General features: G+C 67.5%; 53 protein-coding genes, 1 tRNA gene and 4 pseudogenes (1 of these 58 only partly in view). 36 read left to right on the forward strand and 22 right to left on the reverse strand.

All coding sequences use genetic code 11. The features are described from left to right. The 5 genes and pseudogenes from DIE13_RS06090 to DIE13_RS06110 all read left to right on the forward strand — a co-directional run. A pseudogene (locus DIE13_RS06090) lies at positions 1-93 on the forward strand (Asp/Glu racemase); the annotation flags it as partial. A 27-nt stretch (positions 94-120) separates the two neighbouring features. After that, positions 121-951 carry an alpha/beta fold hydrolase gene (locus tag DIE13_RS06095; RefSeq protein ID WP_124826309.1) on the forward strand — a complete coding sequence of 277 codons (831 nt, stop codon included), beginning with the start codon at positions 121-123 and terminating at the stop codon, positions 949-951. Positions 952-995: 44 nt separating this feature from the next. After that, positions 996-2,036, forward strand: a complete 1,041-nt coding sequence (locus DIE13_RS06100; RefSeq protein ID WP_124826310.1) for a 2,5-dihydroxypyridine 5,6-dioxygenase — start codon at positions 996-998, stop codon at positions 2,034-2,036. 19 nt (positions 2,037-2,055) lie between these two features. Beyond that, positions 2,056-2,703, forward strand: coding sequence for an isochorismatase family protein (locus DIE13_RS06105; RefSeq protein WP_124826311.1), 648 nt, complete (start codon positions 2,056-2,058; stop codon positions 2,701-2,703). 177 nt (positions 2,704-2,880) lie between these two features. Next, a complete protein-coding gene (locus DIE13_RS06110) occupies positions 2,881-5,169 on the forward strand; it encodes a molybdopterin cofactor-binding domain-containing protein (RefSeq protein ID WP_124826312.1) in 2,289 nt (762 codons plus the stop codon). Positions 5,170-5,205: 36 nt separating this feature from the next. On the opposite strand, the gene DIE13_RS06115 is transcribed toward DIE13_RS06110, so the two are convergent. Next, entirely contained in the window at positions 5,206-5,652 is a 447-nt protein-coding gene (locus DIE13_RS06115) for a MarR family winged helix-turn-helix transcriptional regulator (RefSeq protein WP_124826313.1), read from the reverse strand. Between the two features lie 522 nt (positions 5,653-6,174). On the opposite strand from DIE13_RS06115, the gene DIE13_RS06120 reads away from it, so the two are divergent. Together DIE13_RS06120 and DIE13_RS06125 are read left to right on the forward strand one after the other, a co-directional pair. Further along, entirely contained in the window at positions 6,175-7,482 is a 1,308-nt protein-coding gene (locus DIE13_RS06120; protein ID WP_124826314.1) for an MFS transporter, read from the forward strand. Between the two features lie 453 nt (positions 7,483-7,935). After that, a complete protein-coding gene (locus DIE13_RS06125) occupies positions 7,936-8,700 on the forward strand; it encodes a DUF4397 domain-containing protein (protein WP_124826315.1) in 765 nt (254 codons plus the stop codon). Positions 8,701-8,756: 56 nt separating this feature from the next. Here the strand turns inward: DIE13_RS06125 and DIE13_RS06130 are convergent. Beyond that, positions 8,757-9,306, reverse strand: a pseudogene (locus DIE13_RS06130) (DUF3005 domain-containing protein). Between the two features lie 122 nt (positions 9,307-9,428). On the opposite strand from DIE13_RS06130, the gene DIE13_RS33315 reads away from it, so the two are divergent. From DIE13_RS33315 to DIE13_RS06155, 4 genes are all read left to right on the forward strand, one after another. Further along, positions 9,429-9,689 (forward strand): hypothetical protein, encoded by a 261-nt coding sequence (locus DIE13_RS33315; RefSeq protein WP_233410089.1) that lies wholly within the window; start codon positions 9,429-9,431, stop codon positions 9,687-9,689. A gap of 331 nt (positions 9,690-10,020) precedes the next feature. Then, positions 10,021-11,553 carry an NCS1 family nucleobase:cation symporter-1 gene (locus DIE13_RS06145; RefSeq protein WP_124826316.1) on the forward strand — a complete coding sequence of 511 codons (1,533 nt, stop codon included), beginning with the start codon at positions 10,021-10,023 and terminating at the stop codon, positions 11,551-11,553. Between the two features lie 22 nt (positions 11,554-11,575). Then, positions 11,576-12,304, forward strand: a complete 729-nt coding sequence (locus DIE13_RS06150; RefSeq protein WP_124826317.1) for an aspartate/glutamate racemase family protein — start codon at positions 11,576-11,578, stop codon at positions 12,302-12,304. 24 nt (positions 12,305-12,328) lie between these two features. Next, positions 12,329-13,507 (forward strand): LysR family transcriptional regulator, encoded by a 1,179-nt coding sequence (locus DIE13_RS06155; RefSeq protein WP_124826318.1) that lies wholly within the window; start codon positions 12,329-12,331, stop codon positions 13,505-13,507. Positions 13,508-13,542: 35 nt separating this feature from the next. Here the strand turns inward: DIE13_RS06155 and DIE13_RS06160 are convergent, their stop codons facing one another. Together DIE13_RS06160 and DIE13_RS06165 are read right to left on the reverse strand one after the other, a co-directional pair. Then, positions 13,543-14,484: an AEC family transporter gene (locus DIE13_RS06160; RefSeq protein WP_124826319.1), complete on the reverse strand. Its 942-nt coding sequence runs from the start codon at positions 14,482-14,484 to the stop codon at positions 13,543-13,545. An 89-nt stretch (positions 14,485-14,573) separates the two neighbouring features. Next, the gene (locus DIE13_RS06165; RefSeq protein WP_124826320.1) at positions 14,574-16,142 is read right to left on the reverse strand and encodes an MFS transporter; all 1,569 of its coding nucleotides are present in this window, start codon (positions 16,140-16,142) and stop codon (positions 14,574-14,576) included. A 100-nt stretch (positions 16,143-16,242) separates the two neighbouring features. Between DIE13_RS06165 and DIE13_RS06170 the strand changes: the two genes are divergently transcribed. Both DIE13_RS06170 and DIE13_RS06175 read left to right on the forward strand, forming a co-directional pair. Then, positions 16,243-17,121, forward strand: coding sequence for a LysR family transcriptional regulator (locus DIE13_RS06170; RefSeq protein WP_124826321.1), 879 nt, complete (start codon positions 16,243-16,245; stop codon positions 17,119-17,121). Between the two features lie 140 nt (positions 17,122-17,261). Next, complete coding sequence (locus tag DIE13_RS06175) at positions 17,262-18,257, forward strand: ABC transporter substrate-binding protein (protein ID WP_124826322.1); 996 nt, start codon at positions 17,262-17,264, stop codon at positions 18,255-18,257. 28 nt (positions 18,258-18,285) lie between these two features. Here the strand turns inward: DIE13_RS06175 and DIE13_RS06180 are convergent, their stop codons facing one another. After that, positions 18,286-18,660: a phage protein NinX family protein gene (locus DIE13_RS06180; RefSeq protein ID WP_124826323.1), complete on the reverse strand. Its 375-nt coding sequence runs from the start codon at positions 18,658-18,660 to the stop codon at positions 18,286-18,288. A gap of 218 nt (positions 18,661-18,878) precedes the next feature. Here DIE13_RS06180 and DIE13_RS06185 point away from each other — a divergent pair, with 218 nt between their 5' ends. From DIE13_RS06185 to DIE13_RS06210, 6 genes are all read left to right on the forward strand, one after another. Beyond that, complete coding sequence (locus tag DIE13_RS06185; RefSeq protein ID WP_124826324.1) at positions 18,879-19,946, forward strand: ABC transporter substrate-binding protein; 1,068 nt, start codon at positions 18,879-18,881, stop codon at positions 19,944-19,946. 14 nt (positions 19,947-19,960) lie between these two features. Then, complete coding sequence (locus tag DIE13_RS06190; RefSeq protein WP_124826325.1) at positions 19,961-20,803, forward strand: ABC transporter permease; 843 nt, start codon at positions 19,961-19,963, stop codon at positions 20,801-20,803. A gap of 23 nt (positions 20,804-20,826) precedes the next feature. Next, on the forward strand, positions 20,827-21,654 hold the full coding sequence (locus tag DIE13_RS06195; protein WP_124826326.1) for an ABC transporter permease: 828 nt from the start codon (positions 20,827-20,829) through the stop codon (positions 21,652-21,654). Between the two features lie 35 nt (positions 21,655-21,689). Further along, entirely contained in the window at positions 21,690-22,526 is an 837-nt protein-coding gene (locus tag DIE13_RS06200; protein ID WP_124826327.1) for an ABC transporter ATP-binding protein, read from the forward strand. Positions 22,527-22,703: 177 nt separating this feature from the next. Further along, positions 22,704-23,660: a TauD/TfdA family dioxygenase gene (locus tag DIE13_RS06205; RefSeq protein ID WP_124826328.1), complete on the forward strand. Its 957-nt coding sequence runs from the start codon at positions 22,704-22,706 to the stop codon at positions 23,658-23,660. 186 nt (positions 23,661-23,846) lie between these two features. Next, on the forward strand, positions 23,847-24,794 hold the full coding sequence (locus tag DIE13_RS06210) for a TauD/TfdA family dioxygenase (protein ID WP_124826329.1): 948 nt from the start codon (positions 23,847-23,849) through the stop codon (positions 24,792-24,794). Between the two features lie 55 nt (positions 24,795-24,849). On the opposite strand, the gene DIE13_RS06215 is transcribed toward DIE13_RS06210, so the two are convergent. Then, positions 24,850-26,511 (reverse strand): ABC transporter substrate-binding protein, encoded by a 1,662-nt coding sequence (locus DIE13_RS06215; RefSeq protein ID WP_124826330.1) that lies wholly within the window; start codon positions 26,509-26,511, stop codon positions 24,850-24,852. 335 nt (positions 26,512-26,846) lie between these two features. Here DIE13_RS06215 and DIE13_RS06220 point away from each other — a divergent pair, with 335 nt between their 5' ends. Further along, complete coding sequence (locus tag DIE13_RS06220; RefSeq protein ID WP_124826331.1) at positions 26,847-27,254, forward strand: DUF427 domain-containing protein; 408 nt, start codon at positions 26,847-26,849, stop codon at positions 27,252-27,254. A 205-nt stretch (positions 27,255-27,459) separates the two neighbouring features. Continuing rightward, positions 27,460-28,449, forward strand: a complete 990-nt coding sequence (locus DIE13_RS06225) for a sulfonate ABC transporter substrate-binding protein (RefSeq protein WP_124826332.1) — start codon at positions 27,460-27,462, stop codon at positions 28,447-28,449. Between the two features lie 27 nt (positions 28,450-28,476). Here the strand turns inward: DIE13_RS06225 and DIE13_RS06230 are convergent, their stop codons facing one another. Next, the gene (locus DIE13_RS06230; protein ID WP_124826333.1) at positions 28,477-29,061 is read right to left on the reverse strand and encodes a putative glycolipid-binding domain-containing protein; all 585 of its coding nucleotides are present in this window, start codon (positions 29,059-29,061) and stop codon (positions 28,477-28,479) included. A 179-nt stretch (positions 29,062-29,240) separates the two neighbouring features. After that, positions 29,241-29,498: a hypothetical protein gene (locus DIE13_RS33320; RefSeq protein ID WP_124826334.1), complete on the reverse strand. Its 258-nt coding sequence runs from the start codon at positions 29,496-29,498 to the stop codon at positions 29,241-29,243. A 378-nt stretch (positions 29,499-29,876) separates the two neighbouring features. Between DIE13_RS33320 and DIE13_RS06240 the strand changes: the two genes are divergently transcribed. The 3 genes from DIE13_RS06240 (at position 29,877) to DIE13_RS06250 (ending at position 31,855) form a co-directional block, all read left to right on the forward strand. Then, positions 29,877-30,782 carry a LysR family transcriptional regulator gene (locus DIE13_RS06240; protein WP_124826335.1) on the forward strand — a complete coding sequence of 302 codons (906 nt, stop codon included), beginning with the start codon at positions 29,877-29,879 and terminating at the stop codon, positions 30,780-30,782. Between the two features lie 159 nt (positions 30,783-30,941). After that, positions 30,942-31,355 carry a hypothetical protein gene (locus DIE13_RS33325; RefSeq protein WP_233410088.1) on the forward strand — a complete coding sequence of 138 codons (414 nt, stop codon included), beginning with the start codon at positions 30,942-30,944 and terminating at the stop codon, positions 31,353-31,355. Then, complete coding sequence (locus DIE13_RS06250; protein WP_124826336.1) at positions 31,325-31,855, forward strand: hypothetical protein; 531 nt, start codon at positions 31,325-31,327, stop codon at positions 31,853-31,855. The genes DIE13_RS33325 and DIE13_RS06250 overlap by 31 nt, the downstream gene beginning before the upstream one ends. Before the next feature lie 55 nt (positions 31,856-31,910). Here the strand turns inward: DIE13_RS06250 and DIE13_RS06255 are convergent, their stop codons facing one another. The 3 genes from DIE13_RS06255 to DIE13_RS06265 form a co-directional block, all read right to left on the reverse strand. Beyond that, on the reverse strand, positions 31,911-33,068 hold the full coding sequence (locus DIE13_RS06255) for an iron-containing alcohol dehydrogenase (RefSeq protein ID WP_124826337.1): 1,158 nt from the start codon (positions 33,066-33,068) through the stop codon (positions 31,911-31,913). Next, positions 33,065-33,400, reverse strand: a complete 336-nt coding sequence (locus tag DIE13_RS06260; protein ID WP_124826338.1) for a putative quinol monooxygenase — start codon at positions 33,398-33,400, stop codon at positions 33,065-33,067. The genes DIE13_RS06255 and DIE13_RS06260 overlap by 4 nt, the downstream gene beginning before the upstream one ends. Positions 33,401-33,608: 208 nt before the next feature. Further along, positions 33,609-34,325 carry an SDR family oxidoreductase gene (locus tag DIE13_RS06265; RefSeq protein WP_124826339.1) on the reverse strand — a complete coding sequence of 239 codons (717 nt, stop codon included), beginning with the start codon at positions 34,323-34,325 and terminating at the stop codon, positions 33,609-33,611. Between the two features lie 134 nt (positions 34,326-34,459). Here DIE13_RS06265 and DIE13_RS06270 point away from each other — a divergent pair, with 134 nt between their 5' ends. Further along, entirely contained in the window at positions 34,460-35,437 is a 978-nt protein-coding gene (locus DIE13_RS06270; RefSeq protein ID WP_124826340.1) for a LysR family transcriptional regulator, read from the forward strand. A 30-nt stretch (positions 35,438-35,467) separates the two neighbouring features. On the opposite strand, the gene DIE13_RS06275 is transcribed toward DIE13_RS06270, so the two are convergent. Continuing rightward, the gene (locus DIE13_RS06275; RefSeq protein ID WP_124826341.1) at positions 35,468-36,205 is read right to left on the reverse strand and encodes an SDR family oxidoreductase; all 738 of its coding nucleotides are present in this window, start codon (positions 36,203-36,205) and stop codon (positions 35,468-35,470) included. 103 nt (positions 36,206-36,308) lie between these two features. Here DIE13_RS06275 and DIE13_RS06280 point away from each other — a divergent pair, with 103 nt between their 5' ends. Then, positions 36,309-37,241: a LysR family transcriptional regulator gene (locus DIE13_RS06280; RefSeq protein ID WP_124826342.1), complete on the forward strand. Its 933-nt coding sequence runs from the start codon at positions 36,309-36,311 to the stop codon at positions 37,239-37,241. A 9-nt stretch (positions 37,242-37,250) separates the two neighbouring features. Here DIE13_RS06280 and DIE13_RS06285 read toward each other — a convergent pair whose 3' ends face one another. The 5 genes from DIE13_RS06285 to DIE13_RS06305 form a co-directional block, all read right to left on the reverse strand. Then, positions 37,251-38,093, reverse strand: coding sequence for an ATP-binding cassette domain-containing protein (locus DIE13_RS06285; RefSeq protein ID WP_124826343.1), 843 nt, complete (start codon positions 38,091-38,093; stop codon positions 37,251-37,253). Beyond that, complete coding sequence (locus tag DIE13_RS06290; protein ID WP_124826344.1) at positions 38,090-39,721, reverse strand: cyclic peptide export ABC transporter; 1,632 nt, start codon at positions 39,719-39,721, stop codon at positions 38,090-38,092. The genes DIE13_RS06285 and DIE13_RS06290 overlap by 4 nt, the downstream gene beginning before the upstream one ends. A 94-nt stretch (positions 39,722-39,815) precedes the next feature. Next, positions 39,816-41,804 carry a Fe(3+)-hydroxamate ABC transporter permease FhuB gene (fhuB, locus tag DIE13_RS06295; RefSeq protein ID WP_124826345.1) on the reverse strand — a complete coding sequence of 663 codons (1,989 nt, stop codon included), beginning with the start codon at positions 41,802-41,804 and terminating at the stop codon, positions 39,816-39,818. Next, entirely contained in the window at positions 41,804-42,781 is a 978-nt protein-coding gene (locus DIE13_RS06300; RefSeq protein ID WP_124826346.1) for an ABC transporter substrate-binding protein, read from the reverse strand. Before DIE13_RS06300 ends, fhuB begins: the two co-directional genes overlap by 1 nt. Further along, positions 42,775-44,907: a TonB-dependent siderophore receptor gene (locus tag DIE13_RS06305; protein WP_244107207.1), complete on the reverse strand. Its 2,133-nt coding sequence runs from the start codon at positions 44,905-44,907 to the stop codon at positions 42,775-42,777. Before DIE13_RS06305 ends, DIE13_RS06300 begins: the two co-directional genes overlap by 7 nt. A 232-nt stretch (positions 44,908-45,139) precedes the next feature. Between DIE13_RS06305 and DIE13_RS06310 the strand changes: the two genes are divergently transcribed. The 4 genes from DIE13_RS06310 (at position 45,140) to DIE13_RS06325 (ending at position 48,327) form a co-directional block, all read left to right on the forward strand. Next, a complete protein-coding gene (locus DIE13_RS06310) occupies positions 45,140-45,928 on the forward strand; it encodes a helix-turn-helix domain-containing protein (protein WP_124826348.1) in 789 nt (262 codons plus the stop codon). Between the two features lie 109 nt (positions 45,929-46,037). Beyond that, the gene (locus DIE13_RS06315) at positions 46,038-47,426 is read left to right on the forward strand and encodes a nucleobase:cation symporter-2 family protein (protein ID WP_124826349.1); all 1,389 of its coding nucleotides are present in this window, start codon (positions 46,038-46,040) and stop codon (positions 47,424-47,426) included. A gap of 92 nt (positions 47,427-47,518) precedes the next feature. After that, a complete protein-coding gene (locus tag DIE13_RS06320; protein WP_124826350.1) occupies positions 47,519-47,941 on the forward strand; it encodes an NUDIX hydrolase in 423 nt (140 codons plus the stop codon). A gap of 86 nt (positions 47,942-48,027) precedes the next feature. Next, positions 48,028-48,327, forward strand: a complete 300-nt coding sequence (locus DIE13_RS06325) for a hydrogenase maturation factor (RefSeq protein ID WP_124826351.1) — start codon at positions 48,028-48,030, stop codon at positions 48,325-48,327. A 48-nt stretch (positions 48,328-48,375) separates the two neighbouring features. Here DIE13_RS06325 and DIE13_RS06330 read toward each other — a convergent pair whose 3' ends face one another. Continuing rightward, positions 48,376-48,588, reverse strand: a complete 213-nt coding sequence (locus DIE13_RS06330; protein ID WP_124826352.1) for a hypothetical protein — start codon at positions 48,586-48,588, stop codon at positions 48,376-48,378. A 157-nt stretch (positions 48,589-48,745) separates the two neighbouring features. Beyond that, positions 48,746-48,994, reverse strand: a pseudogene (locus tag DIE13_RS06335) (glycoside hydrolase family protein); the annotation flags it as partial. 30 nt (positions 48,995-49,024) lie between these two features. Between DIE13_RS06335 and DIE13_RS33675 the strand changes: the two are divergent. The 6 genes and pseudogenes from DIE13_RS33675 to DIE13_RS33335 all read left to right on the forward strand — a co-directional run bounded on the left by DIE13_RS33675 (position 49,025) and on the right by DIE13_RS33335 (position 53,123). Then, positions 49,025-49,359: pseudogene (locus DIE13_RS33675) on the forward strand (helix-turn-helix domain-containing protein). Positions 49,360-50,004: 645 nt separating this feature from the next. Next, positions 50,005-50,457, forward strand: coding sequence for a TadE/TadG family type IV pilus assembly protein (locus DIE13_RS06345; protein ID WP_175751639.1), 453 nt, complete (start codon positions 50,005-50,007; stop codon positions 50,455-50,457). Positions 50,458-50,477: 20 nt separating this feature from the next. Beyond that, complete coding sequence (locus DIE13_RS06350) at positions 50,478-50,927, forward strand: TadE/TadG family type IV pilus assembly protein (RefSeq protein ID WP_124826354.1); 450 nt, start codon at positions 50,478-50,480, stop codon at positions 50,925-50,927. Between the two features lie 31 nt (positions 50,928-50,958). Next, entirely contained in the window at positions 50,959-52,266 is a 1,308-nt protein-coding gene (locus DIE13_RS06355) for a VWA domain-containing protein (RefSeq protein ID WP_124826355.1), read from the forward strand. Between the two features lie 47 nt (positions 52,267-52,313). Further along, positions 52,314-52,577, forward strand: coding sequence for a hypothetical protein (locus DIE13_RS06360; RefSeq protein ID WP_124826356.1), 264 nt, complete (start codon positions 52,314-52,316; stop codon positions 52,575-52,577). Positions 52,578-52,928: 351 nt separating this feature from the next. Beyond that, positions 52,929-53,123: a hypothetical protein gene (locus tag DIE13_RS33335; RefSeq protein ID WP_233410085.1), complete on the forward strand. Its 195-nt coding sequence runs from the start codon at positions 52,929-52,931 to the stop codon at positions 53,121-53,123. Positions 53,124-53,131: 8 nt separating this feature from the next. On the opposite strand, the gene DIE13_RS06370 is transcribed toward DIE13_RS33335, so the two are convergent. From DIE13_RS06370 to selA, 3 genes are all read right to left on the reverse strand, one after another. Beyond that, positions 53,132-53,227: transfer RNA gene (locus tag DIE13_RS06370), tRNA-Sec, on the reverse strand. A 38-nt stretch (positions 53,228-53,265) separates the two neighbouring features. Then, positions 53,266-55,191: a selenocysteine-specific translation elongation factor gene (selB, locus tag DIE13_RS06375; protein ID WP_124826357.1), complete on the reverse strand. Its 1,926-nt coding sequence runs from the start codon at positions 55,189-55,191 to the stop codon at positions 53,266-53,268. Further along, positions 55,188-56,163, reverse strand: partial view of an L-seryl-tRNA(Sec) selenium transferase gene (gene selA, locus DIE13_RS06380; protein WP_124826358.1) — the 3' portion only. 464 nt of this gene lie beyond the right edge of the window; the window shows 976 of its 1,440 coding nt (coding positions 465-1,440); its start codon lies beyond the right edge, outside the window; its stop codon occupies positions 55,188-55,190. The genes selB and selA overlap by 4 nt, the downstream gene beginning before the upstream one ends.

Consider the following 56,163-nt stretch of genomic DNA (forward strand, 5'->3'; position numbering starts at 1 on the left):
GCCGCGATCGCGACCACCTACGCGATGCTGCGCGAACTCGATCTCGAACCGGTCGTGCCGGGCGCCGGCGCGCTGCTATCCGGCGCGTACTGATTGCCGCCCTTTCGACGGAGTTTCCCCATGTCTTCGACTTTCCTGTACGGCGCGAACGTCCACGCCAACGGCATCCGCCAGCACTACCTGCGCTACGGCGGCGCGTCCGGCGCGCGCGCATCGCGCCCGGCGATCGTGCTGATCCCAGGCATCACGAGCCCCGCGATCACGTGGGGCTTCGTCGGCGAAGTGTTCGGCGCGGCGTTCGACACCTATGTGCTCGACGTGCGCGGCCGCGGGCTGTCCGAAGCGTCGGCGACGCTCGACTACGGTCTCGATGCGCAGGCCGACGACATCGCTGCGCTGATTGCCGCGCTCGGCCTGCCGCGCACGAGCCTCGTCGGCCATTCGATGGGCGCACGGATCGCCGCGCGCGCGGCGCGGCGCGCCATCCGCGGGCTCGAATCGGTCGTGCTCGTCGATCCGCCCGTGTCGGGCCCGAACCGCCGCGACTATCCCGGCAAGCTGCCGTGGTACATCGACTCGATGGCGCTCGCGCGCGCCGGCACCGACGCCGAAGGGATGCGCGCGTTCTGCCCGACCTGGACCGACGCCGAGCTGCAACTGCGCGCCGAATGGCTGCACACCTGCGACGAGCGCGCGGTGCGCGCGACGTACGAGAGCTTCCATACCGACGATTTCCACGCGGACGCCGCGCGGCTGACCGTGCCGTCGCTGCTGATCACGGCCGGGCGCGGCGACGTGGTGCGCGACGACGACGTCGCTGAACTGCAGCGCGCCACGCCGGCGATGCGGCACGTCCGCGTGCCCGACGCGGGCCACATGATTCCGTGGGACAACGCGGCGGGTTTCTACGCTGCGTTCGGCGACTTCCTCGGCGCGCCGCTCGCGGCCTGAGCGCGTCGCCCACTCTTTCCTTCACGCCCTTACCGGAGCCGACGATGCCAGTCAGCGACACCCAACTGATCGACGCGTGGAAGCAGGTGCTCACGCTGTCGCGCCTCGAACCCGGCCAGACCGTCACGATCCTGACGAGCGCGGCCACCCATCCGCAAACGCTGACGTGCGCGCTGATCGCAACGCAATCGATGGGCGCGATCGTCAACCGCCTCGACCTGCCGCCGGTGAACGGCGAGAAGGCGTTCAGCCGCGACCCGCTCGCGTATCTCGGCACGACGCCGCTGACCGGCAACCGCGCCGCGATCGCAGCGCTGCGCGAAAGCGACCTCGTGCTCGACCTGATGACGCTGCTGTTCTCGCCCGAGCAGCACGACATCCTGAAGTCCGGCACGAAGATCCTGCTCGCGGTCGAGCCGCCCGAAGTGCTGGTGCGGATGGTGCCGACGCTGGCCGACCGCACGCGCGTGCTCGGCGCCGCCAGAAAGATCGCCGCCGCGCGCGAGATGCGCGTGACCTCCGCGGCCGGCACCGCGCTCGCGTGCCCGCTCGGCGACTTTCCGCCGACCGCCGAATACGGCTTCGTCGACGCGCCGGGCCGCTGGGATCACTGGCCGAGCGGCTTCGCGCTGACCTACCCGAACGACCGCACCGCGCGCGGCACGATCGTGATCGATCGCGGCGACATCCTGCTGCCGCAGAAGCACTACGTGAGCGAGCCGATCGCGCTGACCGTCGAAGGCGGCTATGCGACGCGCATCGAAGGCGGCGTCGACGCCGACCTGCTGCGCGACTACATGGAAACCTTCGCCGATCCGGAAGGCTATGCGATCTCACACATCGGCTGGGGGCTGCAGCCGCGCGCGCGCTGGTCGACGCTCGGCCTGTACGACCGCGAAGCGACGATCGGCATGGATGCGCGCGCATTCGAAGGCAACTTCCTGTTCTCGCTCGGGCCGAACAACGAAGGCGGCGGCAACCGCACCACCACCTGCCATATCGACATTCCGTTGCGCCGCTGCACGGTCGAACTCGACGGCGAGACCGTCGTGCGCGACGGCCGCGTGATCGATCAACCCGCCTGACCGACGAGTACCCGACATCATGACCGATCTTTCCCACCACGCCGAAGCGGGCGTCTATCGCCAGCAGGGTTTCGGCACGCCGCTGCCGCCGCACGGCAACATCGGACTGCTGATCGTCGATTTCGTGGTCGGTTTCGCCGATCCCGCGACGTTCGGCGGCGGCAACATCGCGCCGGCGATCGCGCGCACGACGCAGGCGCTCGCACGTGCGCGAGAACGCGGCTGGCCCGTCGCGCACAGCCGCATCGTGTACGCGGACGACGGCAGCGACGACAATGTGTTTTCGCTGAAGGTGCCCGGCATGGCAACGCTGACCGAGCATCATCCGAACAGCGCGATCGTGCCCGAGCTCACGCCCGCTGCCGGCGAACTCGTCGTGCGCAAGACCGTGCCGTCCGCGTTCTTCGGCACGCAACTGGCGCCGTGGCTTGCGCAGCGCGCAGTGCAGACGCTGCTCGTCGCGGGTGCGGTGACGAGCGGCTGCGTGCGTGCAAGCGTGGTCGATGCGATGTCGCACGGATTCCGCCCGCTGGTGCTCGCCGATTGCGTCGGCGATCGCGCGATCGCGCCGCACGAAGCAAACCTGTTCGACATGCAGCAAAAATATGCGGCCGTGATGCCGCTCGACGATGCGATCGCGGCGATCGATGCCGTGCACGCGCGCTGAGCCGCCGCCTCGAGCCGTCATGCAGCGCGGGCGCCGGCCGCGCCGGTGCGCCCGCGCGCGATTGACGCTGCGGTTTTGGCGGCCTAGATTGAACGCGTGCCCGGCCGGCGGCGCACGCGCGCCGCACCCGCCACGACCGGCCGCCGACCGCGCCTTCCCCGACAGGACTCTTCATCCGTGAATCGCTCCGAACTGCTAGCGCGCGACGGCTGCCTGACCGTGATCCGCCCGCCCGCGCCGCCCGTGAAGCCGGCGCCCGGCCAGCCGGGCAGCCTGTCGTCGTATGTACCGGCGCTGCCCGAAGTGTTCGTCGCGATCCTCGACGACGGACGCATCCTCGCATTCAACGGGCACGTCGACCTCGGCACCGGCATCCGTACGTCGCTCGCCCAGATCGTCGCCGAGGAACTCGACGTGCCGGCCGCGCGCGTCACGATGGTGCTCGGCGACACGGCCGCGACGCCAAACCAGGGCCCGACCATCGCGAGCGCGACGATCCAGATTTCCGCCACACCGCTGCGTTGTGCGGCCGCACAGGCGCGGCACGCGCTGCTGGCGCTGGCCGCCGAGCGCTTCGGCGTCGACGCCGCGCAACTCGCCGCCGAAGGCGGGACGATCTCGGTTCCCACCGACAGCCGCACCGCGACATTCGCCGCGCTCGTTAGCGCGCGCCGCATCGCGTTGACGCTCGACCTGAATGCGCGGACGAAGGATCCCGCGCACTACTGGATCGTCGGCACGTCGTCGCCGCGCGTCGACGTGCCCGCGAAGGCCACCGGCCAGCTCACGTTCGTGCACGACATGCGCGTGCCGGGCATGCTGCACGGCCGCGTCGTACGGCCGCCGTATGCGGGCCACGACAGCGGCGCGTTCGTCGGCACGTCGCTCGTCGACGTCGATCGCGCGTCGGTCGCCGACATTCCGGGGCTCGCGGCCGTCGTCGCGATCGGGGACTTTGTCGGCGTCGTTGCCGAACGCGAGGAACATGCGATTCGCGCGGCGCGTCAGTTGCGCGTCACGTGGCGACCGCACCCCGCGCTGCCGTCGCTCGATGCGCCGGCCGCCGCGATCGCCGCCGCGCCCGTGCAACGACGCGTCTTGCTCGACGAAGGCAGCGTCGATGCGGCACGCACGCAACCCAACACGATCACGCTGTCGCGCACCTACGCGTGGCCGTTCCAGATGCACGGCTCGATCGGCCCATCGTGCGCGCTCGCCGACTACCGCGAGCCGGGCGACGGCCGGATCACCGTGTGGTCCGGCACGCAGAACCCGGTGTCGCTGCGCTACGACCTCGCAACGCTCGTGGCCCGCGACGAAGCGGATTTCGACATCGTGCGGATGGAAGCGGCCGGCTGCTACGGCCGCAACGGCGCGGACGACGTATGCGGCGACGCGCTGCTGCTGTCGCGTGCGGTCGGCCGGCCGGTGCGCGTGCAACTGTCGCGTGCGGACGAACATCTGTGGGAACCGAAGGGCGCCGGCCAGTTGATGCAGGTGACGGGCACCGTGACGCGCGACGGCCGCCTGCTCGGCTACGACTTCACGACGCGCTATCCGTCGAACGACGCACCGCTGCTCGCGACGCTGCTGACCGGCGCGATCGCACCCGAGCCGCGCGTGTTCGAGATGGGCGACCGGACGGCCGTGTCGCCTTATGCAAGCCCGAATCGCCGTTTCGTCTGCGAGGATCTCGCGCCGCTGGTGCGCGCGTCGTGGCTGCGCGGCGTATCGGCACTGCCGAACTCGTTCGCGCACGACGCATTCGTCGACGAATGCGCGGCGCTGGCCGGCATCGATCCGCTCGCGTTCCGCATTCGCCATCTGCAGGACACGCGTGCGATCGAACTGCTGCGGGCCGTGGCCGATCGCGCGGGCTGGACGCCGCGCGCAGGTCGCGACAAAGAACGGGATGGCCGCGATGGCGCGCGGGTCGTGCGCGGCCGCGGTATCGCATATGCACGCTACGTGCACAGCCGCTTCCCCGGCTTTGGCGCGGCGTGGTCCGCGTGGATCGTCGACCTGAGCGTCGATCGCGTGTCGGGCGAGATCCGGATCGAGCGCGTGACGGTCGGCCAGGACACGGGCACGATGATCAATCCGGACGGCGTACGCCACCAGATCCACGGCAACGTGATCCAGGTATTGAGCCGCACGCTGAAGGAGCGCGTACGGTTCGCCGACGGCAAGGTCGCGTCGCGCGAATGGGCGAGTTATCCGATCCTGACGTTCGACGAAGTGCCGGACGTCGATGTCCTGCTGATGCCCAGACAAGGCGAGCCGCCGCTCGGCGCGGGCGAATCGGCATCGGTGCCGGGGCCAGCCGCGGTCGCGAATGCGCTGTTCGATGCGACCGGCGTGCGCGTCTACGCGCCGCCGTTCACGCCCGAAACGGTGCGAGCCGCGCTACGCGAGGCCGGCCGGCTTGCGAGTGACGAAGCGCCGGCTGCCGCAGGCGTCATATAACGCCGGGTTGCGTCGATGGCCGGACGGCGCCGCGCATCACGCATCGCCGTCGGCCTCCATCATCTTGCGCAGCAGATACTGCAGCGCGACGCGCTCGCCCGGATTGAGCGGACCGTACGTACGCTCCGTCACCTGCCGCGCGAACGGCACCGTGCGATCGATCAGCGCGAGCCCCGCCGCGGTCGCGCGCACGATCAGCTTGCGGCCGTCGCTCGGGTCGGGCAGCACTTCGATCAGCGCGCGCGCCTTCAATCGGTCGACCACGCCGCGGATCGTCGCCTGATCGATCGCGGTCGCCTTGACGATGTCGTTCAGCGAACACGCCTGCTTTTCCTTGACCGCGCACAGCGCGACGAACTGGGCGGCCGTCAGATCCGAATCGGGGATCGCTTCCTGAAAGATCGCTACGTGGCGCTGATATGCGCGGCGCAGCAAGTGGCCGACCTGGTCGTGAAAGTCGTAGGAATCCCTGGAAGACGCCATGAAAGTAAAGGCCCGCGCGGCACGAATAGGAAAGGTAAGGAGTGTACACCCTCAAATCGCCGCAATCGACGGTGCGCGCGCCGCTTCGTTGCGGTGCATCAGGGTTCGTCGCACCGCTCCCGCACCCTGCGCGAAGATCCCTCGGCGTTGTCGTTCATGCCCGGACAACGCACATCCGGCACCGCCCGGCGCATGCCGGATGGCAGGTTTCCGGGCTGTCGAATCGCTTGCGCGCACACGCTGCAATTTTGAGCGCATACGCACTAATTCGGCGCATGCATCGATGCTTTGTCCAGCTGCCAGGATGCACATGAAGATTCGCTTTAATCCTGCAAAAATACGCAATATTCCTCATCGATAGGTCGATCACGATGCATTCATTTTCATGCCTGTGCGATTCCGTATTTTCTAGTGTGTACGCTACGTAATTGGCGTGCTATACAGACTCCAGCGCGCGGCGAGATGCTCGCTCGCGTCGATCGGCCACTCACTCATCCGTCACACTTGAACAGGGGCAATCCCATGTCTACCGCACACCCGAGCGCCGCCGTCTCCGCCGACGACGCGCAGCACGGCACGCTCTACCGCAAAGTCACGCTACGCCTGATCACCCTCTTCTGCCTGTGCTATTTCGCGGCCTATCTCGACCGCATCAACATCGGCCTCGCGAAGCTGCAGATGCTCGATGCGCTGAAGTTCAGCGATACCGTGTACGGGCTCGGCGCCGGCCTGTTCTTCGGCGGCTACATCCTGTTCGAAGTCCCGAGCAACCTGGTGCTTCAGCGCGTCGGCGCGAAGCTGTGGATCGCGCGGATCATGATCACGTGGGGCCTGCTGTCCGGCGCGACGATGTTCGTGCAGACGCCGATGCAGTTCTACATCGTGCGCTTCCTGCTCGGCGCGGCCGAAGCCGGCTTCCTGCCCGGCGTGCTGCTGTACCTGACGCAGTGGTATCCCGACGCGCGCCGCGCGCGGATCGTCGCGCTGTTCATGGTCGGCCTGCCGTTGTCGAGCATGATCGGCAGCCCGATCTCCGGCTGGATAATGCGGGCGTTCGACGGCACGCACGGGCTCGGCGGCTGGCAGTGGCTGTTCCTGCTCGAGGCGTTGCCGTCGATCCTGCTCGGCTTCGCGGTGCTGCGCTGGCTGCCCAACAGCATCGAGACCGCGCGCTGGCTGGACGACGACGAAAAGCGCGCACTGCGCGAAAACCTCGACGCCGATCCGGCCGGCAACAAGAGTCACGCACTCGGCCGCGCGTTCTCCGATCCGAAGGTCTGGGCGCTCGGCCTCATCGATCTGTGCGTGCTGCTGGGGCTGTATGCGGTGAGCTTCTGGCTGCCGACGATCCTGCGCGATACCGGCGTGAAGGACGCATATCACATCGGCTGGCTGATGGCGATCCCGAACGCCGCGGCCGTGCTCGCGACGCTGTATTGCGGCGCGAGCTCCGACCGCGCGCGCGAGCGCCGCTGGCATATCGTCGTGCCGTTCGTGGTGTCGGCCATCGCGCTCGCGCTTGCGGCCGCGTCGTCGCACGGCACGCTCACGACCGTGCTGCTGTTCTCGCTGATCAATGCGGGCGCCGCGGCAGCGATGCCGGTCGTCTGGGCCCTGCCGTCCACGTTCCTGAAGGGCTCGGCCGCAGCCGGCGGGATCGCGTTCGCATGCTCGATCGCGAACCTCGGCGGATTCGGCAGCACCTATTTCATCGGCTGGCTGCGCGACACCTTCCATTCGCAAAGCGCCGGGCTGTACGGCTTCGCTGCCTGCATGCTGGTCGGTTGCGCACTCGCGCTCGCGTATCCGGCGAAGCTCGTGAATCGCTGATGCCCCGACGCGCGCGGCGACGCCACGTCGTCGCGCGCGGTTCTGCGGTTCTGCGCAGGTGCGTGCCGTATCGATGCGCACGCAACGACTTACGAACGCGCACCGCCGCCTCCATCCTCTCTCGGCCGCCGCGCAGGTTTGCGCAATGCACACCGAACGGCGTTTGAAACGCCGTTGCCGCGAAGATCGCGCGCGAACGCGCCACCACGCCGCTTTTTTACAAGCGCGTTACCCGATACGCACGATCACGCGCGGCATTTGACAGCCCGCCGCGCCGCACACGCCACCACACGGCTACCCGCGCGCTTCGCGCCATGCAGGCACATCGCTTGCGACACCCTCGCGCCCGTCATCCGGCGGACAGCATTGATCCTTCAACCGGCGCTGCGCACCGCGCGATCCTTCGCGCGGCGACCCGCATCGCAAGCAGGTTCCCCTGAACGAGAGGACGACATGAAATCCATACGAACGATCGCGGCGCTGTGCTCGGTCATTTCCGTGCTCACGGCATGCGGCGGCGACGGCAACGACGTCGGCACCGAGCTCGGGATCTCGAAGCCGCAGGCACGCTTCATCAACGCGGTGCCGGCCGGCCCGAACCTCGACTACTACCTGAATGCGAAGGTCGACGCATCCGGCGTCGCGTACAAGGGCGTCACGCGCTATCACGACGTCGATTCAGGCACGCAGAACGCCAGCTACGACGTATCGGGAACGACGACGACGATCGCATCTCAATCGTTCAGCGCGGCGAACGGCCACCACTACACCACGATCGCGCTGCCGAGCACCTCGTCGCCGATCTCGGTGATCGACGATCCGTACGACAAGGGCCTGCTGTCCGACAAGGCGCGCGTGCGCACCTTCAACGCATCGCCGAACGCACAGAACGTCGACGTGTACGTCGTGCCGCCGGGCACCGACATCACGACGCAAAGCCCGACGCTGTCCGGCGCCGCCTATCAGGACGCCTCGCCCGCATCGGGCCAGGACTCCGTCTACCTGAACGGCGGCAACTACCAGGTGATCGTCACGACCGCCGGCAGCAAATCGCCGATCCTGACGACCGCACCGGTGGCGATCAACAACAATGCCGACTGGTTGCTGGTGACGATTCCGGCCGGCGGCATCGGCGACGTCACGCCGAACGACGTCCACGTGCTGGTTGCGCAAGGCAACGATGCCGACACCTCCGCGCAGGAGCTCGGCCCGCAATAAGCGGCACCGCGCGCCCGGCGCCACGCCGCCCGGCGGGGCGTCGGGCCATCCGTCCGTCAGTCGCCGCGCTCGAGGCGGATCACATGCTCGGCACGCGTCCCGCCGCCGTGCGCGATATCGACGTCGCCGACATGACTCACGCGCCAGCCGGGCCGCGTCGCGATCCGCGGCAGATTGCCGGACGGACGGCTCTCGATACCGCCGAGCCCTTCGTCCGGCGTGCGGACCGCATCGTCAATGCGACGCGTTCGAATAGATCACGTTGTCGTGCCATTCGGTCGCGCCGGTGCCCGCTTCCATGCCCTTGCCGTCGACGTCGACCGTGTTGTCCGTCATCGCCATGTTCGCGTTGTCGAGCGTCACGATCCGGCCAGCGGCACGGCGCACCGGATCGCCGCTGTCGACCGCATGCGCACCGACGTCGATCGGCGGCAGTCCGGTCGGCGCTTTCGCCGCGATCGTCTCGGGCGTCTGTGGCCGCTTCGCGACTTCGGCGGCCTGGGTCGCGGCATCCGGCATGTCGCCGGCCGCCGGCGTCTTCACGGGGCTCCGCTCGATCGGTTCCTGCTGCTGTTTCGGGGTTGGGTTCAATTCCGCGTTCCGCATCGCACCTCCAGTTCCGGACGGCGTGCGCCGGCGGGATGCACGGCGCCGGTCCGGGAATCGCTACAACGATCCTTGCAAATCTTTCACGCGCGGCGCGTCACCCGACGCGCCCGCACAACATCATGACGCCCGGCAGGCGGCGGCCGCGCACATGGCGCACGCCGCCTGCGCTCGCCGGTCAGCCGCCGCTCGCGCCGGCCGGTGCGGAAGCCGCACCCGGCGAGCTCGCGCCGCTGTCGCCGCCGGTCGTCCCGGTGTCGGCGCCGGCCGCACCGCTGGCCGGCGTGCCAGACGGCGCGGTGGACGGCGCAGCCGACATGCCGCCTGTGGCGCTCGTATCGGAGCTCGCACCGGTGCCGGTGTCGTTGTCGCCCTTCTTCTGACAGCCCGCCCCCGCCGCCAGGCCGGCGATCACGATGCCGGCGAAGACGGCTCGCGATACGTGACGAAAGGAATATCGCTGCATGACACCTCCGCTGATGTCGATGTGGATGGAGCCCGTTGAGCCGCAATTCGCATGCCGCCGGATCTGCTCGACGATGATCGAACCCCATTCATTTTCCAACTGACGCTTAGCAAAATATTTAATTTCCCATCGTTGCAGCCGCCGCCCATACTCGCCGACAAATCCGAGACATAACGTCCACGGTGGCCGGGCCCGCGCTGCGTGCACACGCTGCCGGTTCGCGCCCCGCACATGGAAGGAGACAAGGCGTGCAACTGGAAGCCATTCACCGCGCGGGCATCGTGCTCGGCGCGGACGACGCATCGCATCGAACCGATACGGCCATGCGCGACCCCGCGCTGAGCCCGCGGCTGCACAACCCCGACCTCGCGCCGACCCAGGCCGAAGGCCGCACCTGGGGCCGCTACAGCATCTTTGCGCTGTGGACCAACGACGTGCACAACATCGCGAACTATTCGTTCGCCATCGGCCTGTTCGCGCTCGGCCTGTCGGGCTGGCAGATGCTCGCCGCGCTCGGGATCGGCGCGGTGCTCGTCTACAGCTTCATGAATCTCACCGGTTACATGGGCCAGAAGACCGGCGTGCCGTTCCCGGTGATCAGCCGGATGAGCTTCGGCATCTACGGCGCGATGCTGCCCGCGATGATCCGCGCGGTGATCGCGATCGCATGGTTCGGAATCCAGACCTATCTCGCGTCGGTCGTGCTGCGCGTGCTGCTCACCGCGATCTGGCCGGGCCTCGCCGCCTTCGACCGGAACGCGATCTTCGGGCTGTCGTCGCTCGGCTGGATCACGTTCGTCGCGATCTGGCTCGTGCAGATCGGCATCCTCACGTACGGAATGGAAATGGTCCGCAAGTACGAAGGGCTCGCCGGCCCTGTGATCCTCGTCACGACGCTGTCGCTCGCCGCATGGATGTACGGCCGCACGGGCGGCCATCTCGCGCTGTCGATCGGCAAGCCGATGACCGGCCTGAAGATGTGGACCGAGGTGTTCGCGGGCGGCTCGCTATGGCTCGCGATCTACGGCACGCTGGTGCTCAACTTCTGCGATTTCGCGCGCTCGTCGCCGAGCGCGAAGACGGTGCGGGTCGGCAACTTCTGGGGCCTGCCGGTCAACATCCTCGTGTTCGCAACGATCAGCTTCGTGCTCGCGGGCGCGCAGTTCAAGCTGAACGGCCACATCATCCACAGCCCGACGGAAATCATCGCGACGGTGCCGAACAAGCTGTTCCTCGTGCTCGGCTGCCTCGCCTTCCTGATCGTGACGGTCGCAGTGAACATCATGGCGAACTTCGTCGCGCCGGCCTTCGTGCTGACGAGCCTCGCGCCGCACCGCCTGTCGTTCCGCCGCGCAGGCCTGATCAGCGCGACGATCGCGGTGCTGATCCTGCCGTGGAACCTGTACAACAGCCCGATCGTGATCGTCTACTTCCTGTCCGGCCTGGGCGCGCTGCTCGGCCCGCTGTACGGGATCATCACGGTCGACTACTGGCTCGTGCGCAAGCAGCGCGTGAACGTGCCGGATCTCTACACCGAAGCGCCGACCGGCGCGTATTTCTACAAGGGCGGCGTGAACCGCAAGGCGCTCGCGGCGCTCGTGCCATCCGCGCTGATCTCCATCACGCTCGCCGTCGTGCCGGCCTTCAGCGCGATGACGCCGTTCTCGTGGCTGCTCGGCGCAGCCATCGCGGGCAGCGTGTACTGGCTGACGGCCGACCGCAAACGGCAATACGAGGCGCGCTCGGGCGAACACATCGCGGTCGCCTGCGCCCGACACTGATGCACGCACACGGAGTTCACCAATGAGAATCCTGGTAGTCAACGTCAACACCACCGAGTCGATCACCGACGCCATCGCCGCACAAGCGCAGGCCGCGGCCTCCCCCGGCACGGAGATCGTCGGGCTGACGCCGCGCTTCGGCGCGGAGTCGGTCGAAGGCAACTTCGAGAGCTACCTCGCGGCGATCGCCGTGATGGAGCGCGTGTTGAGCTACGACGAACCGTATGACGCGGTGATCCAGGCCGGCTACGGCGAGCACGGCCGCGAAGGCTTGCAGGAACTGCTGACGGTGCCCGTCGTCGATATCACCGAAGCAGCCGCGAGCGTCGCGATGCTGCTTGGCCACCGCTACTCCGTCGTCACGACGCTCGACCGCACGGTGCCGCTGATCGAGGATCGCCTGAAGCTCGCCGGGCTCGATGCGCGCTGCGCGTCGGTGCGCGCGAGCGGTCTCGCGGTGCTCGAACTCGAGGAGAATCCGGCGCGTGCGATCGAGTCGATCGTCAGCGAGGCGCAGCGCGCGGTGAAGGACGATCACGCCGAAGTGATCTGCCTCGGCTGCGGCGGAATGGCCGGCCTCGACCGGCAGATCGAGGAATGCACTGGCGTGCCCGTGGTCGACGGCGTGTCGGCCGCGGTTGCGCTCGCCGAATCGCTGGTGCGCCTGAAGCTGAAGACGTCGAAGGTCCGCACGTACGCGCCGCCGCGTCCGAAGCGGATCGTCGGCTGGCCCGGCACCTTCGTCAAATGACGAGCCGCGCGGACGCGTAGCGACATGCGGGACGCATCGGCACCGACCGGCCCTCCCTCCGGCACATGCAACGCCGCGGGCGCGCTCGACGTGCTGGACGCGCGGCTGATGCGCATCCTGCTCGTGCTGCTCACCGAGCGCACCGTGTCGCGCGCCGCCGTGCGGTTGAACATGTCGCAGCCCGCGACAAGCGCGGCGCTCAAGCGCCTGCGCACGCTGCTCGGCGATCCGCTGCTGGTGCGCAGCCGCTACGGAATGGTGCCGACCGAGTTCGGCGCGCGTTTGATCGAGCCGCTGCGCAACGCGCTGCGTGTGATCGACTTCATCCGCATCCAGCAGCCGACGTTCGATGCGCGCACGTCGGTGCGCACCTACCGGATCGGCTGCCCCGACTACCTGAACGTGCTGTTCGTGCCGAAGCTCGTCGCGCTGTTCCGCGAGCGCGCGCCGAACGCGCAGCTCGTGTTCCACCCGCTCGGCGACGGCTTCGACGACGAACGCGCGCTCGCCGACGGCGAACTCGACGTCGTGATCGACAATCGCGCGGCGCGTCTGTCGCGATTCCGCCAGGACGACCTGTTCGACGATCGCGTCGTATGCCTGATGCGCGCGACGCATCCGCTCGCACGGCGCGGTGCGATGACGGCGGACGAGTTCGCGCAGGCCGCGCAGCTGTGTCCGACGCCATCGTGGCTCGAAGCATCCGGCGCGATCGACCGGCAGCTCGAACGCGTCGGCCTGCTGCGGCGGATCGTCGTCACGCTGCCGCATTTCGAACTTGCCGCGCACGCACTCGTGCGCTCCGACCTGATCCTGACCACCACGTACCGGCTCGCGCGTCACTACGCAAAGCTGCTGCCGCTCGGCGCGGTCGCGCTGCCGGCCGAGCCGCCGGACATCGTCTATCGGATGACGTGGAACGAATCGGGATCGTGCGTCGAGGGCGTGCGCTGGTTGCGCGGGCTAATCGCCGAAGCGACGCACAGCTGGCTCGAAGCCGAAGCCGCGCAACCTGCCGTTGCGGCGGTTGCCGCGCATGCGGATGATGCGGGCACGAGCGCGTCAGCCGCGCCCGCCTCCGGCTCTGCCGCGACCTCCGCGCGGCGCACGCGCCGCCAGCAGGCGACGCATTGCGGCGCGGCACAGCGGCCGCGCGTCGCGCGGGCGGCACGCATTCACCGGATCGCGACGAAGTCGCACTGAGCGCGAGAAGCACGCGTCGCACCGGCCGCACGGCCTCACGCGTGCCGCGCGATCGCGAGCAGCACCGATAGCGAGAGGATCGATCCGAGCGTCGACAGCAGGATCGTGCGCGACGTCACATGCGCTTCGCGTCCGTAGAATTCGGCCAGCATGTACGGCCCGGTGCCGGTCGGCAGCGCCGCCAGCACGACGGCGATCTGCGCGAGCACGGGCGGCATCGCGAACACGCGCACGCCGAGCCACCACGCCAGCGCCGGCTGCACGAACAGCTTGACCGCCGTCAGCGCGATGCTGCCGCGCGGAGCGGCGCCGGTCGCGTCGCGCTTTTCCGCGAGAAACAGCCCAAGACTGACGAGCGCGCACGGGCTCGCGGCCGCGCCGAGCAGCTTGAGGAAGGTCTCGACCGGCGCATCGAGCGGCACCTGCGCCGCCGACACGCAGACGCCGGCCAGCGGCGCGACGATCAGCGGATTGCGCAGCAGCGCACCCACCACCTTCCACATCAGCTTGAGCGGCGCACGGTCGCGCTGCAGCCCGATCTCGATCAGCACGATCGCGCCGGCGAACAGCACGCAGGCGACGAGGATGGTCGCGATCGTGGTTGGCGTGAGGCTCTCGGTGCCGAACGCGAGCAGGCACAGCGGAAAGCCGAGATAGCCGGTGTTCGGATACGACGCGGCGATCGCATCGATGCTCGCATCGGCCAGCCCGCGCCCCGCGAAGAGCCGCCACACGAGCACGCCGACGAAGACGAGCGCGCAGGTCAGCGCGAACGTCGCGACGAATGCCGGCTGATAGAGCTGGTGCCACGACGCGTGCGCCATGATCCGGAACAGCAGCGCCGGTAGCGCGAGCCACACGACGAAACGGTTGAGCTCGGCAGCCGCTGCCGGCCCGAGTACGCCCCGCCGGCGGCACAGGAACCCTGCCGCGATCAGCCCGAACACGGGCAACAGAATCTCAATCGTCGATGACATCTTGAACACGCTGCGTGAAACCGGAACGCGCAAGCTTAACGGCTGCGCGTCGTCGCGTGCAATGGTCAACGCAGCCATTGCCGCACTGATCACGCGTCGCGAATCGGTTGTGTAAGCAACTTGTATGAAACGACGGCGGCGGCGAGCGCGAGCACGCCGCTCACCGTCAGCGCGGCGGCGAACCCGCTCGCGAACGCCGCGGGCGCCGCCTGCGCAAGCGTGCGCGCCGCCGAGGGCGGCACGCGCGCCAGCGCCTGCGCGAGGTCACCGGCCAGCAGGCTCGACATGAACGACGCATCGGCGAACGCGCGCAACCCCGGTGCGACGGACAGCAGCCGGTCGAGCTGCACGTGGGTACTCGCGGCCAGTACCGCGCCGAGCAGGCCCACGGCCGTCACGATCGCGGAGAAGCGGGTCGTCGTGCTGATGCCCGACGCCATGCCGGTGCGATTCGGCGGCACGCAGGCCATGATCGCCTTCTGCGTGTCGCCATTCATGATGCCGGCGCCGCACCCCGTCACGAACATGCCGAGCGCGACGAGACGGTAGTCGCCACTGACCGTCAGCGCCGCGGTCGCGAGATTGCCCGCGCCGATCAGCGCAAGCCCCCCGGCCAGCACACCGCCGGACGACACGCACGCCGCCAGCATCGCGCCGAGCGACGGCCCGGCGATCATCGCGGCCGCGAACGGCAGCATCCCGAGCCCCGCGTCGATCGCCGACATCCCGAACGCGTTTTGCAGGTACAGCGGCAGGAACGTCATCATCACCTGAGCGCATGCCGCATAGCCGAACATCGCGAGCACCGCGCCGACGAAGCGTGGCTGGCGGAACAGCGCGAGATCGATCATCGGCCGCGCCTGCCAGCGCTCCGCGCCGATGAACGCGGCCAGCAGCGCGGCGGCGAGCGCGAGCCGGCCGAGCGTCGCGGCCGCCAGCCAGCCATGCGACGGCGCGCCGATCAGCGCCGCGATCGCGCATGCAAGTGCCGCGCCGAACAGCAGGCTGCCCGCCGCATCCACGCGTTTCGCGTGCGGATCGCGCGACTCGTCGATCGCCACCCGCGCGCCGACGGCCAGCAACGCACACACCGGCAGGTTCAGCAGGAACACCCAGCGCCAGCCGATCCACTGCGTGATCGCGCCGCCGACGAGCGGCGCGACGGCCGTCGCGATCCCCATGCACATCCCCCAGATCGCCCACGCGCGGGCCCGTTCGCGCCCGCCCGGAAAACGGTTCGCGATCACCGCGAGCGCGGCCGTCAGCAACAGCGCGGCGCCTGCGCCCTTCACCGCGCGCGCGGCGATCAGCCAGCCGGCCGACGGCGCGATGCCGCAGCCGAGCGACGCGAGCGCGAACAGCACGAGCCCCGCGCCGAGCATCCGCTTGCGCCCGAACCGGTCCGCGAGCCCGCCTGCCGGCAGCAGGCACGCGGCGAACGCGGTCATGTACGCGCTCACGACCCATTCGATGTCGGCGAAGCTCGCATGGAAACTGCGCGCGATGCTCGGCAGCGATACCGCGACGACGTTCGTGTCGAGCACGATCAGCGAGCACGTCGCCGACGCGACCGCGAGCGTCGCGGCCGCCGGCAGGCGGGTGCCCACGCGTGCGGCGGCGGACGCGCCCGTGTGCGGCGCAGGGGACAAATCGGACATCGGCGGCTCCGAACCAGGATGGAAGACCCGTATGCTAGGCTTGATCGGTATTACCGGTCATTGACATACTGATGCCATTTAATTGACGAAAATTACAATCATGAATCCACTCGAACTCCGCCACGTCCGCGCGTTCCTCGGCGTCGCGCGACATCTGCATTTCGCGCGCGCGGCCGAGGCGCTTGACATGGCGCCGCCCGCGCTCACGCGGCAGATCCAGGAAGCCGAACGGCTGCTCGGCGTGCGGCTGTTCCATCGGTCGCGCCGCGAGGTGACGCTGAGCGCGGCCGGCGAAGCGTTTCTCGCCGAGGCGAGCGCCGCCTTCGAGCACCTGGAGCGCGGCCGCGAACTCGCCGCGCTGGCCGAGCGCGGCGAACTCGGCCGGATCGAGATCGGTTACGTGTCGTCGGCCGTCTATTCGGGCACGCTGCAGCGCACGGTCGGCGCATTCCGCACCGCGCACCCGCGCATCGAACTGAACCTGCGTGAAGTGCCGATGGACGACGTCGCGAAGCAGCTGGACGCCGGCCGCCTCGATCTCGCATACGTACGCCCGCCGTTGCCGCTGCCCGGCGGGCTGCGAATCGTCACGCTGCAGCGCGACGTGTTCGTCGCGGCCGTGCCGGCCGATTCACGTTACGCGTCGATGACGACCGTGCGCGCCGCCGATCTCGCCGACGCGCGCTTCGCGGTGCCGGAACAGGAACGCGGCACGCTCGAAGTCGCGCGCCGCGGCCGCTTCGCGCCGTTGATCGCCGCGCGGCCGGGCGGCTTGCTCGCGGTGCTCGCGTGCGTCTCGGTAAACGGCTGGGTCGCCGTGATCCCCGATGTGCTCGCCGGCTGCGTATCGTTGCCGGGCGTCGTGTACCGGCCGATCGCGGGCAAGCCGATCATGTCCGAACTCGCGCTCGCGCACCGGCGCTTCGAGAAGGCGCCCGCGGTGCGGGCGTTCCTGCGTGCGATGCCTGCGGCCGTGTGAGTGTGCCGCGCCGCCGCGCCCCGCCATTTCCATACGCGAATAAGCATTTCGCGATTCGATGTTTGCCCGCGCAAAACCGATTCCGTAATCTGCCCGGCAGCCGCGCGGCCCGCGCGCGGATCTCCGAGGACCTGCCGCCGATGACTTCGTCCCCCGCCCTGGCCCGCCGCCGCGCACTGCTGCGCGTGGCCGCACTGGCCGCCGCGCCGCTTGCGGGCGCCACCGCACTGTCCACCTCCGCCCACGCGGCCGGCTCCGACCTGTCGAACGTCACGCTGGTGCTCGGCGACCAGGCCGGCGGCCTGCGCGCGCTGGCCGAAGCCGCGCGCGTGCTCGACGGCGCGCCATACCGGTTTCGCTGGGCGAATTTCCAGGGTGCCGCGCCACTGTTCGAAGCGCAGCGCGCGGGCGCGATCGATCTCGCACCGGCCGGCGACCTGCCCGTGCTGACGGCCGCGCTCGGCGATCCGGCGCTGCGGATCGTCGCGACGCGCGTCGGTTCGCCGGCGTCGCTCGGCATCGTCGTCCAACCGGATTCGCCGGTCCGCACGGTCGCCGACCTGAAGGGGCGCACCGTCGTCGTGTCGTCGGCGCGCGGCAGCATCTCGCAATACCAGCTCTACGGCGCACTGCGCGAACACGGCCTCGCGCCGGGTGACGTCGACGTGCGCTTCGTGCTGCCGGTCGATGCGTTCGCCGCGTTCGAGGCGAAGCAGATCGGCATCTGGGCGACCTTCGACCCGTATTACGGAAACGTGGTGCGGCGCGGCGCGCGCATCGTGCGCGACGGCAGCGGAATCAATTCGGGGCTCGCGTTCCTCACGTCGCCGGTCGACACGCTCGACGATCGGGCGAAGCGCGCGGCGCTGTCGGACGTGCTCGCGCGGCTCGCCCGCGCCGGCCAGTGGGCGCTCGCCCATCCGGCCGATTACGCAAGCGTCTATGCGTCGCTCACGCGCCTGCCGCGCGATGCGGCGTCCGACATCGCACGCCGCGCGGCGCTCGCGCAACGCGCGCTCACCGGCGCGGACATCGACGTGCTGCAGCGCGTCGCCGATCGCGCGGCGGCCGATGCGATCCTGCCGAAACGCGTCGACGTCGCGTCGATCGCAGTACGTAACCTGTCGGCCGCGTAACGGGCCGGCAGCCCGAAGACTACCGCGCTTATCGCGGCTTCGACATGTCGAGATCCGGCACGTCGTCGCCGAACGTCGATGCGACCAGCGTGCGCATCGCGGCGACCAGCAGCGTCGGCCCCGACTGATTGAACGTGCAGCGCTCGCCGGCCGCCGGCACCGCGCGATGCAGCACCGCGCGCCACGCGCCGCGGCCGCCGTCGCGTTCGAACTCAGCGAACGGCAGCCGCTCGACGAGCAGGCCGCCATCCGCCCACGCCGACGACGGCGCATACGGCATCGGCACACCGCCCGGCTCGCGAACGACCGTGCATCCCGTGGCATCGACGCGCGGCGCACCGAGCTCCTCCGCCATCGCCACCCAGAAATCGAGCGGTGGGCCGGTCAGGTCGTGGACTTGCATGGCTGTCTCCGTGGCCGTCGCGTGAGCGGCAGGCGCGCTGTTCGTTGCCCGAGCAGCCGCACCGGCTGCATTCGATCGCGGCGGGTTTCGTCACCCGCCGCCACGCGATAAGCATAGTTCAAATCGTTGCTTGTCCGCCGCCGGACGCGTCATCGAGAATGATTCGACGCACCGGGCCCCGGCCCGCGTTTCCCAACGTTCTCCTGACCGATCGATTCATGCTTCCACTGCGCCTGCTGCGATCGCTGCTGATCGCGTCCCTCGTTGCGTTGCCCGCCGCCGCCGCGCACGCCGACAAGCCCACTACCATCCGCATCGGCGTCGCCCAGCAGGGCGCCGGCGATCCGCCGACCTTCGGTGGGTCGAGCGGGGCCACCGTACAGCTCCAGCAGCTTGTCGAAAAGGAATTCGCGGCCGACGGCATCAAGGTGCAGTGGCTGTTCTTCAAGGGCGCTGGCCCGGCCGTCAACGAGGCGATCGCCGACAAGGCGCTCGACTTCGCCTACCAGGGCGACCTGCCGGCCGTGCTCGCGCGCGCGAACGGGATCAAGACGCACCTGCTGCTCGCCGCGAGCGTGCGCTCGGGCATCAAGATCGCCGTGCCGCCCGGTTCCGACATCCGTTCGATCACGGACCTGAAAGGCCGTCGCGTGTCGATCTTCCGCGGCACCAACCTGCAGCTCGTCGCCGACAACGCGCTCGCGAAGAACGGCCTGAGCGAGCGCGACCTGCGCGTGATCAATCTCGACTCCGCGAGTGCGCTCGCCGCACTCGCATCGAAGGGCATCGACGCATCGGTGGGCGACTATCAGCTGTACAAGCTGCGCGACGCGGGGCTCGCGAAGATCATCTACGAATCGCAAAACGACGGCCCGCAGTTCACGCGCCAGACCCACCTGCTCGTGCTCGACGATTTCGAGCGCGCGCATCCCGACATCGTGCAGCGCGTCGTCAACGCGTTCGTGAAGGGCGCGCAATGGTCGTCCGACGAGGCGAACCGCGATGCGCTGTTCAAGCTGTGGGCGAAGAGCGGCGTGCCGTATGTATCGTGGCAGGCCGACTATGCGAACCAGCGCCTGAAAGACCGGCTGTCGCCGCTGATCGATCCGTTCGTGATCGCACGCTACAAGGCCGTCGCGCAGGATGCGCTGAAGCTGAAGCTGATCCGCCAGCCGGTCGACATCGACGGCTGGTTCGAGCCGAAGTATCTCGACAATGCGTTGCGCGCGCAGAAGCTCGAACACTACTGGCCGCGTTACGACGCGACCGGCAAACCCCTCTCCTGACCGGACCCGCCCCGATGAGCGACACCGCGATCTCGATTTCGCCGTCCGGCCCGCATGCGCTCGCCGCACGGCCGTCCCGCACCGCGGCCGCGAAACGCGTCGCGTGGCTGCTCGCGCCGTGGGCGCTGCCCGCGCTGCTGTTCGCGCTGTGGGCCGTCGGCAGCGCGCGCGGCTGGATCGCACCGCAGATCCTGCCGCCGCCCGAACAGGTGGCCGACTCGCTCTCCGAACTCGCGGCAAGCGGCGATCTCGCACGGCACACGCTGATCAGCCTGCAGCGCGTGCTGGTCGGCTTCGCGGTCGGCACGCTGCTCGGCTTCGCCACCGGCGCGGCGCTCGGCCTGTCGCGCACGCTCGAAGCGTACGTGCTGCCGAGCTTCAACGCGCTCGTGCAGATTCCCGTGCTCGGCTGGCTGCCGTTCCTGCTGCTTCTCGTCGGCGTCGGCGAACCGTTGAAGTACCTGCTGATCGCGCATGCGGCGCTGGTCCCCGTCACGTTGAGCACGCTGCAGGGCTTCCGCCAGACGCCGCCCGCACTCGACGAAGTTGCACGCATCTTCGGCTACACGCGACGCCAGCGCATTCTCCATATCGTGCTGCCCGCCGCGATCCCGACGCTCGCGACCGGCTTGCGGCTCGCGTTCACGAAATCGTGGCTCGCGCTCGTCGTCGTCGAGCTCGTCGCATCGTCGGAAGGGCTCGGCTACCTGATCGTGTACGGACGCCAGCTGTTCCAGCTCGATCTCGTGATGGCCGCGGTGATCGTGGTCGGCGCGGTCGGCTTCGTGATCAACCGGCTGCTCGACGCGCTCGAAGCCCGGCTGCGCCGCGGCGTGCCGTCCGCGTTCCGCGGCTGAACCCGATTCAAGGAGCCTTTTCCGTGCCGCCTTCCGCCACGTCCACGCCGAACGCCGCGCCGGCCGCCGCGCCCGCGCTCACCCGCCGCCTGTCCGCGCCCGACTGGCGCGGCTTCGTCCTGCCGCTCGCCGCGCTCGCGATCTGGTGGGCGATCTCTGCCGCGCATCTCGTCAAAAGCGGACTGCTGGTCGGCCCGGCCGACGTGCTGCACACCGCGTGGACCCAGACGACCAGCGGCGCGCTCGCGCGTGCGCTGTCGGCATCGCTCGCGCGCGAAGCGTGCGGCTTCGCGATCGGCGCGACGGGCGGCCTGCTGCTCGGCGCCGCGCTCGGGCTGTCGCGCATCGCGGCGCGCATCGTCGGGCCGAGCTTCGACACGTTCAAGCAGATCTCGCTGTTCGCGTGGATTCCGCTGATTTCCGTGTGGTTCGGCCTCGGCGACGTCGCCAAGGTCGTGTTCCTGTCGCTCGCCGCGCTGCTGCCGGTTGCCGCGCATACGTGCGACGGCATTCACGCGGTGCCGCGTACCTATGTCGACGTCGCACGCGCGCTGCGCTACTCGCGGCTTCAGCTCGTGCGCTACGTGATCCTGCCCGCCGCGCTGCCGTCGATCTTCACCGGGCTGTATCTCGGTCTCATCTATTCGTGGCTAGCGACCCTCGGCGCCGAATACCTGCTCGTCGCGGGCAGCGGGATCGGCAACACGCTGATCGACGGCAGCGAGCAGTTCCGGATGGACCTCGTGCTGTTCGGGATCATCGTCGTCGGCGTGACCGGCTGGGCGCTGAACGCGGTCGCACGCGCGATCGAGCGCAAGACACTCGCCCGCCGCGGCGACCTGCAACGGTAACCGCCCTCTTCCTTCCTGCCGCTTCCCTTTCCGCCATGACGACACTCGCTTCCGATTCGCTCGATATCCTCCATGTCAGCAAGCGCTATGCGCAACGCGGCGCGACACTCGCCGTACTCGACGACGTGTCGCTGCACGTGCGCGCCGGCGAGTTCGTGACGATCGTCGGCGCGAGCGGCTGCGGCAAGTCGACGTTGCTACGGCTGATCGCGGGGCTCGATACCGACTATGCGGGCGAAATCCGCGCCGGCGACGCGCTCGTGCGCGATACGTCGCTGCAGCGCGGGATCGTGTTCCAGGATCACCGGCTGTTTCCGTGGCTGACCGTCGCGCAGAACGTCGAGGCCGCGTTGCGCAACGCATCGCTCGATGCCGCGCAAAAGCGGCGCGCGGTGGCCGAGCACATTGCGCTCGTCGGGCTGAACGGCTTCGAGCATGCGTACCCCAACCAGTTGTCGGGCGGGATGGCGCAGCGTGTCGCGATCGCGCGCGGCCTCGTGAACCGTCCGCGCGTGCTGCTGCTCGACGAGCCGTTCGGCGCGCTCGACGCGCAGACGCGTGCGCGAATGCAGAACGAACTGCTGCGCATCTGGGAGCAGGAGCGCATCACGATGGTGCTCGTCACGCACGACGTCGACGAGGCCGTGTATCTGGGTGACCGCGTCGTCACGATGGCGCCGCGCCCGGGGCGCATCGAGCGCATCGTCGACGTCGCGTTGCCGCGGCCGCGCCGGCGCGATTCCACGGAATTCGCGCGGCTGCGCGACACGGTGCTCGCCGATTTCGACGATCGCGGGCCGCCAGGCGATGGCGGAACCCGGATCGCTGCGGCCGATGCGCACCGGATCGGCGAATGGCGGCTCGCGTGGTAGCACGCGCGGCACGGCCTGCGTAGCGCGGCAGCGCGGTCTGTCGCGCGCGATTCGCTCAGCATGACGACACATATCGATCATCGCGACGCACGCTAAGGTTGTGACGATTCATCGGTTCCGGTTCCGCGCGGTCCCTGCTTGAATGGAGACTCAACCGACCCGACCAGGAGACTCCCGATGTCCGAAGTCCAGCACGCCGCTCACCCGTCATCGCATGCTTCGCACGCCGCCGCGCCACGCACGGCGGCCGATCCGCTTCAGCTTCGCCAGGTCGCCGGCCGGATCGGCGCCGAAATCGCCGGCGTCCGGCTGTCGGGCACGCTCGACGACGCGACGTTCGACGCGATCCACGCCGCACTGCTGCGCCACAAGGTACTGTTCTTCCGCAACCAGGGCCATCTCGACGACGCCGCGCAGGAGGCGTTCGCACGCCGCTTCGGCGACACCGTCGCGCACCCGACCGTGCCGTCCGTCGACGGCAGCGCGCATCTGCTCGAACTCGATTCCGCGCACGGCGCGCGCGCCAACTCGTGGCACACCGACGTGACGTTCGTCGATGCCTACCCGAAGGTGTCGATCCTGCGCGCGGTCGTGATCCCGCCGTTCGGCGGCGACACCGTGTGGGCCAACACCGCGGCCGCCTACACGCACCTGCCGGAATCGCTGCGCGCCCTCACCGACACGCTATGGGCATTGCACACGAACGCATACGACTACGCGTCGACGCATGTGCATGCCGACGACACGCAACTGAAGCGCTACCGCGAAGTGTTCACGTCGACCGTCTACGAGACCGAGCATCCCGTCGTGCGCGTGCATCCGGAGACCGGCGAGCGCACGCTCGTGCTCGGGCACTTCGTGCAGAAGATCAAGGGGCTGTCGTCACAGGATTCCGCGCATCTGCTGCAGGTGCTGCATGAACACGTGACGCGACTCGAGAACACCGTGCGCTGGAACTGGCAGCAAGGCGACGTGGCGATCTGGGACAACCGCGCAACGCAGCACTACGCGATCAACGACTACGGCGATGCGCGCCGCGTCGTGCGTCGCGCGACCGTTCACGGCGACGTGCCGGTCGGCATCGACGGTCGCCGCAGCGTCGTGCTGAAGGGAGCGGGCGCCACGCTGCAGTAAGGTTCGCGCATGGCGGCGGCACCGGCTGCCGCCATGCGCGGTACCGCTTCTGCATCGCCGTATCACCGTATCCCTGCATTCCCGACCGGAGGATCCGACCATGACCTTCCCGCCGCCGGGCCGACGCGTGCATGCGCAACGATGTCGCCGGCCGTCCACCCCGTCCACTTCCGCCAGGAGCGTTGCATGAGCGCCCTACTCGAACCCGCCGCCCAGCCCGTCGACGTGATTCCGCTGTCCGCCCACATCGGCGCGGAGATACGCGGTGTCGACCTCACCCAACCGTTGACCACGCCGCAGATCGCCGCGATTCGCGCGGCGCTGCTGACGTGGCGCGTGATCTTCTTTCGCGAGCAATTCCTCACGCACGAGCAGCACGTCGCGTTCTCCGCGCAGTTCGGCGAGCCGACGGTCGGCCACCCGGTATTCGGGCACGTCGACGGTCATCCGGCCATCTATTCGATCGCGAAGCACCGCAAGGCGACGCGCTTCGAAGGCGAACCGGTGCGCCGGCCGTGGACGGGCTGGCACACCGACGTGACGGCCGCCGTCAATCCGCCGTGGGCATCGATCCTGCGCGGCGTGACGATTCCGCCGTACGGCGGCGACACGCAGTGGACCAACCTCGTGCGCGCCTATGAAACGCTGTCCGCGCCGCTGCGCGGCTTCGTCGACAGCCTGCGCGGCATTCATCGCTTCACGCCGCCGGCCGGCGCCCGCGCGACCGGTGCGTTCGACGCAGCCGTCGAGCGCCACCCGCTCGTGACCGAGCATCCTTTGGTACGCGTGCATCCGGAGACCGGCGAACGCGCGCTGTACGCGAGCCCGAGTTTCCTGAAGTCGATCGTCGGGCTCACGCCGCGCGAAAGCCAGGCATTGCTCGAACTGCTGTGGGAACACGTGACGCGCCCGGAATTCACTATCCGCTTCAAGTGGGAGCCGCGCAGCATCGCGTTCTGGGACAATCGCTCGACCGCACATCTCGCGCCCGTCGACATCTTCGATCTCGACTTCGATCGTCAGCTCTATCGCACGACGCTCGTCGGCGACGTGCCGATTGGTCCCGACGGCCGCCCGTCCGTCGCACTCGAAGGTTCGCCCGTCGAGGCGGCCGCGGCGGTCGCACTGAACTGACCGTCGTCGCGGCGACAACCGGCGCGCACGCGCGCGCCGGGCTTGTCTCCTTCGTTCAATCCAGCCACACGCCGTCGAACCGGTGCCCGCCGAGCGGCGAGAACGTGAGCCCGTGCACGCGCTTCGAAACCGGCAGCGACACGATCGACGTGGCGATCGGCGTGAACGGCACCTGATCCTTGAACACGACCTGCGCCTGCTCGTAGAGCGACGTGCGCTTCGCGACGTCCGCGTTCGTGCGCGCCGCATCGACGAGCCGCTCGAAGTCCGCGTTGCACCATTTCGCGAGATTGCTGCCGTGCACCGCGTCGCAGCCGAGCAGCGTGCCGAGCCAGTTGTCGGGGTCGCCGTTGTCGCCCGACCAGCCGTACAGGATCGCGTCGTGCTGACCGTCGTGCTTCGCACGGCGGTTGTACTCGCCCCATTCGTAGCTGACGATCTTCGCGCGCACGCCGATCTTCGCCCAGTCCTGCTGGATCAGTTGCGCCATCAACTGCGCATTCGGGTTGTACGGGCGCTGCACCGGCATCGCCCACAGCGTCAGGTCGAAGCCGTTCGGGAAGCCCGCCTGCGCGAGCAGCGCCTTCGCGGCGGCCGGATCGCGCGGCGCGTCCTTCAGGCGCGGGTTGTACGACCATTGCGACGGCGGCATCGGGTTCGTCGCGATCTTCGCATCGCCGTTGAACACGGTCTTGATGATCGCCGCCTTGTCGATCGCGATATCGAGCGCGCGCCGCACGTCGACGCGATCGAGCGGCGGATGCTGCGTGTTGTATGCGACGAAACCGACGTTGAAGCCCATCCCCGAGAACAGCGTCAGCTTCGGGTCGCGCCGCACCGTCTCCAGATCGGCCGGACGCGGGAACGCCGACACCTGGCACTCGCCGGCGACCAGCTTCTGCAGCCGCGCGGCCGGATCCGGCGTGATCGCGAACACCAGATGAGCGAGCTTCACGTCGTCCGGTTTCCAGTAGTCGGGATTCGCGTCGTAGCGGATCAGCGCATCCTTCTGGTACGTGCGCAACTGGAACGGCCCCGTGCCGACCGGGAACTGGTTGATATCGGCTTCGCGATGACGCGCCGCGAGCTGCGACGCATATTCGGCCGACAGGACCGAGGCGAACGCCATCGCAAGATTGCGCACGAACACGACGTCGGGGGACTTCAGCACGAAGCGCACCGTGTAGTCGTCGGCTTTCTCGATGCGCTCGATGTTGCGATCGAAGCCGAGATCGCTGAAGTACGGGAAGCTGACCGGGTAGGCCTTGCGGAACGGATCGTCCGGGTCGAGCATCCGGCGGAACGTGAACACGACGTCGTCCGCCTGGAACGGGCGCGTCGGCTTGAACCATGCGGTCGTCTGGAACTTCACGTCGTGTCGCAGGTGAAACGTATAGACACGCTGATCGGGCGACACGTCCCAGCTCGTCGCGAGCGACGGCACGAGATCGAGCGTGCCGCGCTTGAACTGCACGAGCCCGTTGTAGACCGTATACGTGCTCGCGTCGAAATCGGTACTCGTCGTGTGCTGGCCCGGATCGAAGCCGGCCGGGCTGCCTTCGGTGCAGTACACGAGCGTCTTGCCGGCCGGTGCGGCGAACGCGTGCGAAGCCGTACCGGCGAGCAGCAGCGATGCAGCCACGCAGCGTAGCGCCACACCGGCATGCGATGCGCGCCGCGCACGACGCGCGGCGGATGATGCGAATGGAATCTTCATGATGGCGGAAGGAAAAAGACGGTCACGTGAATGACGACCGCCGATCTTCGCGCGCATGCCGCCGATCGCTTACCAATTAATTCGGCGTTGCTTATCGCGGCGAATGCATCCCGCTGCCGTTGCATGAGATCGTCCATGCGGGCGTCGGAAGCCGGCGGCGCGACGCGGATACGGCACGCCTGGCGCACCGCCTTCCGTCCCCCTGCAGCTTTCTCCGAATTGGCGCATCGTATCGGTTGGCCAACGCCGGCACCGGCGCGCGGGCGTCCGCCCGGCGCGCACGTTCCGGCGCGGCGCGCCTGCCGGGCGCGCCGTCACTTCCTGGAGGACCCACGATGTCGATCCGTCCCGATACGCCCCCTCGTCCCGTGAAGTCGCCGGGCCCCGATCATCCGATCACGATCGAGCCGCATCCGTCGCGTGTCGTCGTCACGGTGGCCGGCAAGGTCGTCGCCGATACGCGTCGCGCGCTGGCGCTGCGCGAGGCGAGCTATCCGGCCGTGCTGTACATCCCGCGCGAGGATGCCGACATGGCGCTGCTGGAACGCACCGATCATGCAACGTACTGCCCGTACAAGGGCGATTGCGCGTACTACTCGATTCCGGCCGGCGGCGCGCGCGCGACCAACGCGGTATGGACGTACGAGCATCCGCATCCGGCCGTCGAATCGATTCGCGCCCATCTTGCGTTCTATCCGGATCGGGTCGACTCGATCGCGGAAAGCCCGCTCGGCACCGACTGAGGCTGGCCGCCGCCCCTACCGACCCTTTGTCCCGCCGCTGATTTGCATATGCGGATTCATTGGTTGGCCGCCAACCTGCGCGGCCGTATCGTCCTGAATCCGGCGCGGGCCGGCCGGCTGCGCGCATCGCCCGCATCCGGCTCCGTCCTGAGCCGACCGCGCCGCATGCCCGCGCGGCCCGTGAACCCGCAAGCAGGACGCCTCGATGAACGACACGCCACACGCACACGTTGAAACGACCCCGGAGAACCCGCGCCGCCGCCAGTTGCTGCATGGCGCGGCCGCCGGGCTGGCCGGGCTCGCGCTCGGACCTCTCGCGGGGCTGCCCGCGTATGCGCAAGGCGGCACGCGGCTGCGCATCGGTTTCCAGAAATACGGCAACTTCGTCGTGCTCAAGGCGCGCGGTACGCTCGAGAAGCGGCTCGCGAGTCAGGGCGTCACGGTGCAATGGCTGGAGTTTCCGGCCGGCCCGCAATTGCTCGAAGGGCTGAACGCCGGTGCGATCGATGTCGGCACGGTCGGCGAAACGCCGCCGATCTTCGCGCAGGCGGCCGGCGTCGATTTCGTCTACATCGGCAACGAACCGCCCGCGCCGCAAGGCGAGGCGATCGTCGTGCTGCCCGATTCGCCGATCCGCAACGTCGCGCAGCTGCGCGGCAAGAAGGTCGCGTTCAACAAGGGTTCGAACGTGCACTACCTGCTCGTGAAGGCGCTCGAGCACGCGGGCCTCGCGTATGCCGACATCCAGCCGATCTACCTGACGCCCGCCGACGCGCGCGCCGCGTTCGTGCAGCGCAGCGTCGACGCGTGGGTGATCTGGGATCCGTATCTGGCGGCCGCCGAACGGCAGCTCGGCGCGCGCGTCGTCGCGAACGGCGACGGGCTCGTGCGCAACACGCAGTACTACCTCGCCGCGCGCAAATATGCGGCCGCGCAGCCGCAGGTGGTGCGCGCGCTGCTCGAGGAAGTCGACGCGGTCGACCGCTGGGGACGCGACCATATTCCGGAAGTCGCCGCGCAACTGTCGCCGCTCGTCGGCCTCGACGCGCCGACGCTCGAGGTCGCGCTGAAGCGGGCCGGCTACGGCGTGCAGCCGATCACCGACGCGACGCTCGCGTATCAGCAGAACATCGCCGATGCGTTCAGCACGCTGAAGCTGATTCCCGGCAAGGTGACGGTAGCCAACGCGCGCTGACGTTGACGTACTGCCGTTGCAACGCGATTACGGCGAGCGCGCCGCGCCGATGCGCCGCCATTCGTCGTAATCGGTGACGAGGCCCGCATCGTCGATCTCGATGTCGGCCGCATACGTGCCGCTCTCGTAGCGGTACACATTCTTCGCCGTACGCGCATAGCGCTGCTCGCCGCGCACGATGTCGAAGTCCGGAAAACGCAGCCATGCAGTGCGGATCACGGTCGATGCGCCGACCTCCAGCCCGAGACGCCGGATCGGCAGCGTATTGGTCGACGGACTGAAGCCAAGATCGATGTCGGTCGCGCCTTCGAGCGCCGGCGCGTCGGCACCGTCGATCGTCCATCGCCCTGCTTCGCACCGGATATCGCGCTGCACAGGCGGTGCCGTGCCGAACCGGTAGTTCAGGCGTACCGACCGCGTAAGCCAGTTCGCATCGCACACGATCGCATAGTCGGCGCGAAACGGCGTGCCGTCCAGCGCGCCCGCGACCGAGCCCGACAAGTCGATGCCCGTGCGCGACTCGGCCAGCCGGCACCATTCGACCGCCTGCCAGCTCTGCTCGATCTGCCATGCAACGCAGCGCGTGCGCGCCGCTTCGTCCGGTTGCGTCATGTCGTCTCCTGTCGGTCGAGGCGTGCTGTCGGTGCGATCGATGCGATTGCACCGGAGATCGATTTTCGCTCACCGCGCCGGCAAACACACGTGGTTGCGCGACACGACGATGGGCCGCCTCCCGCGCAGGACAATACGCGCACCGCCGCTCGCGCTGGAAGCGAACGGCGGGCGGCGCGTTACGAACCGTCGGCCTGACCGAGCGCGTCCGCGCAGCTTGCGGGCTTCCACAGGAACGTGCGTGCCAGCCGGTCCTGGTCGAACAGCACCTTGTACTTACTGTTACGGAATCGGACCGTCCTTCGAGTGCAGATGGAACAGGTGATCCCGTTCGTGCAAAGTTGCCGAGCGCCACCCGACGCATACGACGATGCGCCCGGCGTCGCTGCCGTGAAACCCGTCGCGGCCACACCGAGCGCGAGCAGTCCGCGCGCCACGCGCCGGCGCGTGTTGCGCGTCGACTTGCCGCATGCGGCGGCCTTTTCGTGAACCGCGACCCACGCGCGGATCGCTTCATTCCCGTCGAGGCAGGCAGGTCGCGGCGAAGGTGACGATGCTTCCCGGTTTGGCGGTAGTCTGCGCGACCGATATCAAATATCGGCCTTGCGGGCATCTTTCGGGGAAAGGGCCTTTAGTACTATCTTGCGATTGGGAAATCGGATCGAGATGCGAAACAATTTCCGGACAGTCGTGAATTCGTTTTATTTTCCGGAAGAGGCATCGAGTGGCGACGCATTACGCACCACTCGGAAATCAATCCCATGATTTCGATCCAGATTACAAACCAACACTAATCAGACAAGAGGCTCGACTTCATGGATTTGTTGGCGACGATGCGCATCTACGTCAGGGTCGTCGAGCGCGGCACGATGTCGGGCGCGGCGCGGGATCTGGACATGGGCCAGCCGGCCGTCAGCGAGCGTATCGAAAAACTCGAGAAATTTCTCGGCGCGCGGCTCCTGATGCGCAGCGCACGCACGCTCACGTGCACGGAAGAAGGCCGGGTCTTCTACGAACGCAGCAAGGAACTGCTCGATGCGGCGGAAAACACGGTCGCATCGGTCTCGAAGGCGGAAAACACGCTCAGCGGCACGATCCGGATCGCGGCGCCGCAATGCTTCGGCGAAGTCGTCGTCGCGAAGGCGCTGATCCATATCCGCACCGCGTATCCGCGACTGCACATCGACCTCGTGCTGAACGACAACATCGTCGACCCGGTCACCGAAGGGGTCGATATCTCGCTCCGTGTCGGTCAGCTCGGCGACGGCGGCTTTGTCGCGCACGCGCTCGGCGCGATCGGCCGCGTGCTCGTGGCCGCCCCCGCCTATCTCGACCGCCACGGCCCGATCGTAACGAAGGCGAATCTGGCGAACCACCCGTTCATCCGCGTCAAGGGCATCTTCGCGAACGAGCAGTTGCCGCTGCAAGGCGAAGACGGCACGCTCGAATACGCGCGCATCCAGACGGCGATGACGACGAGCCACTGGCGCCCGATGTTCGACACGATCGTGGCCGGCGGCGGTATCGGCGTGGTGCAGCAGCCGGCGTGCGTGAATGCGGTTGCGCGCGGCGAACTCGTCGAGATCCTGCCGCAATACACGATCCCCAACTTCGCGCTGAACGTGCTCGTCGCGCAACGGCCGCTGCCGCCGCGCGTGCGGGTCATCGTCGACCTGCTGAAGCAGGAAATCCCCGCACTGCTGACGAAGCACGAGCGGTAAGCGTCGCACGCCGATGCTTGCATCGCCGGCCGGGCGGGCGGTACCGTCCTGCCTTCCGGGATAATCGAAGCCTCGCCTCGAAACCCGTCCGTCGATTCGATCCGATGCGGCCCCGTCCTTGCCGGTGCCATCGCGTCGTACGTACAGGAGGGTTCGGGCGTGGACGTTCGCGTATACCTGCTGGCCGCCGCCGTATTTCTGGCCGGCGTCGCCGAAAATGTCTGCGTCGGCATCCCGCCGGCCCTCTCCGCCGGCCCGTTCACCACGATCCTCGCCGCCGTGTTCGGGCTCGCCGCACTCGTCGCGATCGCGTTCGTCGGGCGCATCGAACGGCGCACCGCGCCCGGTTCAGCGCTCGGCGGCGTGCTCGTCGAACGCGACGCGCTGCTCGTCACGCCGTGGGCAGCATGCGCGCTCGTCGCGATCGCGCCGGGATGTGCGTGCGTATCGCACATGGCCGATGCGGCAGGCGGTGCGTGCGTCGTCGCGATCGCGACCGGCCCTCGCCGCACATGTCGGCGACGTGTATCATCGCCGCCATCATGCCCATCCGACCGCTTCGTCCGCTCCTGATCGCCGCCGCACTCGCGACGCTCGCCGCACCTGTCGCATCGCGCGCACAGCAGGTCGGCGTGGTCGCGGATGGCGTCTACTACACGCCGAACACACATCTGCCCGTGGGCACGTCGCTGCAGATTCTGCCCGACGACGGCAAGGGTATCGCGCGCTGCTGCGCGACGATCGCCGGGCCGGCCGCGAAACCCGGCAACCAGATTCTCGACGCGCTGCACGACGACCGCACGATCGCCGCGTATGCGCTGTCGCTGCCGAAGTCGGTCCCGGCGGATACGACCGGTTTCGGCGTGGCCGGGGAGGCGCGCTTCGTGCATCAGGGCGCGCATCCGCAAGCCGTGCTCGCCGGCGGCCTGCCGCTTGCGTTCTCGACCTGCACGTCGACAGAAGGCACGCATTACCTCGGCCGCAGGGTCGGCAGCAACACGTTGCTCGTGCACCTGTACCAGTACTTCGACGGCGAGCTCGAATCGACCTGCCGGGATGCCGATCTGAAATAATTGGGCCGGCCGGCGGCATCGCGCCGTCAACCGCCGCGCCTTCACGCCCGGCGCATCACCACGCCTGCCGATAGATCGCGAGCGCGTCGGCTTCCGTCACTTCGCGCGGATTGTTCACGAGCAGGCGCGTCTGCAGCATCGCGTCCGACGCCATCCTCGGCAAGTCGCCCTCGCCGATCCCGACTTCGCGCAACGTGTTCGGAATGCCCGTCGCCACGATCAAGCGATCGATCTCGTCGATCAGCGCCTGCGTCCTCGCTTCGTCGCTGCCCGTCGCCGACGGTGCGACGATCGCTGCCAGTTCCGCATACAGCGGCGCGGCGGCCGGCGCGTTGAAGCGCAATACGTGCGGCAGCACGAGCGCGTTCGACAACCCGTGCGGCACGTGGAAAATGCCGCCGACCGGATAGGCCAACGCATGCACGGCCGCGACCGGCGCGTTCGCGAACGCCTGCCCCGCGAACATCGCACCGACCAGCATCGCTTCGCGCGCGTGGCGATCGGTGCCGTCGTCGCAGGCCTTCAGCAGATTGCGCGACAGCAGCGTCAATGCCTGCACGGCCAGCATGTCGGACACCGGATTCTTCAGCCGCGACGACGTATAGGCCTCGATCGCATGCACCATCGCGTCGATGCCCGTGGCCGCCGTCGCCGCGCGCGGCAGCCCGAGTGTCAATTCGGCATCGAGGATTGCAACGTCCGCGAACAGGTGCGGCGACACGACCCCCATCTTGCGCGCCTCGCCGACCGTGACGATCGACACGGCCGTCACTTCGGAGCCCGTACCGGCTGTGGTCGGCATCTGCACGAGCGGCAGCCGCGACGTCGCGACCTTGTCGACGCCGTACATGTCGGCCAGCGCCTGCCGGCCCGGCGCGAGCACCGCGATCAGCTTCGCGACGTCCATCGACGAGCCGCCGCCGAGACCGAGCACGATCTCGGCATCGGCCGCCACCGCCCGCTCGGTCGCTTCGAGCACCACGTGTTCGGGCGGATCCGCGATCACGTCGTCGATCACGGTCACCTGCCAGCCGTGCGCGGCGAGGCTCTCAAGTGCGGGCGCGAGCACGCCGCTGCGATGCAGGAACGCGTCGGTGACGACGCATAACCGCACAAGCGCCGGAAAGCGTTCGCGCAACAGCGCGCCGAGCCGGCGCGCGGCGCCGAATTCGACGATCTGCGTCGGAACGGTACGGAATTGAAACGGGCTCATCGGCTGTCTCCCGGTGGCGTCGCCGTGCCGGTGTCCGGCTGCACCATGTAGCGCGTCACGTCGCGGCGATCGAGCAACGGAATGATCGCTCCGACACCGATTCGCTGGAAATGCGGCGTTTCCCGATGCGCGTCGAGCCCGTCGGCGTCGCGATAACGCTCGAGGATCACGACGTGGTCGGGGTCGGCCGGCGACCGGAAGTACGCGTAGTCGAGGTTCTTCGGCTCGGCGCGCGTGGCCGGTGCGAGTTCGGCCAGCAACTCGATCACGCGGTCGCCATTGCCGGGTTTCGCGAAGTAATGGGCGATGACCTGCAGGTAAGGCTCGTTCATGCTGCGCTCCGGGTTCGACAGGGGCCCGTCAGGACGGGCCGACGTTCAGGAAGGCGGCGATCGTCTCCACGATATCGGGCAGACGGTCCGACGTCGCATTGTATTGAATCGGCGCGACGTTCGCAGCCCGCCGCGCACCTGTCGAATGCCGGCCGCGCCGATGGCGGTCGTCTCTCGCGTACGGTGGTCGTCACCGGTGCACCGGCCACTACCACGGCACGGTGCGCCCCAGGTAATCGAGGTATTCCAGCCCTGCCCGCCCCTGTTTTCCGATCAGCACGTTCACGAGGCTCGGCACGCTTTCCTCGATGGTCAGTCGCGCGTCGGGGCCTCCGAGTTCCGTGCGAACCCAGCCGGGCGCCATCAGCACCATCGCACGCGACGTGCCGGTCTGGCGTGCCGCGAAACTGCGCATGAACTGGTTCAGCGCGGCCTTGCTGCCGCGATAGACCTCGCGCATTCCGGTGACGTTGTTCGCGACACTGCCTTGCCCCGACGACATCGCACCGATCAGGCCATCGCCGGTCACGAGATCCTGAAGCGTCTCGATCACGCGCATCGGCGCCAGCGCATTCGTGATCATCACGCGCACGAATTCCCCGGTAGTCACTTCGCCGATCGTTTCGTTCGGGTCGTTGGTCGTTCCGGCGTTCACGAACAGCATGTCGAAGCGCCTGCCCGACACACGCTCGCGCAGCGCGGCCAGTTGTTCCGGATCGCAGATGTCGAGCGTCTCGATCTCGAGCCTGCCGTCGAAGCGCTCGGCGAGTTCGTGCAGTTTCGTTCGCCCCGACCCTTCACGGACCGTGCCCGTGACACGCCAGCCCTTGTTCAGGAATTGCTCCGCCATCGCGAGGCCGAGCCCTCGCGACGCGGCGACGAGCAGAATCGAGGGTGCGCCTGGGTTCGATACAGTCGATTGCATGGTTCTGCCTGTGTGGAAATCCGTCATGCAGTCACTATAGATGCGCGCGGAAATGAGCACCAGACGCACCGAACTCAAGGAATAGTTGCATCGAACGCCATGCCAAACGGCTCAATGCCGTATGCTGCCCCCTTATGGAAAACATCGATCTCAACCTCGTCGCCGCGCTCGACGTGCTGCTGACCGAAAACAGCGTGACCGCCGCCGCGCGCCGGCTCGGGCTGAGCACGTCCGCGATGAGCCGCACGCTCACGCGGCTGCGTGCCGCCACCGGCGATCAGTTGCTCGTGCGCGCCGGACGCCAGCTCGTGCCGACGCCGCACGCAACCGCTTTGCGCGATCGCGTGCATGCGATCGCGAGCGACGCCCGTTCGGTGCTGCGGCCGGCCACGGCCGACGTCGACATGTCGACGCTCGCGGCCACCTTCACTGTGCGTGCGGCGGCGTCGTTCATGGACATGCTCGCCGGCCCGGTAGTCGCCGCGATCGGCGACATCGCGCCCGGCGTTCGCGTGCGTTTCGTCTCGAAGCCCGATCGCGCCCCGGGGCCGCTGCGCAACGGCACGGTCGATCTGGAGATCGGCAAACGCGGCGACGACGCGCCCGAACTGCACACGCGCCCGCTCTTTCACGACTGGCACGTCGCGGTGGCGCGCGCCGGGCATCCGCTGTTCGCATCCGGCAAGATCACGCCCGCGCGCTACGCGGCGTGCCGTCACGTGATCGCATCGCAACTGGGCGATTTCGGCGGGCCGGCCGACGATGCGACAGGCCCGCTCGCGTCCACTCATGACGTTCATGTCGTCGTGCCCGGCTACCCCGATGCGATGCGCGTCGCGGCCGGCACCGACCTGATTGCGCTCGTGCCGCGCTCGAGCCTCGGCAATGCATTCACGCCGGGGCTCGCACAAGCGCTGCGGCTGCGCAGCTTCGACGTCCCGGTTCGACTGCCCGGGATCCTCGTTTCGGTGCTGTGGCATCCGCGCATGCACGGCGACCCGGTGCATCGCCGCCTGCGCGATACCGTCATCGACACATGCAAGCGCGCGTATCCGGAGTCCCGCCCGCCGCGCGCGTCGGCACGCGGCACGGGTTCGCGCGCAACCGGCTGAGGCATCCGGTCCGTGCGAAGCGCGCCGGCGTCACACCAGCCGGCCGCCGCCGTCGATGTGCAGGATCTCGCCGTTCATGAAGCCGTTGCCCAGCAGGAAAGCGATCGCTTCCCCGACTTCGTCGGCGCGTCCGACGCGTCCGCCCGGTAACGCCGCTGCGGCGTCGCCGAGAATCGCGTCGCGCGCTTGCGGGCCGAACGCGTCATACAGCGGCGTAGCGACGAAACCCGGCGCGACGACGTTCACGCGAATCGGCCTGAGTTCGAGTGCGAGCGACTGCGCCAGCGCCTCGACACCACGCACGGCGGCTGCGATCACGGACGTACCCTGCGCCGACGGACGATCCGCCAGTTGGCCGCCGGTCAGCACGATCGAGCCCGCGGCCGGCATCAGCGGCAACGCGGCCCGAATCGCATAAGCCGGCCCGGCGATGCGCTCGTGCATCGCGGCGAACAGTTGATCGGGGTCGGTGTCGGCCAGCTTGCCGGCGATGAACCGCCCCGCCGTGACGACCAGGTGATCGACCCGCGTCATCGTCGCGAATACGCGTTGCACCGCGGCCCGGTCGGCGATGTCCGCGATCGCGGTGCGCGCGCCGCCGATCGCCTGCGCGGCCGCCTCCAGCGTCGCGGCGGTGCGGCCGACCAGCGTTACGGCGGCACCGCGCGCCTTGACGGCCGCCGCGGCAGCGAGTCCGATTCCGGAGCTTCCGCCGAATACCACCACGTGCGCGCCTTCCAGCGCCGGAAACTGCGTTGCGTCGTTCATGTCGACTCCTCGTCGGGGATTGAATGTTCGCGAACCTTAGGTCATGCTCCAACGAGACGGAATACGTCTAAATCGAATAGGGGTCATGCCACGGAGGAATAAGATGGATTCGCTGCGTTCCATGCGTCTCTTCGTGCGCACCGTCGAGCTGGGCAATTTCTCGGCCGTCGCGCGCGAGGAAGGCACCGGCCAGCCGACGATCAGCAAGGTCATCGCCGCGTTCGAGAAAACGCTGGGCGTCCGGCTGCTCGAACGGTCGACGACGAACGTCGCGCCGACCGACGAAGGCCGGCGGTTCTACGAACGCTGCAAGCGCGTGCTCGACGAATACGCAAACGCCGTGGCCGACGTGCGCGGACAGACGCTGCGGCCAGTCGGCAAGCTGGTCGTCAACGCGCCGACGGGGCTCGGCGAACTGCGGCTGAATGCACTCGTGCTCGAATTCCTCGCGGCCTGTCCGGAGATCGAAGTCGAGCTGCATCTGACCGACCGCGTGATCGACCTGATCGAGGAAGGCGTCGACGTGGCCATCCGTCTCGGCCACGCGTTGCCGCCGGACGCGATCGCGCGCTGCGTCGCGTCGTCGCCGCGCCTGCTCGTGGCCGCGCCGCGCTATGTCGCGCAGTCGCCCGCGATCCGCCGGCCGGCCGACCTCGCGAAGCACGAGTACGTCGGCTACGCGCGCGCCGATATCGGAACCGACCTGGAATTCACCCGAGGCGCGGAGAAAATCAGCATCGCGATGCGCGGCCGGTATCGCGTCAACAGTTCGCTCGCATTGCGCGAATGTTTCCTCGCGGGAAACGCGATGGGCAGTGCGCCCGCATGGCTCGTCCAGGACCTGATCGACGGCGGACAACTCGTCCGGCTGCTGCCGAAATGGCAGATGAGCATGCCGCACGCGCTGCATCTCGTGTACGCATCGCGACGCTATCTGCCGCTCAGGACCCGCACGTTCCTGCAGTTCATGGAGCAGCGGCTTCCCGAACTCCCCGGATTCCATGTGCCGCAGGCGTCGTCGCAGCGAGTACGCTGACAACAGGCCCTAATACGCGAACCCGATCCGGCCTTGCCCGACCGGATGCGCGACCGTGCCCATCCGGATGTCGTAGACGTCGGTCAACACGTGATCGCGCATGAACGCATCCGGCGTCCCTTCGACCACGATGCGCCCCTGTCGCAACGCGACGAGCCGGTCGCAATAGCGCGCGGCGAGATTCACGTCGTGCAGCACGACGACCACGCAGAGCCCGCGTTCGAGCGTCAGCGCACGCACGAGCGCGAGCACCTCGATCTGGTGCCGCACGTCGAGCGCGGAAATCGGCTCGTCGAGCAGCAGGCATTCGCTGCGCTGTGCGACGAGCATCGCAAGCCACGCGCGCTGTCGCTCGCCGCCCGACAGGCTGTCGGCCGCCCGATCCGCGAATGCCGCGACGTCCATCGCGCGCAACGCATCGTCGACCATCGCGCGATCCTCGTCGCCGAATCGGCCCAGTGCGCCATGCCAGGGATAGCGGCCCAGCGCGACGAGCTCGCGCACGGTCAGCCCGTCGGTCGCGGGCAGATGCTGCGGCAGATACGCGACCGCACGCGCCAGCGCCCGGCTGGCCCAGGTATCGAGCGGGCGATCCTGCAGACGAATCGTGCCTGCCGACGGCCGCTGCTGCCGCGCGAGCAGTTTTACCAGCGTCGACTTGCCCGAGCCGTTGTGACCGAGCAGGCCGACCACGCTGCCGCGCGCGAATGCGAGATCGGCCGGATGCAGCAGCACGCGACCGGCCGCTTCGAACGACACGCGTTCGAGCGCGAAGAACGGGGCCGGCGACGCGACGGCCGCGGAAACATCCGGCGCGAGAGCAGGCGCCGGTACGGAAGCAATCGGATTCATGTCGGAGATACCGTCGAATGCGGCGCCACGGTGGCGGACTGCGCGACGATCTGCCCGTAGTCGAGCTTCACGCTGCGATCCGCCAGCGCGAAATAGCGGTCGTCGTGCGAGATCACCAGCACGGTCTTGCCGCGCGCCTTGAGTTCCGGCAGCAATTGCCGGTAGAACACATCCTTGAACAGCGGATCCTGGTCGGCAGCCCATTCGTCGAACACGTAGAACGGCCGGTCTTCCAGATACGCGACCAGCAGCGCGAGCCGCTTGCGCTGCCCCTGCGACAGCTCGAGCGTGGAAAACGCGCCGCCGTCGACCGCCACCTTGTGCGACAGCTGCAGCGCGTCGAGCAGTGCGCGCGCCCGCTGGCGCGACGCCATGTCGATGCCGAACAGTCGTTCGAACAGGAAGAAATCGCTGAACACGGCCGAGAACAGGTGCCGGTAACGCTCCCGCGACGCCGCATCGACCGGCTCGCCGTCGAGCAGGATCCGCCCGCCTTCGGGCGCGTACAGGCCCGTGATCAGCTTGGCGAGCGTCGTCTTGCCGCTGCCGTTGCCACCGATCAGGAACACCGTTTCGCCCGGCGCGAACGACAGGTCGATCGGCCCCAGCGTGAACGCTTCGCCGTCGCGCACATAGCGATGCGTGACGCCGTCGAGCGCGATCCGCCCGAACGCGTGCACGGGCCGCGCGCCGCCCACCGGCTCGCGCGGCAGTTCCGCATCGAGCTGCTCGATGCGCTCGAACGCGACGCGCGCGATGCTGACCGAAGGAATCGCGGCAAGCAGCCCCTCGATCGGCATGATCATGTACAGGAACACCATCGCGTAGCCCGACGCGACGCGCGCATCGATCTCGAACCAGCGCGCAAGCACGAACAACGTGAGGCCGATGAATGCGAACAGGACCAGGTTGCCCCAGCTCGCCGCGGCCGCATACAGCATGTAGCCGCGCGTGCGCTGCACGCGCACGGCTTCGACGCCCGGCGCGAGCATCTCGTCGACGAATGCGGCGCGGCGTGCGCGATGCAGCTTCAGCTCCTTCGCGCCGTCGAACAGCGCGCGGAAGTGGCGCACGAGATCGTCCTCCCGTCGACGCGAATCGCGCAGGTCGGTCAGCGCGCGCCCCTGGACCACGCGAAAGCCGAGCATCGCGACCCCGATCGTGACGGCCGCGAACAGCAGGATCTGCCACGACAGATAGCCGAGGTACGCGAGACAGCCGGCGATCACCGCACCCTGCATCGCGATCGTCGGAAGGTTGACGAAAAACACGACGATCGTGTCGAGATCCTGCGTGAGCACCGACAGCGATTTCGCGCTGCCGAGCCGTTCGAGATCGGGGTACGCCGCATCGCCGATGCGGCGGATCGTCCGCATGCGCAGCATCGCCTTCGCGCGCTGCCCGAGCGACATGAACAGCATCTGCGACACCGCGCGCGCGGCGAGCACCGCGACGACGACCGCCGCGAAGCGCCAGCCGAGCGCCACGAGGCGTTCGGCCGACGCTCCGAGCGCCTGGTTGATCAGCGCGATCAGCACGGCATTGCCAATCCCGCTCGCGAGGCTCGTCAGCAATGCGAGCGGCAGGGTCCAGCGAAAACTGCCGGTCAGGAAACGAAACAGCGACATGGGGAATCCTTGCACGTGCGACGCCGCCCTGCCGCTCGCGCGACGGGCGGCGTGCCGCCATCAGTTGTAGTGGAGATGCGGCGTTGCGTCGACCTCATCGCCGCAACAGCCAGAGCAGATAGGGTCCGCCGACCAGCGTCGCGAGAATGCCGGCCGGCAGTTGCTGCGGAAACAGCAGGTTGCGGCCGAGCCAGTCGGCCGCAACCATCAGCAACCCGCCGACGAGCGCCGCGATCGGCAATTGCGAGCGTGCGCGCGTGAAGCCCAGCAGCCGCGCGAAATGCGGCGCCATCAGTCCGACGAACGACATCGGCCCGATCACGATCGTCGCGCCCGCCGTCAGGATCGCGGCCACCGCGAACAACGCCGCGCGCGCATGGCTTGCGCGCACGCCAAGCGCATTCGCGACATCCGCGCCGAGCGGCAGGATGTCGAGCCAGCGCAACGCCAGCCACGCGAGCACGCCGGCCGCCACGGTGCAGATCCAGACCGCGATCGCCGTCTGCGGCAGAACCACGTAGGTCGAGCCGAACAGCAGCGCGCGCAGCAGTTCGGCCTGCAGGCCGCCACGCGCGGTCGCGAGCACGATCACGGCCTGCGAGAACGCACTGATCGCCATGCCGACGAGCAGCATCCGGTCGGGCGAGAAACCGCCGCGACGGCCGAACGCGACCATCGCCGCCAGGCACGCGAGCGCGCCCGCCGATGCGCCGCCCAGCAACACCGGCGCGGACGGCACGCCCGCGCCGAGCGCGGCGACCAGCAGCCCGAGCATCGCGCCGCCGCTCACGCCGAGCAGGTCCGGGCTCGCCATCGGATTGCCGGTCAGGCGCTGCAATACCGTGCCGGCCAGCGCGACCATCACGCCCGCGCCGAGCGACGCGGCCACGCGCGGCACCCGCCAGAACGCGACGGCCGGCCATTGCGCGGCATGCGTCCATTGCCAGCCGTCCGTCGTCACCGCGAAATGCAGCGACGCCCACACGCCCAGCGCGAGCGCGACGACGCCCGGCAGCACGAACCGGCCGACGGAGCGGCGCCGCACGTCGTGCGTGTCCATCGCCGGGCGTACCGCGCCCGTATGGACGCGCCGCAGCATCGCGAGCAGCAACGGACCGCCGAGCAGCGCCAGCGCGGCGCCGGTCGGCAACGCTTCGCCAAGCGTGCCGGGCAGGCATTGCACGGCCTGGTCCGCGAGCGTCAGCAGCAGCGCGCCGATGCACGGCGCCCACACGAACCGGTCGCGCAACCGGCGCGCCCCGGCGAGCCGCGCGAGCGCGGGAGCGCCGAGCCCGATGAAGCCGATCACGCCGACCGCGCTCGTCGCCAGCGCGCTCAGACACACGGCGACCGCCAGCGCGGCGAGGCGCACCGCCACGACCGACAAACCGAGCTGGCGCGCACCGCGATCGTCGAGCGCGAACAGCGCAAGCGGCCGCGCAAGCAGCCACGCGGCCACCATGCAGCCAGCCACGCGCGGCACGAGCCACGCAGCGACGTCCCAGCCGTTCTGCACGAGCGAACCTGCGCCCCAGATGAACACCGCGACCAGCGAGCGCTCGTTTACGATCGCGAGCAGCACCGCGAGCGCACCGGCGTACAGGCTCACGACCATGCCGGCGAGCGTTACCGACACGGGCGCGAAGCCCTTGCGCCACGTCAGCGCGAGCGTGGCCGCGATCGCGAGCGTCGCCCCGCCGAGAGCGACCGCGAAACGTTCGCCCGCCACCAGCGCGGGCGCCATGATCGACGCGGCCGACAACGCCAGCGATGCACCCGACGACACGCCAAGCGTCAGCGGTTCCGCCAGCGGATTGCGCAGCACCTGCTGGAACACGACGCCGGCCAGCGCGAGCGCGGCGCCCGTGGTCAGCGACACGACGACCCGCGGCAACCACGCATAGCGCACGACGAGCTGCGTCAGCGACGCGTGCGCACCGCCCGTCAGTACACCGGACCATTGCTCGGCCGGAAGCTGCGCGGACAGCGTGTGAACGACGGCCCAGATCGTCGCCACCGCAAGCAGCGCGGGCAGCACCCAAGCGCGTGCGCCGGCATCGGCCGGCATCGTATGCGCCTTCATCACGAGCCCTCCTGCAATGCCAGCGCCATGCCGTGCGCGAAGCGCATCGACGCGACGACGCCGCCCAGCGACGGCAGCGCGCCGAGCCCGTGCACGCGACGCGCCTTCACGAACGGCAGCGCATGCCACAGCGGGCCGCGCGCCAGTTGCGCGTCGACACCGGGCGGCACGTCGAGCAGCAGCGCGTGCGCATCGGGCTGCCGCGCGAGCGCCGCGAGCCCGGTTTGCGTCGCGCCCTGCGGATCGGTGTCGCCGCGCCACGCGTTCGCGATCCCGACGCGCGACAGCACGCCGCCGTACAGGCTGTTCGCGCCGAACACCGACATGTGCCGGTCGTCGACCGGATACAGCAGATAGACCGGCCGCCCCGTCGCGCGGAAAGCCGCCAGCCGCTGCGTCGCGTCGGCGAGCTGCGCGTCGGCCCGCGCCAGCAGCGCGTCGGCCGCCGCGCGACGGTCGAAGCGCTGCGCGAGGTGCCGGGTCGCATCGCGAACGGCCGCATAGACATCGACCCCGCGACCGAACAGCCCGACGGTCAGGGTCGGCGCGATCCGTTCCAGCATTGCGCGCAGCGGCGCATGCAACGGCGTGATGACGACCAGATCCGGTTTCAGCGCATCGAGCACTTCGAAGTTCGGCTGGAACAGCAGCCCCGTATCGGTCACGCCCGACGGCAGCGGCGGATCCCCGTCGACGCGCATGTACCACGGCGGACGCGCCACGCCGACCGGCACGACGCCCAGCGACAGCACGATCTCGGTCAGCGGCCAGTCGAGCACGACGATTCTCGGCGCCCCGTGCGCGGAAGCCGCCGTCACGGGCGACGCCGAAGGCGGCGACGCGGCAACGGCCGCATGCGCCACGCCGCCCACGCCACCGATTGCGGCTGCGGCACACCACGCAAGCGCGCGGCGACGCGTCACGCTGGCCGGACCCGCATCGACACCGCTCGCATCGTGAAGCGCCGCGGTCACCATTGATAGCGCGCCGTGCCGAGGATCGTCCGCGTCGCGCCCCAGTAGCACAGCGACGACGACGAGCAGTACGAAATGTATTCGCGATCGAACAGGTTGTTCACGTTCAGCGCGAACCGCCAGTTCTGCAGGTCGTAGTGCACGCCCAGATCGACCAGCACGCGCGCCGGCACGTCGAACGTGTTCGCGCTGTCGCCCGCCGAACTGCTCGTGTAGCGCACGCCGGAACCGATGCCGAAGTGGCGCAGCGGCCCGCTCAGGAACGTGTAGTCGGCCCATGCGGCCGCCGTATGGCGCGGCGCGATGGTCGGCCGCTTGCCGAGGTTCGCCATCGTGCTCTCGGTCACCGATTGATTCAGGTACGAATACGACGCGATCAGCTTCAGGTTCGGCGTGACGTTCGCGTGCGCCTCGGCCTCGATGCCGCGCGAGCGGACCTGCCCCGTCTGGATCGCGAACTGCGGATGAACGGGGTCCGTCACCTGCACGTTGTCCTGCGTGAGCGTGAACGCTGCGACCGAGAAGAATCCATCGAAGCCCTTCGGCTGATACCGGACGCCCGCCTCGAGCTGCTTGCCCTTGGTCGGCGAATACGGCACGCCCCCATACGCGGCCCCGAGCAGCGGCTGGAACGAGCGCGCGTAGCTGACATACGGCGCGATCCCGTTGTCGAAGCGGTACGCGAGGCCCGCGCGCCACGTGAACGCGTGGTCGTCCGAGTGGTAGATCGTGCCTGCCCCGGACGCGAGCGAGGTCGTCTGCTGGTTGCCGCCCGCCCAGTCCTGGCGTACGCCGAGCGTGAGCACCCAGTTCCGGTAACGCGCCTCGTCCTGCGCATAGACGCCGAACGTGCTGAGCGCATAGTCGAGCCGCGTGTCGACGGGCTGGATCCCCAGCGCCGCATAGTTCGGCTGGAACAGGTTGACCGTGCCGACCACCGAATTGCCCTCGTTGTCGCCGAGCATCGAGCGCTGGTAGTCGACGCCGAACAGCGCGGTATGTTCGACCGGGCCCGTCGAGAAACGCGCCTGCGCATGCGTGTCGACCTCGAACTGCGTGTAATGCTCGTTGTCGACGTTGCCCCACATCGAGACCGTCTTGCCGTCGGCGGAGAACGGGCTCGTCACCGACGTCTGGTAGTAGTGCTGGTCGATATGCAGATAGCGCAGCGTCTGCGACACGCTGAAGCGATCGTCGAACGCATGATCGAACCGATAACCGAACCAGTATTGCGTGCGATGCATCCCGTCCCGGTCGGGATCACCGAAATAGCGGTCGGGGCCGAGCCGCCCGTTCGGGTTCACGAACAGCGTGCCGCTCGCTGGCACCGTGTTGAACAGGCCGCCGTTCGGATCGCGCTGGAAGCCGCCCTGCAGCGCGAAGGTCGTGTCGCGATCCGGACGCAACGTGACGGACGGCGCGATCGCGATCCGCTGGTCCTTGATCTGGCCGACCTGCGTGCCGGCCGTGCGACCGAGGCCGACCACGCGATACGACACCGTGCCCGCCTTGTCGACCGGGCCGCTGAAGTCGAAACCGAGCTGGTAGTTGTCATGATTGCCGGCCTGCAGCAGCACCTCGTGATACGGCTCGGCGGTCGGCAGCTTGCTCACGTAGTTGACGAGGCCGCCCGGGCTGCCCTGCCCGTACAGTACCGACGCGGGTCCGTGCAGCACTTCCATCCGCTCGAGGAAATAGGGATCGATACGCGGCGTCGCGAAGCGCGGCGACTGGTACAGATGCAGGCCGTCGAGATACGAGTCGAGCGAGAAACCGCGCCCCGACAACTGATCGAAGCGAATGTCGGTGCCGTCCTGCGAGTAGACGCCCGGCGTATAACGCAATGCCTGGTCGACCGTCTGCGCGCCGAGATCGTCCATCTGGCCGCGCGTCACGACCGACACGCTCTGCGGCTGCGTAAGCCGGTCCGAATCCGTCTTCGTCCCGGTCGCCGAGCGCGTCGCGACGTAGCCAACGCCCGGCCCAGCCGGGTCCTGCATCGACGCCGCCCGCACCTCCAGTGTCGGCAGCGTGCCCTCCCGTGCCGGCGCCGGCGTCGTGCCGTCGTCCGCCGCGCTGGCCCGCAGCACCGTCCCGCCGAGCAACGTCGCCGCGATACCCAGCTTCAACGGCCCCCTCATTTCCCCGAACCTCATTCCTGTCGCCCTTGCGTATGGCTGTCGCCGATTTTCGCCGCAGTTAATGCGACTCATTACCATTTTCAGTCGCACTATCGTTTTCGTTCATTTGACACGCGACAAGCATAGCGGCTACCTTATTTCGCAGGTAGACAACAAATGTTCAGTTTCGGCCAGATTCTGTCCGGTGCTGAACAGTCCGCATCAACCACCCCGGCTCCGGATGAAGGAATTCCTGCTCAACCGCTACCCGCATGAACGGCGCCGCCTGCCGCGCCCCGTGATCGTGCGGGCCATCGCTTACGAGAACGGCCAGCACGAGCCGTGGCACCAGCACGAGTTCGGCCACGTGATCCTCGCACTGAGGGGCATCGTGCGCGTGCTGACGCCGAACCGCACGTGGACGTTGCCGCCGTCGCGCGGCGTGTGGCTACCGCCCAACATCGACCACGAGTTGCATGCGGTCGGACGCCTCACGCTGTGCACGGTCAGTGTCGAGCCCGACGCCACCCCGTGGCGCTGGCCGACCGGCCGCGTGATCGCGATCGACTCGCTGATCCGCGAGCTCGTCACGAACATGCTGCGCGATGGCGGCGACTACCCGCCCGACGGCAGCACCGCGCTCGCGGTGCCGCTGCTGCTGAAACTGCTGGAAGAGGCACCGCCGCTCGGCGAAGGCGGGTTGCCGCTGCCGCGCGACCCGCGCCTGCTCGCGATCTGCGAGCACATGATGACCGACCCGGCGAACGACTACACGCTCGATCGCTGGGCCGACGAGATCGGCACCAGCAGCCGCACGCTCGCACGGCATTTTCGCGACGAAACCGGCATGAGCTTCGGCCACTGGCGGCAGCACATGCGCGCGGCCGAAGCGATGACGCGGCTCGCGCACGGCGCGAGCGTCGCGTCCGTCGCGCTCGATCTCGGCTACAGCACGCCGAGCGCGTTTACCGTGATGTTCCGGCGGCTGTTCGGCCAGGCCCCGCAGCAATACCTGTCGACCGGCGGCTGACCCGGCGCGCGGCCGATCCGCCGAATCCCGGCTATTGCAGCGCCGGGGCGGCGCGGGCGAGCCCTTCGGCTAAAATGCCGCACTTTCCCTTTTGTCCGGCCCGCTCGCCATGCAACCCGCTTCCCCCGCCCGATCCGCTTCCCACGGCGCCGACGATACCGACCCGTCGCACGACCTCGTCTATGGCCCCAATGACCGGCCCGCGCCGATGGTCGCGTTCGTCGCCGCGCTGCAGCACCTGCTCGCGATCATCGTGCCGATCGTCACGCCCGGCCTGCTGATCTGCCAGGCGCTCGGCGTATCGAGCCGCGATACGACCCTCATCGTGTCGATGTCGCTCGTGATTTCCGGCATCGCCACCTTCGTGCAGTGCAAGCGTTTCGGCCCGCTGGGCGCCGGGCTGCTGATCGTGCAGGGCACGAGCTTCAACTTCGTCGGCCCGCTGATCGCCGGCGGCAGCGTGATGGTCAAGCAGGGCACGCCGGTCGAGACCGTGATGGCCGCGATCTTCGGCGTCGTGATCGCCGGCTCGTTCGTCGAGATGGGCGTGTCGCGCATCCTGCCGTTCGTGAAGCGCCTGATCACGCCGCTCGTCACCGGCATCGTCGTGCTGCTGATCGGCCTCACGCTGATCAAGGTCGGCCTCATCAGCATGGGCGGCGGCTACGGCGCGATGGCCAACGGCACGTTCGCGAGCGCCGGCAACCTGACGCTGTCATGCCTCGTGCTCGGCACGATCATCCTGCTGAACCGCGTGCCGATCGTCTGGGTGCGCAGCACCGCGCTCGTCATCGCGCTCGTGATCGGCTATATCGCCGCCGCGGTGCTCGGCCGTCTCGACTTCACCGGCGTGCACCAGGCCGCGCTGTTCCAGGTGCCGACCCCGCTGCACTTCGGCATCGGCTTCTCGTGGGCGCTGTTCATCCCGATGCTGATCATCTACCTCGTCACCTCGCTCGAGGCGATCGGCGATGTCACGGCCACCAGCAAGATCTCGAAGGAGCCGGTCGAAGGGCCGGTGTGGATGCAACGAATCAAGGGCGGCGTGCTCGTCAACGGCGCGAACTCGCTGCTGGCCGGCGTGTTCAATACGTTCCCGAGTTCGGTGTTCGCGCAGAACAACGGCGTGATCCAGATCACCGGCGTCGCGAGCCGCTACGTCGGCATCTGGATCGCGGGGATGCTCGTGGTGCTCGGCCTGTTCCCGGTCGTCGCCGGCGTGCTGCAGGCCGTGCCGGAGCCCGTGCTGGGCGGCGCGGCGATGGTGATGTTCGGTGCGGTGGCCGCGTCGGGCATCAACATTCTTTCGGGCATCCAGCTCGATCGTCGCGCACTGCTGATCATCGCGGTGTCGCTCGCGCTCGGCCTCGGCGTGTCGCAGGTGCCCGACATCCTGAACAGCCTTCCGCACGCGCTGAAGAACGTGCTCGAATCGGGTGTCGCGACGGGTGGCATCTGCGCGCTCGTGATGAACTGGTTCCTCCCCGAACAGAAGTAACGCTACGCACTCCATGACGATGCGGCCCGATCGACGGGCCGCGTCGCGCACACCGACTTGGCCGGATGCCCGACACTGGTTAGAATCGGCTCATGCGTCAAGCCCCCGTCTCCCCGAATACTCCTGAAATCGCCGTCGTTCCGGTCAAGGAACGGGCCACCGTGGTCTGCTATCGCGACGAACGGGTATTGCTCGTCGCCCGGGCATCGTCGCGATGGGCATTGCCCGGCGGCACGATCAAGCGCGGAGAAACGCCGCTCGAAGCCGCGCACCGCGAGTTGCAGGAAGAAACCGGCATCACGGGCCAGGATCTCGTCTACTCGATGCAGTTCACCGGGCTCGCGAAGATCCATCACGTGTTCTTCGCGGAAGCCAGCCCCGACCAGATTCCGCAGGCGAGCAACGAGATCGAGAAGTGCCGGTGGTTTCCCATCGACCGCGTCGACGAGTTGCGCGCGAGCATTCCGACGAAGCGGATCGTCGAACTCGTTTACCGGCACGAGCTGCACACGTAGGTAGACACCCCAGCCCCGCTGGCTCGCCCGAGCCGATATGATGCGCCCACGGTCCGTTGCCGCGTTCCCTTCCGAGCGAGCTGCAGATGAACAGTGCGTACACCTACCGCGGATATACGATCGATGTCCGCTGCGAATTCCGGCTCGACCTGCCGCGCGACCACGCACCGCCCGACCCGCTGCGGTTCGGGTTCGTCGCGATCGTGCAGGTGCGGGCGGCCGGCGTCGCGCCGCGCCTGCTGGCGCCGATCCGGCTCGGCGACGACGGCGGCCACCTGTTCCGCAACACCCGCAACGCGTTGCGCGCCGGCCGGGCGGCCGGCGAAATCATCGTCGACGATCTGCTCGTCGATTCGGGTTCGGCCGAAGGACGCGCGCACTCCTGAGCCGTCGGGCGGCCCAGCGCTTTTTCCGGCGCAACGATGCGCGTGCGCTCAGTGCGAGCGCCTTCTTCGCAATTCGTGTGTGGAATAGACGACGAGGAAGATGCCCAGCACCGCGACACCGGATGCCATGAAGTCGTTCTCGCTTCCCGAGCCGTGCAGCGATTTCGGGAAGAGGCCGAGACCCAGTCCTGCGACGGCGAGGAGCAAGCCTGCCGCCACACCCCAGACCGGCCCCGCGGTGTTTTCGATCGTGTTTTTCATACAGCCCCCGTCTACGGTCATTGCCCGGACGGTATCCGCGCATGGTGCATGCGGCGACCGCCCGTGCTTCAACGATAGCGCGGAAACAATCGCCGCGAATTCGGTGCCTTTACCGATCAGGATTACGGCTTCGCGGTCGCAGCGGGGTGTGTCGCTGACCTGCCCCGATGTTGTATGCAAAGCTCACCACGGCCGCGACCTGACTCGGATGCCCTTTCAGACCCGGCGTGCACTTCAGCACCGGCTCCGCATGTTCGATGAGGCGTTGCTCCAGTCGAGCAAGGCATTCGTCATGCGTGAAGCGTCGGTTGAGCTTCACGTTCTTCGTATCCCCGCAGCATCCCGTGACGATACCGATCGGGTCCGGCCTGGCGACCGGCACCTCCCCTTCAAACTTCGGGACCATAGAAAAAACAAGGACTGCCGCGCCTTTGCGGTGATCCCCATCGAACTGTGGGACCGCGTGAAGGACCGACTCGAAGACCTCGGAGACGAAGCACTTTATGCACACGCAAAGGCAAGCGACGACGGCCACCGCATCCCGGCCACCGTACTTGACGCGGAACAGGCTGGCGATCATCCCGTTCGTGCTGGCGCAATCATCTGCGTATGACGCACGATGCGCTCGCCGCAGCGGCGGGCATCAGCAAACCGTATCTCAGCCAGATCGAAACGCGTCAGCGCGTCGGCACTATCGACGTGCTGTCGAAGGTCGCCAGCGCGCTCTCCGTGCCGGTTGACGACCTGATCGAGCCGCCTGCGCAGCCGTAACGCGGTGTCGCTCGTCGCCCCGGTCTGCGTAATGCAACCGCATGAGCGCGATCACTGCTACGGCTGCGCGCACCCGGCGCGGACGGTGACGAAACATCAAGACGGCCATATCAATTCCGGGCGCGTAAACGGAAAAATCCCGACCGGCTATCAGTTTGCACCAGACCAAACAGACAGCGTCAGAGCGACTGACTCGGTTCCGCCTGGAACGGACCGTCGACCTGGAAACATGAATCGCCGGCAAGCCACCAACGTTTCAGCGTTGAAACATCGAGCCTAGCTGGATACGGATTTTTTGCTGGCCACGTCGCGATACTCCCGGTGCATCGGGTCATCCTGCGGTGTGCGCAAAGCCTATCAAATTGGATATCAACCCTGCGAGTCCGGTCACAGGCCGGCTCTTGGCGTATCGCCGCTCCTTTCCGTCAGCAGCCTCCAGGGCAAATCCTTTGTGGAATGCGCGTTTCAGACATGAAACAAGGCAAGCCCGTGGTCAGCTCCACACAACAAGGAAGCGTCGCCTTTCCTTAAGAGGCGCGCATTGGCACGAATCTGGCATTGGACCGATGGCCTAGCTGTAACTGATGGGTGTGAATGTGGTCAACGAAGCCACGCATCACCTTCAAACGTCATACGGGGACCGTCATGCAGAAGAAAGCACAGCGAGGAGTCGCGACGGTAGAGTTTTCATTTTTGCTTCCGGTTCTGTTGCTGATACTTCTTGGCATCGCACAGTTCTCGTGGCTGATTTTCAATTTCATTATCGTGACGCACGCGGCGTCGGTCGGGGCACATCAATTTGCCTCCGAGCGCGGATTCTCTACCCCGTACTCCGATACGGTTTCCAGTGTCACAAATGCGCTTGGGCCAATCCGGACCGGAATTAGTATTTCAACTTCCGTAAACGGGGTGTCTTGCACATCGGATTCCGCATGCCAAACCGCGCTAGGAACAATGGCTAATTCCTTGGCGGCCGGCTCAACTGTGACAGTAACAATCGGGCATGTATTCAATCCATTGTATTCTGGATCCTGGGGCTCATTGGGCAGCATCATGCCAAAAAACATTACATCGACAATGACTGAAGTAGCTCAGTAATTTTACGGGGGGCGAGCATCATGAAATCGCAAAAGGGGTCGGCTTCAATTGAAATGGCCGTGACGATGCCCGTTATCCTTTTCATTCTCCTGGGTATTGCACAGTTTGGCTGGCTCCTCGCCAACTCCATAGCAGTGGGTAATGCTGCATCATCCGCTGCGCGAACGTTCGCTTCGCAGAGAGGCACCACCACTCCGTACACTACGACGTTATCTCAAGCAAAGGCGGCTGCTTCATTTCTCAACCAGAGTAGCATCACGATTTCTACATCCGTCAACGGTGTTGCATGTGTAGACGACGCGGGTTGTGCGTCCGATCTGGCGCCGGCATCGAGTGCCGCAGTCAACGTGCCTGTCAAAGTTAGCGTAATTTACTCTGGCTTTAATCCTGTTGTGCCCGGAAATTATCTCAACCTGAAATCCATGATGCCATCGCAATTAGCTGCGACTGTTACCGCACGCGTGCAATGACTGTGAACCAACAGAGAGAAAGGTGGGAAGAGTGAATACTTCAAAGCCTCTTGACAGGGCAATGCGCCATCAGCGCGGTGCAGTCATCATCATTGTTGCAGCATCAATGGTCGCCATTCTGGGTTTCGCCGCAATTTGCGTCGATGTCGGTTACTTGATCTACACACAACGGCGCTTGCAGGCGGCCACTGACGCGGCGGCACTCGCAGGTGCGGCGGATCTCTGGAGTCAGCCGTGGAATACGGCATATAACGACGCAGTCGCATACTCAGCAGGCCAGGCCAACCAACTTCCGGGAGGCGCGACCGTCAACTCAACGTCCGTGACCGGACTAACGCTGACAAGCATTCAGCTTCCTTACAAACAGGCCCTGTCCGGTTATAACGGCATTCAGGTAACACAGAAAGCGAGCGTCACGTCGTTCTTTGCGAGCGTGTTCGGTGTCAAGGCGACGACCGTCTCCGCAACATCGACCGCGGCAGCCGGTGGTGCAGGTGGCCCCGCTCAGTACAACGTGATGATCATCCTCGACACGACTGCGTCGATGAACACCAATGACAGCAATTGCAAGAATTCGGCGGGAGTCGTGCAAACGCGTCTCGCATGCGCAAAAGCCGCAGCCTTGCAGCTTATTGAGACGCTAACAAATGCTGGAGACAACGTGGGGCTGATGGCGTTCCCTCCCATGTCCTCCAACTACTCTTTCTCATGCGGCAGTAGTGCCCCCAGCATTGCGGGAAGCTATTCTGCGGCGGCAAGCGCCGGTTACCAATACAGCAAGCTGGGCACGGGATTCCTGGGGAGCAGTGGCCAGGCCAACACAAGTTCCGGGCTGGTCCAAGCCCTTGGCGGCGGTTCATGTAGCGGACTCGCTGCCCCTGGCGGACTGGGAACTTACTATGCTCAGGCGATTGCCGCTGCACAGCAGTCGTTACAGACTCTATCCTCGACACAGCTCCCACCCGGTCAAAACGTCATCATTCTATTAAGCGACGGCGATGCATCGTCAAGCCAAACGCAACTTGGCTCTACGTATAAGTCAAACTATGGAACAGAATGCCAGGCAGCAATAAACACTGCAGCCACAGCAAAGGGAGCAGGAACACTTATATATACCGTGGCATATATCGGTGGCGGTAGCGCGTCGTCTACCTGCAGTGATGGAAGCGATCCTTTGTCGCCATGCGCAACGATGAAATCAATTGCCAGCGGCCCAGCTTATTTTTATTCCGACACCTGCTCCGGCTCCAATGGAGGCACTGCCAACCTTAAATCAATTTTCAGCACCATTTCTTACAGCCTTACGAAACCGCGTCTAATTCCAGCATCTGCCACATAAAATCATGAAAAATTGATGACATCGAAAATAATCGAAAGGTTTATTAAATGGACAATACTCCATCCAGGTTTGGCGAGCAGAGTGAACCCGCCGAACTCACAAAAAACTGCATTCATTGCGCCGGCTCGCTTAGGATTGGCTCAATTCGTTGTCGAATGTGTGGCTCCGAAGATCCATTTGGCAGCAAAACGGCGAGAAAGAGATCGGCACTGCTTCATGGCATGGTGATGGCAGGAATTTTTTCGGCACTTTTCTGTATGGTCTACGGAATTTTGCCAGTTGTAACGCTATACCTGCGCCATCGCAATTGAATCTCCAGGATCTTTAATTCCGGATACACGCCTGCGCCGCTATTGCCAGCCAACGAATATGTCGTATGAGATCGGCATCGTGATCGGGTAGGCGCATGACTCGTTTTGCACGGATGGCACTAGAATCCAGCAATTCGAACAGAGTAAAAAAACCGAGCGGCTGCAGCCCTTGACGAGGTAGCGCCGATAGAGAGACCTGATCTAGCCTTACACACTTTATGCTGGGTAAGCCAATCGTCACAATTGGCGAGTGCGTCCGGATTCACGTCACTGATGAAGGTGCCGAATGGAAGGATCGGAAGGCACGCCTGCAAATTATGACGAAGTATGCGGCCGAATACGAAGATCAAGATGCGCTCGAGCGTTGATCGCCAGGAGCATCCGAAGAAGCAGAGTGCCGATGGAACGATTCACAACACGCCCGGCTATCTCCGGGCCGCGATCAAATACGCCCACAAGATAGGCAAGCTCGAAACGATCATCCGGCAGAAAAACCCACACCTCAGGCGCAACAGACATTCCACGCGGAACGTCGAAATCGCTTGAAACCCTTGTGGCGGAAGGCAGCAGGAGTCGAACCTACCCGGGAGTGTCTGACACCCCCAACCGGATTTGAAGTCCGGCCGTACCACCGGATACGAATGCCTTCCGTGGGGAAAAACAAAAGAGCGAGAAGAACGACGAGCGCCTACGCCTGAATACCCGCCCAACCGCTGTCAGGCCGCAGGAAGTGAAGATCGCGGTGGAAGCGAGTATACCCAACCCGATCGAAGAACTCGAGAATCTGGATCGCCCGCTTGCGGCCGAGCCCGGTCGCGTCACGAAACGTCGCGGCATCGAGCCCGCCGCCGCGCGTCGGCGCGAGATGCGCAACCAGCCCGGCCAGTTCGCGCACGACGTCCGTGTGATAGAACAGGTCGCGCACGATCTGATGCACATCGCCGCGCCGCGCGAGCTTGCGCAGCAGCGTGCGCACGGCGTCCTCGGCCGCGCCCGTGTCGTGCGCCAGATCGCGTACCCACGGCGGATCGAAACGCCCCGCATGAAGCAGCGGCAGCAGTTGCCGCGCCAGCGCCTCCTCGCGTGCGTCGAAGCTCACCGAATGCGACGGCAGATGCAGCCACGGCCCGCTTCGCACGACGTCCCCGCCCGCCACCAGCGCATCGACGAGTGAGCGCCACAGCGCCTCGTCGACGACCGGCGCCGCCATCCGTCGCAGACGTGCCGCATCGATCCCCTGCTCGTCCGGCATCCGCTCGTGATACACGCGCAGCGTGTCGATCGCCCGTGCCTGCAACGCATGCCAGTGCGTGCGCGCCATCACCGTGCCGTCGTTCGACGCCGCATTGCGCTGGCCGATCGCCAGCGCATCGTCCGGCAGCACGAGCGCCTCCGGCGCGAACCCCGTCAGATGCGTGAGCATCGTGCGGGCAATGCCGAGCGGCGCCTGCGCGAGCAGCGCATCGAGCCGCCCTTCGTCGAGCCACACGGCCAGCGCGTCGAGCCATGCGCGGCGCGCAGGCGTGCGCCGCTTGCGCGCTGGTCCGAACGGATCGAGCACACGGCCGCCGCCGACGGTACGCGTCGCTTGCGGGTTGCGCACGATGAATCTATCGCCCGGCAGCGCGAATACCGGTTCGTCGAACACGAGTTGCACACGCATCTTCTGGCCGGCCGCGAGCGTATCGTCGTCGAGCAGCGCGAGGTGCGCGACGCGATGCAGCGTGCCGAGATGCACGTGCAGCGGCGCCCAGTGCGTCAGCGTCAGCCCCGCATCGGCCAGCAGCGTCAGTTCGACGTCCAGCCGCAGCGACGTCGCGGCGAGCCGCGCGTCCGCGACGGTATCGCCGCGCTCGACGTCCGCCTTGTCGACGCCGGCCAGGTTCAGCGCACAACGCTCGCCCGCGCGGCCCGCTTCGACCGGCCGGTTCTGCGCATGGATGCTGCGCACGCGTGCCGCGTCGCCGGTGCGGACGACCACGAGCGTGTCGCCGGTCGCCACGCGGCCCGCGAATGCGGTGCCCGTCACGACGGTCCCCTGCCCGGCGAGCGTGAACACGCGATCGACCGCGAGCCGGAACAGGCCGTCGTCGCGGCGCGCGCGCCACGCGAGCGCCGCATCGGCGAGGTGTCGCTTCAACGCGGCGACGCCAGGATCGTCCACGCGCGTCGCGCAGGTTTCGAAGATCGGTGCGCCATCGAGCGTCGAGCCGTGCAGCCACGCCGCGATCTCGTCGCGCACGGCCGACAGGCGTGCGGCATCGACGCGATCGCACTTCGTCAGTGCGACCACACCGTGCGTGACGCCGAGCAGTTGCAGAATCGCGAGATGCTCGCGCGTTTGCGGCATCACACCGTCGTCGGCAGCGATCACGAGCAGCGCGAAGTCGATTCCGCTCGCGCCGGCCGCCATCGTATGAATCAGCTTCTCGTGGCCCGGCACGTCGATCAGGCCCAGCACGTCGCCGTTCTCGAGCGGCGCATACGCATAGCCGAGCTCGATCGAGATACCGCGCGCCTTCTCTTCCTTCAACCGGTCGGTGTCGACACCCGTCAGCGCCCGCACGAGCGTCGTCTTGCCGTGGTCGATATGTCCTGCGGTACCGACGATCATGCAACCGGTCCCGCGATCAGCGCGCATTGCGCGACGAATGCCGCTTCGTCCGCGGCCTCGAGACAGCGCAAATCGAGCCGCAGTGCGTTGTCGGCGACGCGGCCGATCACCGGGTGCGGCCATTCGCGCAACCGCTTCTCGAGCTGCGCGAGTGCGCGGCCGCTGCGCTTGCCGTCCGGCGTGCGCACGACGAGCCCGGCGCTAGGCAACTGGTCGACCGGCAGCGCGCCGCTGCCGATCTGGCTGAACATCGGTTCGATGCGCACGTCGAAACCGCTGCCGAGCGCGGCCTGCAATACCGGGCGCACGCGCTCGGCTGCTTCGGCGATGTCGTGCTGCGGCCGCGTCAGCAGCCGCAGCGTCGTGAGCCGTTCGCGCAGGAATTCCGGCGCCTGATAGAGCCGCAGCACGGGTTCGAGCGCGGCGAGCGTCAGCTTGCCGACGCGCAGCGCGCGCTTGAGCGGATGTTTCTTGATTTTCGCGACGAGCGCGCGATCGCCGGCGATCAGGCCGGCCTGCGGACCGCCGAGCAGCTTGTCGCCGCTGAACGTGACGAGGTTCGCGCCGGCCGCAACGGTTTCCTGCACGGTCGTCTCGTGCGGCAAGCCCCATTGCGACAGGTCGGCGAGCGTGCCGCTGCCGAGGTCGACCGCCACCGGCAGCCCGTGCTCGCGCGCGAGCGGCGCGAGTTCGGCGAGCGTCACCTCCTTCGTGAAGCCGCTGATCGCATAGTTGCTGCAGTGCACCTTCATCAGCAGCGCCGTACGCGGGCCGATCGCGTCCGCATAGTCGCGCAGATGCGTGCGGTTGGTCGTGCCGACCTCGTGCAGCTTCGCACCCGCGCGGCTCATGATGTCGGGAATGCGGAATGCGCCGCCGATCTCGACGAGTTCGCCGCGCGACACGATCACTTCGCGTTTCTGCGCAAGCGCGGACAGGGTCAGAAACACTGCCGCCGCATTGTTGTTGACG

The organism is Burkholderia sp. Bp9016 (genome assembly GCF_003857765.1).
Classification (GTDB): domain Bacteria; phylum Pseudomonadota; class Gammaproteobacteria; order Burkholderiales; family Burkholderiaceae; genus Burkholderia.

What these genes read in the sequence shown, in the direction of transcription:
- DIE13_RS06315 (WP_124826349.1), top strand. Translation starts at nt 46,038, where the DNA reads ATGCAACCCGCTTCCCCCGCCCGATCCGCTTCCCACGGCGCCGACGAT.
- DIE13_RS06310 (WP_124826348.1), top strand. Translation starts at nt 45,140, where the DNA reads ATGAAGGAATTCCTGCTCAACCGCTACCCGCATGAACGGCGCCGCCTG.
- DIE13_RS06175 (WP_124826322.1), top strand. Translation starts at nt 17,262, where the DNA reads ATGACTTCGTCCCCCGCCCTGGCCCGCCGCCGCGCACTGCTGCGCGTG.
- DIE13_RS33335 (WP_233410085.1), top strand. Translation starts at nt 52,929, where the DNA reads ATGCGCTCGAGCGTTGATCGCCAGGAGCATCCGAAGAAGCAGAGTGCC.
- DIE13_RS06225 (WP_124826332.1), top strand. Translation starts at nt 27,460, where the DNA reads ATGAACGACACGCCACACGCACACGTTGAAACGACCCCGGAGAACCCG.
- DIE13_RS06165 (WP_124826320.1), bottom strand. Translation starts at nt 16,142, where the DNA reads ATGTCCGATTTGTCCCCTGCGCCGCACACGGGCGCGTCCGCCGCCGCA.
- DIE13_RS06105 (WP_124826311.1), top strand. Translation starts at nt 2,056, where the DNA reads ATGACCGATCTTTCCCACCACGCCGAAGCGGGCGTCTATCGCCAGCAG.
- DIE13_RS06285 (WP_124826343.1), bottom strand. Translation starts at nt 38,093, where the DNA reads ATGAATCCGATTGCTTCCGTACCGGCGCCTGCTCTCGCGCCGGATGTT.
- DIE13_RS06250 (WP_124826336.1), top strand. Translation starts at nt 31,325, where the DNA reads ATGCCCATCCGACCGCTTCGTCCGCTCCTGATCGCCGCCGCACTCGCG.
- DIE13_RS06275 (WP_124826341.1), bottom strand. Translation starts at nt 36,205, where the DNA reads ATGAACGACGCAACGCAGTTTCCGGCGCTGGAAGGCGCGCACGTGGTG.
- DIE13_RS06270 (WP_124826340.1), top strand. Translation starts at nt 34,460, where the DNA reads ATGGAAAACATCGATCTCAACCTCGTCGCCGCGCTCGACGTGCTGCTG.
- DIE13_RS06220 (WP_124826331.1), top strand. Translation starts at nt 26,847, where the DNA reads ATGTCGATCCGTCCCGATACGCCCCCTCGTCCCGTGAAGTCGCCGGGC.
- DIE13_RS06205 (WP_124826328.1), top strand. Translation starts at nt 22,704, where the DNA reads ATGTCCGAAGTCCAGCACGCCGCTCACCCGTCATCGCATGCTTCGCAC.
- DIE13_RS06180 (WP_124826323.1), bottom strand. Translation starts at nt 18,660, where the DNA reads ATGCAAGTCCACGACCTGACCGGCCCACCGCTCGATTTCTGGGTGGCG.
- DIE13_RS06115 (WP_124826313.1), bottom strand. Translation starts at nt 5,652, where the DNA reads ATGGCGTCTTCCAGGGATTCCTACGACTTTCACGACCAGGTCGGCCAC.
- DIE13_RS06360 (WP_124826356.1), top strand. Translation starts at nt 52,314, where the DNA reads ATGGACAATACTCCATCCAGGTTTGGCGAGCAGAGTGAACCCGCCGAA.
- DIE13_RS06120 (WP_124826314.1), top strand. Translation starts at nt 6,175, where the DNA reads ATGTCTACCGCACACCCGAGCGCCGCCGTCTCCGCCGACGACGCGCAG.
- DIE13_RS33315 (WP_233410089.1), top strand. Translation starts at nt 9,429, where the DNA reads ATGACGCCCGGCAGGCGGCGGCCGCGCACATGGCGCACGCCGCCTGCG.
- DIE13_RS06350 (WP_124826354.1), top strand. Translation starts at nt 50,478, where the DNA reads ATGAAATCGCAAAAGGGGTCGGCTTCAATTGAAATGGCCGTGACGATG.
- DIE13_RS06170 (WP_124826321.1), top strand. Translation starts at nt 16,243, where the DNA reads ATGAATCCACTCGAACTCCGCCACGTCCGCGCGTTCCTCGGCGTCGCG.
- DIE13_RS06125 (WP_124826315.1), top strand. Translation starts at nt 7,936, where the DNA reads ATGAAATCCATACGAACGATCGCGGCGCTGTGCTCGGTCATTTCCGTG.
- DIE13_RS06345 (WP_175751639.1), top strand. Translation starts at nt 50,005, where the DNA reads ATGCAGAAGAAAGCACAGCGAGGAGTCGCGACGGTAGAGTTTTCATTT.
- selB (WP_124826357.1), bottom strand. Translation starts at nt 55,191, where the DNA reads ATGATCGTCGGTACCGCAGGACATATCGACCACGGCAAGACGACGCTC.
- DIE13_RS06320 (WP_124826350.1), top strand. Translation starts at nt 47,519, where the DNA reads ATGCGTCAAGCCCCCGTCTCCCCGAATACTCCTGAAATCGCCGTCGTT.
- DIE13_RS06100 (WP_124826310.1), top strand. Translation starts at nt 996, where the DNA reads ATGCCAGTCAGCGACACCCAACTGATCGACGCGTGGAAGCAGGTGCTC.
- DIE13_RS06280 (WP_124826342.1), top strand. Translation starts at nt 36,309, where the DNA reads ATGGATTCGCTGCGTTCCATGCGTCTCTTCGTGCGCACCGTCGAGCTG.
- DIE13_RS06230 (WP_124826333.1), bottom strand. Translation starts at nt 29,061, where the DNA reads ATGACGCAACCGGACGAAGCGGCGCGCACGCGCTGCGTTGCATGGCAG.
- fhuB (WP_124826345.1), bottom strand. Translation starts at nt 41,804, where the DNA reads ATGAAGGCGCATACGATGCCGGCCGATGCCGGCGCACGCGCTTGGGTG.
- DIE13_RS06325 (WP_124826351.1), top strand. Translation starts at nt 48,028, where the DNA reads ATGAACAGTGCGTACACCTACCGCGGATATACGATCGATGTCCGCTGC.
- DIE13_RS06255 (WP_124826337.1), bottom strand. Translation starts at nt 33,068, where the DNA reads ATGAGCCCGTTTCAATTCCGTACCGTTCCGACGCAGATCGTCGAATTC.
- DIE13_RS06260 (WP_124826338.1), bottom strand. Translation starts at nt 33,400, where the DNA reads ATGAACGAGCCTTACCTGCAGGTCATCGCCCATTACTTCGCGAAACCC.
- DIE13_RS06200 (WP_124826327.1), top strand. Translation starts at nt 21,690, where the DNA reads ATGACGACACTCGCTTCCGATTCGCTCGATATCCTCCATGTCAGCAAG.
- DIE13_RS06155 (WP_124826318.1), top strand. Translation starts at nt 12,329, where the DNA reads ATGCGGGACGCATCGGCACCGACCGGCCCTCCCTCCGGCACATGCAAC.
- DIE13_RS06290 (WP_124826344.1), bottom strand. Translation starts at nt 39,721, where the DNA reads ATGTCGCTGTTTCGTTTCCTGACCGGCAGTTTTCGCTGGACCCTGCCG.
- DIE13_RS06190 (WP_124826325.1), top strand. Translation starts at nt 19,961, where the DNA reads ATGAGCGACACCGCGATCTCGATTTCGCCGTCCGGCCCGCATGCGCTC.
- DIE13_RS06265 (WP_124826339.1), bottom strand. Translation starts at nt 34,325, where the DNA reads ATGCAATCGACTGTATCGAACCCAGGCGCACCCTCGATTCTGCTCGTC.
- DIE13_RS06215 (WP_124826330.1), bottom strand. Translation starts at nt 26,511, where the DNA reads ATGAAGATTCCATTCGCATCATCCGCCGCGCGTCGTGCGCGGCGCGCA.
- DIE13_RS06095 (WP_124826309.1), top strand. Translation starts at nt 121, where the DNA reads ATGTCTTCGACTTTCCTGTACGGCGCGAACGTCCACGCCAACGGCATC.
- DIE13_RS06185 (WP_124826324.1), top strand. Translation starts at nt 18,879, where the DNA reads ATGCTTCCACTGCGCCTGCTGCGATCGCTGCTGATCGCGTCCCTCGTT.
- DIE13_RS06240 (WP_124826335.1), top strand. Translation starts at nt 29,877, where the DNA reads ATGGATTTGTTGGCGACGATGCGCATCTACGTCAGGGTCGTCGAGCGC.
- DIE13_RS06330 (WP_124826352.1), bottom strand. Translation starts at nt 48,588, where the DNA reads ATGAAAAACACGATCGAAAACACCGCGGGGCCGGTCTGGGGTGTGGCG.
- DIE13_RS06210 (WP_124826329.1), top strand. Translation starts at nt 23,847, where the DNA reads ATGAGCGCCCTACTCGAACCCGCCGCCCAGCCCGTCGACGTGATTCCG.
- DIE13_RS06160 (WP_124826319.1), bottom strand. Translation starts at nt 14,484, where the DNA reads ATGTCATCGACGATTGAGATTCTGTTGCCCGTGTTCGGGCTGATCGCG.
- DIE13_RS06150 (WP_124826317.1), top strand. Translation starts at nt 11,576, where the DNA reads ATGAGAATCCTGGTAGTCAACGTCAACACCACCGAGTCGATCACCGAC.
- DIE13_RS06300 (WP_124826346.1), bottom strand. Translation starts at nt 42,781, where the DNA reads ATGGTGACCGCGGCGCTTCACGATGCGAGCGGTGTCGATGCGGGTCCG.